This is a genomic window from Virgisporangium aurantiacum (genome assembly GCF_016863635.1).
GTDB classification, from domain to species: domain Bacteria; phylum Actinomycetota; class Actinomycetes; order Mycobacteriales; family Micromonosporaceae; genus Virgisporangium; species Virgisporangium aurantiacum.
Genome location: NZ_BOPG01000084.1, coordinates 55,876 through 102,536, shown reverse-complemented (window position 1 = coordinate 102,536; position 46,661 = coordinate 55,876). Strand labels below are relative to the sequence as shown.

The 46,661-nt window shown below is 71.7% G+C and carries 44 protein-coding genes (1 of these 44 running past the window's edge); 18 read left to right on the top strand and 26 right to left on the bottom strand.

All coding sequences use genetic code 11. The features are described 5' to 3' along the window. Both Vau01_RS52205 and crtI read right to left on the bottom strand, forming a co-directional pair. Positions 1–295, bottom strand: a 295-nt coding sequence (locus Vau01_RS52205; RefSeq protein WP_204008901.1) for an NUDIX domain-containing protein, incomplete at its 3' end; no start/stop codon positions are given. Beyond that, on the bottom strand, positions 288–1,769 hold the full coding sequence (crtI, locus tag Vau01_RS52200; RefSeq protein WP_204008900.1) for a phytoene desaturase family protein: 1,482 nt from the start codon (positions 1,767–1,769) through the stop codon (positions 288–290). The genes crtI and Vau01_RS52205, both read right to left, overlap by 8 nt. A gap of 125 nt (positions 1,770–1,894) precedes the next feature. Between crtI and Vau01_RS52195 the strand changes: the two genes are divergently transcribed. Beyond that, positions 1,895–2,845: a phytoene/squalene synthase family protein gene (locus Vau01_RS52195; protein ID WP_204008899.1), complete on the top strand. Its 951-nt coding sequence runs from the start codon at positions 1,895–1,897 to the stop codon at positions 2,843–2,845. A 12-nt stretch (positions 2,846–2,857) separates the two neighbouring features. Next, entirely contained in the window at positions 2,858–4,141 is a 1,284-nt protein-coding gene (locus Vau01_RS52190; RefSeq protein ID WP_204008898.1) for a cryptochrome/photolyase family protein, read from the top strand. Here Vau01_RS52190 and Vau01_RS52185 read toward each other — a convergent pair. Then, a complete protein-coding gene (locus Vau01_RS52185) occupies positions 4,128–4,784 on the bottom strand; it encodes an HAD family hydrolase (protein WP_204008897.1) in 657 nt (218 codons plus the stop codon). The two genes, Vau01_RS52190 and Vau01_RS52185, sit on opposite strands and share 14 nt — an antisense overlap. 44 nt (positions 4,785–4,828) lie before the next feature. Here Vau01_RS52185 and Vau01_RS52180 point away from each other — a divergent pair, with 44 nt between their 5' ends. After that, the gene (locus Vau01_RS52180) at positions 4,829–5,035 is read left to right on the top strand and encodes a hypothetical protein (protein ID WP_204008896.1); all 207 of its coding nucleotides are present in this window, start codon (positions 4,829–4,831) and stop codon (positions 5,033–5,035) included. Between the two features lie 137 nt (positions 5,036–5,172). Continuing rightward, positions 5,173–5,562 (top strand): SSI family serine proteinase inhibitor, encoded by a 390-nt coding sequence (locus Vau01_RS52175; RefSeq protein WP_204008895.1) that lies wholly within the window; start codon positions 5,173–5,175, stop codon positions 5,560–5,562. Positions 5,563–5,632: 70 nt separating this feature from the next. On the opposite strand, the gene Vau01_RS52170 is transcribed toward Vau01_RS52175, so the two are convergent. Further along, positions 5,633–5,998, bottom strand: coding sequence for an STAS domain-containing protein (locus tag Vau01_RS52170; RefSeq protein ID WP_204008894.1), 366 nt, complete (start codon positions 5,996–5,998; stop codon positions 5,633–5,635). 110 nt (positions 5,999–6,108) lie between these two features. Continuing rightward, positions 6,109–7,125, bottom strand: coding sequence for a YihY/virulence factor BrkB family protein (locus Vau01_RS52165; protein WP_204008893.1), 1,017 nt, complete (start codon positions 7,123–7,125; stop codon positions 6,109–6,111). A 142-nt stretch (positions 7,126–7,267) separates the two neighbouring features. Here Vau01_RS52165 and Vau01_RS52160 point away from each other — a divergent pair, with 142 nt between their 5' ends. The 5 genes from Vau01_RS52160 to Vau01_RS52140 all read left to right on the top strand — a co-directional run bounded on the left by Vau01_RS52160 (position 7,268) and on the right by Vau01_RS52140 (position 11,528). Next, positions 7,268–7,909, top strand: coding sequence for a hypothetical protein (locus Vau01_RS52160; RefSeq protein WP_204008892.1), 642 nt, complete (start codon positions 7,268–7,270; stop codon positions 7,907–7,909). Positions 7,910–8,115: 206 nt separating this feature from the next. Then, positions 8,116–8,703 (top strand): hypothetical protein, encoded by a 588-nt coding sequence (locus Vau01_RS52155; RefSeq protein ID WP_204008891.1) that lies wholly within the window; start codon positions 8,116–8,118, stop codon positions 8,701–8,703. 51 nt (positions 8,704–8,754) lie between these two features. Further along, positions 8,755–9,510, top strand: coding sequence for a hypothetical protein (locus Vau01_RS52150; RefSeq protein WP_204008889.1), 756 nt, complete (start codon positions 8,755–8,757; stop codon positions 9,508–9,510). 59 nt (positions 9,511–9,569) lie between these two features. Continuing rightward, positions 9,570–10,250 carry a dTMP kinase gene (locus Vau01_RS52145; RefSeq protein WP_204008888.1) on the top strand — a complete coding sequence of 227 codons (681 nt, stop codon included), beginning with the start codon at positions 9,570–9,572 and terminating at the stop codon, positions 10,248–10,250. Between the two features lie 51 nt (positions 10,251–10,301). Continuing rightward, positions 10,302–11,528 carry a serine/threonine-protein kinase gene (locus Vau01_RS52140; RefSeq protein ID WP_204008887.1) on the top strand — a complete coding sequence of 409 codons (1,227 nt, stop codon included), beginning with the start codon at positions 10,302–10,304 and terminating at the stop codon, positions 11,526–11,528. 235 nt (positions 11,529–11,763) lie between these two features. On the opposite strand, the gene Vau01_RS52135 is transcribed toward Vau01_RS52140, so the two are convergent. The 5 genes from Vau01_RS52135 to Vau01_RS52115 all read right to left on the bottom strand — a co-directional run bounded on the left by Vau01_RS52135 (position 11,764) and on the right by Vau01_RS52115 (position 18,049). Next, complete coding sequence (locus tag Vau01_RS52135; RefSeq protein WP_204008886.1) at positions 11,764–12,717, bottom strand: mechanosensitive ion channel family protein; 954 nt, start codon at positions 12,715–12,717, stop codon at positions 11,764–11,766. 80 nt (positions 12,718–12,797) lie between these two features. Then, on the bottom strand, positions 12,798–15,350 hold the full coding sequence (locus Vau01_RS52130) for a glycoside hydrolase family 9 protein (RefSeq protein WP_204008885.1): 2,553 nt from the start codon (positions 15,348–15,350) through the stop codon (positions 12,798–12,800). A gap of 161 nt (positions 15,351–15,511) precedes the next feature. Further along, positions 15,512–15,673 (bottom strand): hypothetical protein, encoded by a 162-nt coding sequence (locus Vau01_RS52125; RefSeq protein ID WP_204008884.1) that lies wholly within the window; start codon positions 15,671–15,673, stop codon positions 15,512–15,514. A gap of 9 nt (positions 15,674–15,682) precedes the next feature. Beyond that, positions 15,683–16,768, bottom strand: coding sequence for a LacI family DNA-binding transcriptional regulator (locus tag Vau01_RS52120; RefSeq protein ID WP_204008883.1), 1,086 nt, complete (start codon positions 16,766–16,768; stop codon positions 15,683–15,685). A 159-nt stretch (positions 16,769–16,927) separates the two neighbouring features. After that, a complete protein-coding gene (locus tag Vau01_RS52115) occupies positions 16,928–18,049 on the bottom strand; it encodes a helix-turn-helix transcriptional regulator (RefSeq protein WP_204008882.1) in 1,122 nt (373 codons plus the stop codon). Between the two features lie 54 nt (positions 18,050–18,103). Between Vau01_RS52115 and Vau01_RS52110 the strand changes: the two genes are divergently transcribed. Then, complete coding sequence (locus tag Vau01_RS52110; RefSeq protein WP_204008881.1) at positions 18,104–18,835, top strand: alpha/beta fold hydrolase; 732 nt, start codon at positions 18,104–18,106, stop codon at positions 18,833–18,835. A 1-nt stretch (position 18,836) separates the two neighbouring features. On the opposite strand, the gene Vau01_RS52105 is transcribed toward Vau01_RS52110, so the two are convergent. The 7 genes from Vau01_RS52105 to Vau01_RS52075 all read right to left on the bottom strand — a co-directional run bounded on the left by Vau01_RS52105 (position 18,837) and on the right by Vau01_RS52075 (position 29,548). Next, the gene (locus tag Vau01_RS52105; RefSeq protein WP_204008879.1) at positions 18,837–20,690 is read right to left on the bottom strand and encodes an anthranilate synthase family protein; all 1,854 of its coding nucleotides are present in this window, start codon (positions 20,688–20,690) and stop codon (positions 18,837–18,839) included. 322 nt (positions 20,691–21,012) lie between these two features. Next, positions 21,013–23,967, bottom strand: a complete 2,955-nt coding sequence (locus Vau01_RS52100) for an ATP-binding protein (protein ID WP_204008878.1) — start codon at positions 23,965–23,967, stop codon at positions 21,013–21,015. A 39-nt stretch (positions 23,968–24,006) separates the two neighbouring features. Then, on the bottom strand, positions 24,007–24,780 hold the full coding sequence (locus Vau01_RS52095; RefSeq protein ID WP_239152669.1) for an aldo/keto reductase: 774 nt from the start codon (positions 24,778–24,780) through the stop codon (positions 24,007–24,009). 4 nt (positions 24,781–24,784) lie between these two features. Then, complete coding sequence (locus Vau01_RS52090; protein ID WP_204008876.1) at positions 24,785–25,462, bottom strand: class I SAM-dependent methyltransferase; 678 nt, start codon at positions 25,460–25,462, stop codon at positions 24,785–24,787. A gap of 10 nt (positions 25,463–25,472) precedes the next feature. Beyond that, complete coding sequence (locus Vau01_RS52085; protein WP_204008874.1) at positions 25,473–27,344, bottom strand: serine/threonine-protein kinase; 1,872 nt, start codon at positions 27,342–27,344, stop codon at positions 25,473–25,475. A gap of 89 nt (positions 27,345–27,433) precedes the next feature. Continuing rightward, entirely contained in the window at positions 27,434–28,753 is a 1,320-nt protein-coding gene (locus Vau01_RS52080) for an AMP-binding protein (protein ID WP_204008873.1), read from the bottom strand. 9 nt (positions 28,754–28,762) lie between these two features. Continuing rightward, positions 28,763–29,548 (bottom strand): PDZ domain-containing protein, encoded by a 786-nt coding sequence (locus Vau01_RS52075; RefSeq protein WP_204008872.1) that lies wholly within the window; start codon positions 29,546–29,548, stop codon positions 28,763–28,765. A 399-nt stretch (positions 29,549–29,947) separates the two neighbouring features. On the opposite strand from Vau01_RS52075, the gene Vau01_RS52070 reads away from it, so the two are divergent. Together Vau01_RS52070 and Vau01_RS52065 are read left to right on the top strand one after the other, a co-directional pair. Next, complete coding sequence (locus Vau01_RS52070; RefSeq protein WP_204008871.1) at positions 29,948–31,378, top strand: sigma 54-interacting transcriptional regulator; 1,431 nt, start codon at positions 29,948–29,950, stop codon at positions 31,376–31,378. Further along, positions 31,375–33,321, top strand: a complete 1,947-nt coding sequence (locus Vau01_RS52065; RefSeq protein ID WP_204008870.1) for a vWA domain-containing protein — start codon at positions 31,375–31,377, stop codon at positions 33,319–33,321. The genes Vau01_RS52070 and Vau01_RS52065 overlap by 4 nt, the downstream gene beginning before the upstream one ends. A 42-nt stretch (positions 33,322–33,363) precedes the next feature. Here the strand turns inward: Vau01_RS52065 and helR are convergent, their stop codons facing one another. Together helR and Vau01_RS52055 are read right to left on the bottom strand one after the other, a co-directional pair. Then, positions 33,364–35,502, bottom strand: a complete 2,139-nt coding sequence (gene helR / locus Vau01_RS52060; RefSeq protein ID WP_204008912.1) for an RNA polymerase recycling motor ATPase HelR — start codon at positions 35,500–35,502, stop codon at positions 33,364–33,366. A 117-nt stretch (positions 35,503–35,619) separates the two neighbouring features. Continuing rightward, complete coding sequence (locus tag Vau01_RS52055; protein ID WP_373320446.1) at positions 35,620–36,450, bottom strand: RNA polymerase sigma factor SigF; 831 nt, start codon at positions 36,448–36,450, stop codon at positions 35,620–35,622. A gap of 167 nt (positions 36,451–36,617) precedes the next feature. On the opposite strand from Vau01_RS52055, the gene ppk2 reads away from it, so the two are divergent. Continuing rightward, positions 36,618–37,586: a polyphosphate kinase 2 gene (gene ppk2 / locus Vau01_RS52050; protein ID WP_204008869.1), complete on the top strand. Its 969-nt coding sequence runs from the start codon at positions 36,618–36,620 to the stop codon at positions 37,584–37,586. A 41-nt stretch (positions 37,587–37,627) separates the two neighbouring features. After that, positions 37,628–38,209 (top strand): RDD family protein, encoded by a 582-nt coding sequence (locus tag Vau01_RS52045; RefSeq protein WP_204008868.1) that lies wholly within the window; start codon positions 37,628–37,630, stop codon positions 38,207–38,209. Here the strand turns inward: Vau01_RS52045 and Vau01_RS52040 are convergent. Beyond that, positions 38,193–38,984, bottom strand: a complete 792-nt coding sequence (locus Vau01_RS52040) for an aldo/keto reductase (protein WP_204008867.1) — start codon at positions 38,982–38,984, stop codon at positions 38,193–38,195. The genes Vau01_RS52045 and Vau01_RS52040 overlap by 17 nt on opposite strands. Before the next feature lie 72 nt (positions 38,985–39,056). On the opposite strand from Vau01_RS52040, the gene Vau01_RS52035 reads away from it, so the two are divergent. Next, entirely contained in the window at positions 39,057–39,608 is a 552-nt protein-coding gene (locus Vau01_RS52035; RefSeq protein WP_204008866.1) for a hypothetical protein, read from the top strand. Here Vau01_RS52035 and Vau01_RS52030 read toward each other — a convergent pair. The 4 genes from Vau01_RS52030 to Vau01_RS52015 are packed head-to-tail and all read right to left on the bottom strand — an operon-like array spanning position 39,599 to position 43,914. After that, positions 39,599–40,168, bottom strand: coding sequence for a hypothetical protein (locus tag Vau01_RS52030; RefSeq protein ID WP_204008864.1), 570 nt, complete (start codon positions 40,166–40,168; stop codon positions 39,599–39,601). The two genes, Vau01_RS52035 and Vau01_RS52030, sit on opposite strands and share 10 nt — an antisense overlap. Further along, a complete protein-coding gene (locus tag Vau01_RS52025) occupies positions 40,165–40,734 on the bottom strand; it encodes a hypothetical protein (protein WP_204008862.1) in 570 nt (189 codons plus the stop codon). The genes Vau01_RS52030 and Vau01_RS52025 overlap by 4 nt, the downstream gene beginning before the upstream one ends. Beyond that, positions 40,731–41,207 (bottom strand): SMI1/KNR4 family protein, encoded by a 477-nt coding sequence (locus Vau01_RS52020; protein ID WP_204008861.1) that lies wholly within the window; start codon positions 41,205–41,207, stop codon positions 40,731–40,733. The genes Vau01_RS52025 and Vau01_RS52020 overlap by 4 nt, the downstream gene beginning before the upstream one ends. Further along, positions 41,200–43,914, bottom strand: coding sequence for a YwqJ-related putative deaminase (locus Vau01_RS52015; protein WP_204008859.1), 2,715 nt, complete (start codon positions 43,912–43,914; stop codon positions 41,200–41,202). The genes Vau01_RS52020 and Vau01_RS52015 overlap by 8 nt, the downstream gene beginning before the upstream one ends. 68 nt (positions 43,915–43,982) lie before the next feature. Here Vau01_RS52015 and Vau01_RS52010 point away from each other — a divergent pair, with 68 nt between their 5' ends. Then, positions 43,983–44,690: an SUKH-3 domain-containing protein gene (locus tag Vau01_RS52010; protein WP_204008858.1), complete on the top strand. Its 708-nt coding sequence runs from the start codon at positions 43,983–43,985 to the stop codon at positions 44,688–44,690. Here the strand turns inward: Vau01_RS52010 and Vau01_RS52005 are convergent. Continuing rightward, positions 44,676–45,155: a hypothetical protein gene (locus tag Vau01_RS52005; protein WP_204008856.1), complete on the bottom strand. Its 480-nt coding sequence runs from the start codon at positions 45,153–45,155 to the stop codon at positions 44,676–44,678. The two genes, Vau01_RS52010 and Vau01_RS52005, sit on opposite strands and share 15 nt — an antisense overlap. A gap of 120 nt (positions 45,156–45,275) precedes the next feature. On the opposite strand from Vau01_RS52005, the gene Vau01_RS52000 reads away from it, so the two are divergent. Further along, entirely contained in the window at positions 45,276–45,668 is a 393-nt protein-coding gene (locus Vau01_RS52000; protein ID WP_204008854.1) for a YwqJ-related putative deaminase, read from the top strand. Continuing rightward, on the top strand, positions 45,665–46,147 hold the full coding sequence (locus Vau01_RS51995; RefSeq protein WP_204008853.1) for an SUKH-3 domain-containing protein: 483 nt from the start codon (positions 45,665–45,667) through the stop codon (positions 46,145–46,147). Before Vau01_RS52000 ends, Vau01_RS51995 begins: the two co-directional genes overlap by 4 nt. Here the strand turns inward: Vau01_RS51995 and glgC are convergent, their stop codons facing one another. Then, positions 46,148–46,661 carry the end of a glucose-1-phosphate adenylyltransferase gene (gene glgC / locus Vau01_RS51990; protein WP_204008852.1) on the bottom strand. It continues 719 nt past the right edge of the window, so 514 of the gene's 1,233 nt are visible here — the last part of the coding sequence; its start codon lies beyond the right edge, outside the window; its stop codon occupies positions 46,148–46,150.

Genomic DNA, 46,661 nt, shown 5'->3' with positions numbered 1-46,661 from the left:
TCAACGGCACCGACCGCAGCCCGAGCTCCTCGGCCAGCCGGCGCTCCGCCGACGCGCAGAGGTCCTCGCCCGGCGCCGGGTGCCCGCAGCACGCGTTGCCCCAGCGACCCGCGAACCGCGTCTTCGTGGCGGCCCGCCGCTGCAACAGGAACCGCCCCGCGCCGTCGACGATCAGCACCGAGAACGCCCGGTGCAACTGGCCGGCACCGGCGTGTGCGGCGGTCACCGTCGCCGAACCCGCGGGCACACCCCGGTCGGTAACCAGTTCGACCAGATGGGTCTCCCGGTCATCCATCGACAACTCCCGTGATCCGCTGGGCGGCCAGCCGCCCCGAGATGATGACCATAGGTACACCGACGCCGGGTGTCGTTCCCGAGCCCACGAAGACCACATTGGACAGTGTCGGGTGGACGTTCGCGGGGCGGAACGGCCCGGTCTGGAACAACGAGTGGGCGGCCGCGAACGGCGTGCCGGCGGCCATGCCCTGCTCGGCCCAGTCGGCCGGGGTGACCATGCGGCTCACCTCGATACCGGCGCCGAATCCGACGTAGCCGCGCCGCTCCAGCGTCTCGACGAGATCCTCCTGGTACCGCTCGGCGAGACCGCCGCGCCAGTCGAACGGGCCGACGTCGAGGTTCGGTACCGGCGCGAGCACGTAGTACGAGTGCCGCCCGGCGGGCGCCACCGACGGGTCGGTGCGGCTCGGGTTGGTGACCAGAATCGACGGGTCGCTCATCAGCTCACCGCGCTTGATGACCTCGTCGAAGGTGCCGCGCCACGACCGTCCGAAGTGGATGTTGTGGTGGGCGATCCGGCCGTATCCCTGCTGGGACCCGACGTGCAGCACCACGCACGACGGCGAGTACCGCAGCCGGCGCGGCTTCGTGCCGAGCAGGGTCTCGTAGGCGACCGGCAGGTCGGGGTTGAGCACCACGGCGTCGGCGGGGATGTGTTCGCCGTCCGTAGTAAGTACGCCGGTGGCCCGCCCGTGCCGTGTCGCGACCCCGGAAACCGTTGTGCCGTAACGGAAAACAACGCCGTGCTTCTCGGCCGCACCCGCCAGTGCCCGCGCGACGGCGTGGACGCCGCCCTTCGGGAAGTAGACGCCCGCCACCGAGTCGAGGTACGCGATGACGGCGTACAGGGCCAGGGCGTCGTGCGGCGCGAGCCCGGCGTACATGGCCTGGAACGAGAAGATCCGGCGCGTACGCGCGTCCCGGAAAAAGCTGTTGATCTTCGGCTGGAGCCGCCGGAACCCGCCCGCCGCGAGCAGCCTGAGCAGGTTGGCGGTGACCAGGTCGCGTGGTGTGTCGAGGTTGCGGTCGATGAAGTCGGCGCGTTCGAGGTGCCACAGCCGCCGGGCCCAGGCGACGAAGCGCAGGTATCCGTCGGCCTCGCGCCCGCCGCAGACGCTCGCGATCTCCGCCGCCATGCGATCGGGGTCGGCGATGACGTCGAGAGTTGATCCGTCCGGGTAGTGGGCGCGGTAGGCCGGATCGACGCGCTCGAGATCGAGCCAGTCGTCGAGGTTCTCGCCGACCGCACCGAGCGTCTCGGCGAGCAGGTCGGGCATGGTGAGGACGGTGGGACCGGTATCGAACTCGTAGCCGGCGAGACCGAGCCGGCCGGCCCGCCCACCGGGATGCGCCTCCCGCTCGACCACCGTGACCTCGCGGCCGGCGCCGGCCAGCCGCAGCGCGCACGCCAGCCCGCCGAGGCCGGCGCCCACGATCACCACTCGATCGGCCGGGCCGCTCACCAGTCGCACTTCTGCCCATCCGCATCCGGACCAGCACTCCCGACCGAATGACGTTTCGACGACTCGGCTGGCCCCTTGGCCGAGCTTAACGTAGATTGGCGGATGCGTCGATTGGCGCGTCGATTGGAGCTGCGGTGGAACCCTTGACCAGCGCCTACGCCCGCTGCCGAGAACTGCACCGTGTTCACGGCCGCACCTACTACCTGGCCACGAAGTTGCTGCCGGCGTGGAAGCGCCCGCACGTGCACGCGCTGTACGGCTTCACCCGGTACGCCGACGACATCGTCGACACCACCGCCGACCTGGCACCGGCCGAGCGGGCCGCGCAGTTGGCGGCCTGGTCGGCGAAGTTCCTGTCCGGTCTGGCCGGTGCGCCGGTCGACGATCCGTTGCTGCCGGCCGTGCTGAACACCGTCACCGTGTTCGACATCGACCGGAACGATTTCGACGCGTTCCTCCGCAGCATGACCATGGACCTCACGGTCACGGACTATGCGACCTACGACGACCTGCTGTCCTATATGGACGGTTCGGCCGCCGTGATCGGCACGATGATGCTGCCGATCCTGGGGTCGTCCGATCCGGTGGCGGCGCGCGGGCCGGCCCGCGAACTCGGGCTCGCCTTCCAACTCACGAACTTCATCCGGGACGTCGGTGAGGACCTCGAACGCGGCCGGGTGTACCTGCCGTTGGCCGACCTCGACCGGTTCGGCCTCACGAAGGCCGACCTGGCGGCGGCGGCCGCGAACAGGCACGCCACCGCACCCATCCGGGAACTCATCGCGTTCGAGGTGCAGCGCGCCCGCCGCCACTACGCCGACGCGGCGCCGGGAATCCCGATGCTGGAACGCTCGTCGCAGGCGTGCATCCGCGCGGCGTACTGCGTCTACGGCGCGATCCTCACCGAGATCGAGCAACAGAACTACGACGTGTTCGCCCGCCGCGCCGTGGTGCCGAAGCGCAAACGGTTGCTCACCGCCGCGCGGTGCTTCGCCACCCGGCCCGGCCGCCCGGTCTCCGTTCCCGGCCGTCCGGCCGATCCGGGCCGTACACCCATCGCCGCGGCGTTTGCGGCTCTCTTGTAAGGACGCTCCACAATGGACACTGCCGTCGTGCTCTTCACCCGCGATCTGCGGGTGCACGACAATCCGGCCCTGCACGCGGCGTGCGAGACGGCGGCGAGGGTGGTGCCGTTGTTCGTGCTCGACCCGTCGGTGCCGGGTTCACCCAACCGGCACCGGTTCCTCGTCGAGTCGCTGGCCGATCTGCGCGAGTCGTTGCGGGGCCGGGGCGGCGATCTGGTTGTGCGGGAAGGCGATCCGGTCGAGGAGACGCTGAAGCTGGCGGCCGAGGTCGACGCCGACGGGATCGCGCTCGCCGCCGACGTCAGCCCGTACGCGCACCGGCGGCAGCGGCGCCTCGTCGAGGGTGCCGGCCGGCGGTCGGTGAAACTGTTCCCGGGCGTCACCGTGGTGCCGCCGGGAGACCTGAAGCCGGGCGGCGGCGACCACTACAAGGTCTTCACCCCGTACTACCGCGCGTGGCAGGCGGCGAAGCGTCGCGACGTGGTCGGCACACCACGGACCATCGCGATGCCGGCGGGCGTCGGCGTCGGCCGGCTGCCGAAACCCGGTTCCGGCAACGGGTTCGCGGCCGGCGGCGAGTCGGCCGGCCGCCGGCGGGTTCGTGAGTGGTTGCGGTCGGTCGGTGAGTACGACGAACTGCACGACGACCTTCCGGGCGACGGGACCTCGCGGCTGAGCCCGTACCTCCACTTCGGCTGCGTGTCACCGCTCGATCTGGCGGTCGCGGCGTCGGAAAAGGACGGTGCGGAGCCGTTCATCCGTCAGCTGTGCTGGCGCGACTTCTACGCCCAGGTGCTCAACGCGTTCCCCGGCCTGCGCACGAAGGCGTACCGGCCGGGCACCGAGGAGAACTGGAAGAAGGACCGGCACGCGTTCGAGGCCTGGGAGGCGGGACAGACCGGCGTGCCCGTCGTCGACGCGGGGATGCGGCAACTGGTCGACGAGGGCTGGATGCACAACCGGGCCCGCCTGCTCACCGCGTCCTATCTCACCAAGCACCTCGGCGTCGACTGGCGCGACGGCGCGGCGGTGTTCATGGCCCACCTGCTCGACGCCGACGTGGCCAACAACTACGGCAACTGGCAATGGGTCGCCGGCACCGGCAACGACACCCGCCCGTACCGGCGGTTCAACCCCGTTCGGCAGGCGCTGCGGTTCGACCCCGCCGGCGACTACGTGCGTCGCTACGTGCCGGAGCTGGCTTCGGTGCCGGGCAAGGCCGTCCACACGCCGTGGGACCTCGACGAGGCCGATCGGCGGGCCGTGAAGTATCCGGAGCCGCTCACCCTCGACTGAGTCGCTCGATGCTCCCGTGCAGCTCGGCCGGGTCGGCGTAGACGGCCACCGCGCCGGCGTCACGCAACTCGGCCGCGCTGATGCCGCCGCAGGTGAGGCCGACGCACGGTATCGACAGCTTGCCGGCGGCGTAGACGTCCCAGACCGCGTCGCCGACGAACACGACGCTGTCGGCACTCAGGCCGGTGCGGTCGAGGGCCGCCTGCACGATGTCCGGATCGGGTTTGCTCTCCGCGGCGTCACCGGAGTTGGTGGCACCGGCCACCACGTCGTCGACGTCGAGCACCCGGCGCAGCACCGCGAACTCCGGCGGCGCGGCCGACGACGCGAGGCCGACCGTGAGGCCCTTCCGGGCGCAGGCGCGGATCAGCTCGACGGCGCCCGGCTGCGGACGCAGCGAGGTCCAGTACTGGGAGTAGAGCGCCGAGTGTCCGGTTCGCAGCTCGTCGTCCTTGTCGCGGTCGCGGTCGGCGCTCAGCAGTTCGTCGAGAATCTTGTCCGACCCCATGCCGATCGCGCGGTGGATGCGCGCCATCGGGACGTCGTGGTCGTGCTGCCGGAACGCCCGCCACCAGCAGACGGCGTGGAGGTACGTGGTGTCGACGAGCGTGCCGTCGACGTCGAAGAGGACACCCGCAACCATGTCGCGCTGTTTACCCCGCTGGATTACGGGCAATCCGGAAGGTCATGAGCAAACTCAACCCGGAGGACCGGCACCGTCCCGGTGGGCCGGCGCCGTTCCAGTCGTCGGCCGATGGCCAGGACCCGGATCCGGACGTCGACTTCGCCAGCGAGCACGACTCGACCTCGTACGCGAGCGAACTGAGCGGCGGCCCAGAGGGCGTCCGGGAGGCGGAGAGCCCGCGCGGGCGGGCCGGAATGGACCCGAGCTAGTACCCCGTCCGCACCTTCATGTCATCCGTTCGGCCAGATCGTGGGTGCAAAACAGACATAGAGGTTGATAGCGGGTTGCCAACCGAGTGCTGATCGGTCACGCTATGTAGCGTCACAAGCACACGGGGGAGTTTTCAATGCGTCGCAACATGATCGCCATCGCCGCCACCACCGCTGCCGCCTTCGTCGGCATCCTGCTCACCTCGCAGCCCGCCGCCGCGGCGCCCGCGGCCGGCAAGGTGACCATCACGGTCAAGGCGGTCGACGCCGCTCCCCGCACCGCCACGCTCACCTGCGCCCCGGTCGGCGGTTCGCACAAGTCGGCCGCCGCGGCGTGCGCGACGCTCGCGGCCGCCCACGGCAACCCGGCCGACATCACCCCGGCCGACATCATGTGCACGATGGAGTACGCGCCGGTGAAGGTGAAGGTCGTCGGCCGCTGGAACGGCAAGTCCGTGCGGTACTCGGAGACCTTCAGCAACAACTGCCGGACCAGTGCCGAGGGTGGCGCCGTGTTCCAGCTCTGAGTCAGCTCCCTGCCGCCGGAAAGACGATGAGCCCCCCGCATTCGATGCGGGGGGCTCATCGCTTGGATCGTCAGCCGACGGGTTCCGGGCTCTCCGTGTCGCCGTCGGCCGGGGTGCGGGGGCGCGGCGAGCCGAAGAGGCCGACCACACCCGAGATGAACAGCTGCTTGTAGACGAACTCGCTCGGGTCGGTGACCACGAGCCTCGTGCCCCGGATGGCAGCGGTGTGATAGCCACCCACCAGCGCGCTGATGCCCACAGAGTCGACAAATACGACATCGCTCAGGTCGACCCTGATCAGAGCGGGTTCATCGGCGGCGAAAGCCGCGTCGACCGCGCCCCGGAGTTCGGGTGCGGTCTCCAGGTCGATCTCCCCGTGCGGGACGATCTCGACCACTCCTCCGGACAACCGGCGGGTCGTGATCGAAAACTCCACCACAGTTCCTTCCGTCTGGCGGCACGCGCCGACACCGGCTCCATCCAAATCTCAGGGAAGGGGTCGGTGTCGGCGTGGGATGCCGGGAAAGCGTGACTACGGGCCCTTACTTACGACAGGTCCTGGTCTCGGCCTTTCTTCACCTTCCGGGTGTCGCGCAGCTCCACGAACGGCTCCTCGTCGACGGGATGACCCGCCTTGATGGCTCGTCCGCGCTCCAGCTCCGCGTCGAACTCAGCGCCCAAGAGTACCGCGGTGTTCGAGATCCACAGCCAGACGAGGAACGCGATGACGCCGCCCAGCGTCCCGTACGTCTCGTTGTACTTGGCGAAGTTGGCCAGGTAGAAGGCGAACGCGGCGGACGCGATGATCCACATGAACGTCGCGAGGACGCCGCCCGGCGACACCCAGCGGAAGCCGCTCTGCTTGGCATTCGGTGACGCCCAGTAGAGGATCGCGAACATCAGGCTCACGATCGCCACCAGCACCGGCCACTTCAGGATGTCCCACACGAGCACCGCGCCCTTGCCGAGCCCGACGAGGTCGCCGATGCGCTCGGCCACGCCGCCCGTGAACACCACGATGAACGCGCTGATCACCAGCAGCACACCGACCACGACCGTGACGCCCAGCCGGGTCGGGATCGTCTTCCAGATCGGCCGGCCCTCCGGCACGTCGTAGATCGCGTTCGACGCACGCATGAACGCCGCCACGTACCCGGACGCCGACCAGAGCGCGCCGAGGATGCCGACGACGGCCAGCAGGCCGGCGTGGCCCTCCGCGCCCTGCAGGTTGTCGATGAACTTGTTGATCGTGCCGGCGTACTTGTCCGGCGCCACCTCGTCGACCGCCCGTGTCGCGGTGTCCGCGTCGCTGACCAGGCTGAAGACGGACAGCAGCACGATGATGCCGGGGAAGATCGACAGGAGGCCGTAGTAGGTGAGCGCGGCCGCCCAGTCGGTGAGGTTGTCCTCCTGGAACTCCTGGACGGTGCGCTTCAGGGTGTTCCACCAGCCGCGTCCACCGAGTTCGACCGGCTTGTCCGGCATCTCCTCTTCGGGCGGAAGGTCTGGTTGCAGTGGGTCTTCGGACGCCTGCGCGTCGTTCCTCTTCGATCTCAAGGCCATCGTGACTCCTCGTTCTACCTGCGGATTTCGGCCTACCCGTCAGCAGTGCCAACTAACCCGCCGTAGCCGATCAGCGTCGCAATCGTGGCGCTCATCGATTAGAATGTGTGTACGAATCAGGGTCGCTGCGGAAGGATCGCACATGCCCGTCACCGAGTCTCCGGCCCCCTACGCAACCCTCCTCGCCTTCGCCAGGTACGTGGGTCGCAGTGGCCCCGCAAAGGCCTCGTTCGTCGGCGGTCTGCGGCGGCAACGCCTCAGCCAAACCGGCTTCAATCCACATGGTTCACTGATCAAGGCGCTGAAGACCGACATTCAGTGGCGTACGCCGGGAACCCACCTCACCCAGGTCGTCAACGACGTCAAGCCACGGTGGCGTCCGCTGTACGAGGCGCTGCTGCCGGGCGCACTGTCCTATTTGGACTCACTGGGTGATCCGGCTCGGGTGCACCTTGCCCAATCGCGTGATGCGCTGGCCGTCGTCGGCGCCCTGCCGGTGAAGATCAACCCTCAGCTGGCGCTCCGTTACGACGACGGTCGCACCGAGGCGGTCCGGCTCTACTTCGACCCCGACCCGCCGGCCGATGAGGCGCTGTTGGCAACGTTCCACCTCATGGATCGCTACATGGAGCAGGTGCTGCCGCACGCCGAGGCCGTGATCGTCGACGTGCGGCGGGGCGTCGTGCATCGGCCCGACGGCGATCCGAAGCGCGCCGCCGAGGTGGAGCGGTGGCTCGCCGGGGAAGCCGCGGCGTTCTCCGCGATGTGGAGCGTGCCGGCGTAGTTCCTGGTTCGGGGTTCGGGCGGACCGCTCCGCAAGTGGTCCGCCCGAAACCCGTGCCGGTTGCGGCCCGTACCGTGCGTCACCGGTAGCATTGTGTGATGGTGCGATGGCTCTCCGTTGTTGTGGCAGTTGGAGCCCTCTATCTGGCGGGTGGGGGGTGTACAGCCGCCGGCGAGTCCGGAGTAACGCGGGCCATGGCGCCGGCTGTGCGTTCACAGGGGGAGCTCGTCGGGGCTCTGCTCCGGGTCGAGGATCTGCCCGCCGGGTACGTGTTGCAGCCGTCCGCGCCGGCGCCGTCCGCGCCGTCCGCCGACGGGGGTCAGGGTGCGGGTGCGTCGCCGTGTGCCGACGTCTTCGAGCAGCTGCGCGGCGGCGCGCCCGCGTTGAGTCGCGTCGCGGCCAGTTCCGCCCGGGTGGAGTTCGGCAAGGGTGACTACGGGCCGTTCCTCCAGGAGGAACTGCTCAGCAGCGGCAATCAGGTCGCGGTTCGGGCGGCGGTGTCGGCGTTCCGGAAACTGCCCGAGTTGTGCGACCGCTTCACCGAGACCGACGAGCAGGGGTCGTTCACGATCAAACTGAGCGAGGCCGGTCTGCCCGCGCTCGGCGACGAGAGCGTCGCGCTGAAGCTGGACGCCGCCGGTACCAGTCCCGACCTGAACGTGACCCTCGGTGGTTACATGATGCTGGTGCGTAAGGGATCCGTGGTCTGCATTCTGATCCACTTCGGGATACCCGGGGTCGATGTCGCCGAGACCGAGAAGATAGCCCGGGCGGCCGTCGCGCGCCTTGATTAGCTGTTCGTTTCCGCACCTCACGCGCCGTTCGGGCGTGCTACCGTCCGCGCCATGACCAGCGGGGTCGACACCTTCAGCTCGCAGCACGTCATGTGCGTCGTGGGGGCAGACCTCGATCTCGACAAGTGTGCCGAGATCGTTGCCGAGGTCGGTGGGCCGGGGTTCGACCTCGACGCCGATTACTCCCAGCGGGATCCCGATCCGAGGATGGCGGAAGCGTTCGAGGTGTCCGCCGACCTGGTGGTACCGAGCTTCACCGACGAAGACCGGGCCGCGGTCGCCGACCATCAGTCGGTGGCCTACATTCTCGGGCCGTCGGCCGCCTCGTACGAGGGGTTCGCCGTCACCCGGCGGATGCTCGCCGTCGTCGCGGCCCTGCTCCAGAACGGCGGCACCGCCGCCAAGTCGGAGAGCAGCGGCATCGCCCACGGCCGCGACCGCTGGCTGCACCTCGCCTCGGTCGCCGCGGCGGCCACCGACCGGGCCGGGCAGGCGCCGCCGCTGTACGCCGCGTTCGTCCGCCGGCCGTTGTCGAGCGGCCTCGTCTACTACAGCTGCGGCCTGCACCTCATGGGCGAGGCCGACGTCGAGATCACCGCGGCCGACGACGACCGCGGCCTGGAGTGGATGGACGGCCTGGCCCGCTACCTGTTGATCGACCGCGGCTCGGCCCGGATCCGCGACGGCGACACGTTCGGCCTGCAGGCCGACAGCCCGCGCCGGGTGCTCCGGCACCGGGCGTGCACCCGCTACCGCGACGACGACCTCTTCTACAACCCGTGGGGTTACTGGCGGTTGGCCGTCTGACCAACAGGCGGCACGTTTTCGGGGTCTAACGGGTGGCGCCGCGACGCTACCGTTGATCGGTGACCACGAAGGGGTCCCCAGGCCGATTACATGCCGTCGTCGCGATCATCGGCGTCGATGGCGCCGGAAAGACGACGCAGGCCCACCTCCTTGCCGAGTGGCTCACCGCCGCCGGTCACACCGCCGACTACTGGCAGAACGCCGGTGGCCGGCGCTGGTTCGGCCGGCTCGCCCAGTTCTTCGGCCGTCCCGACGCGCAGGCGCTGCTCGGCGTCGGCGGCATGCTCTTCGTCGAGTCCGTCCTTCGATGGATGGCGATCGCCCGGGCGTTGATCCGGTCGCGCGTGCGGCGTCACATCGCGGTGATGGACCGCTACTCCTGGTGCCAGTACGCCAGCATCCGGGCCCACGCCGACCTGACCGCACCGACGAACCCGGGTCGCCGCGAGCGCCGCGCCCGCCGCCTGTACGGCCTGTTCCGCGAGCCCGACCTCACCGTGTTCCTGGCCGTCACACCGGGCCGGGCGTGGACCCGGGTCGAGACGCGCGGCTACGACCACGAGGACCTCGGCTACCTGGCCGCGGCCGACGCGGCGTACCGGTCACTTCCGGAGGCCGAGCGGTTCGTGGTGATCGACGCCGATCGCGACGCTGCGTCGGTTCAGCGTGATCTCCGGTTGGCCGTCGCCGCCCGCCTGGGCCTGCCCGGCGCCGACGTCGGGCCGCTCGTCGCGCCGTAAGGATCAATTCGGGTATTTGCATACTGCAACGTCGTTGGCCACACTGGCCGGATGCTTTCGCCCGGATGCACTCCCCTGCTCCGAAGCGACCCGCGAAGCATCGGGCGGTACCGCATTCTCGGCCGGCTCGGTGCCGGCGGGATGGCCACGGTCTATCTCGCCGGCGAGCCCGGCGGCTACGTGGCGCTCAAACTGGTGCACGAGCACCTGGCCGCCGACGCCGAGTTCCGCGACCGGTTCGCGCGGGAGGCCCAGCTGGCCGCCCGCGTTCCGGAGCACTGCACGGCGGCGCTGCGCGACTCCGGCGTCCACGATGATCGCCCGTACCTGGTAACGGAGTACCTCGACGGGCCGCCGCTGAGCCGGCTGGTCGACGACGAGGGCCCGCTCGACCCGTCCACCCTGCACAACGTGGCGGTGGGCCTGGCCGCCGGGCTGACCGCGATACACGACTGCGACCTCGTGCACCGCGACATCAAGCCGAGCAACGTCGTCGTCACCCGGGGCGGCGTGCGGATCATCGACTTCGGCATCGCCCGCACGCTCGCCACCGCGACCGGGTTCACCCAGTCCGGCGTGGTGATGGGCAGCCTCGGCTGGACCTCGCCGGAACAACTCGGCGGCCGCGAACCGATGCCGGCGATGGACGTGTTCGCCTGGGGCTGCGTGATCGCGTACGCCGCCACCGGCCGGCACCCGTTCGGCGGCGACGACACGATGACCCGGTCGTGGCGCATCCTGAACGCGGAGCCCGACCTCGGCGGGGTTCCGGGCACGGTCGCCGAACTCGTCGGTGCCGCCCTGGAGCGGGACACCGAGCGCCGGCCGACCGCGCAGGAACTGCTGCTGGGTCTCGTGGGCGGGGCCGGATCGGTGGTCGCGGTGCGTCCGGCGGTCCCGGCCGAGTCCGCGCCGGAATCGGGTGGACGCCCGCAGCGTCGCCGCCGCTGGGCGGTGCTCCTCGGCGCGGTGTCGATCGGGCTGGCGGTCGCCGTGGCGTTCGCGTCGGGAGCCGGCGGCGGGCACCTGAACCGGCTGGACGCGCCGGCCGGATCGAGCCAGTCGGCCACCGGCGGATCGCCGTCGGCCGGCGGTGATGCGAGCCGGCCGGTCAGCGAGCCGACGCCGGGCCGGACACCGGCTCCCGCCGTGCCGCCCACTGGAACGGGCGGTGCCGACGGCGGTGTGAACGGCGGGGTCGACGGCGGTCAGAGCGATGCTCCGACCGGCACGTCGCCGACGAAGTCCAAGAAGCCGAAGAAGTCGAAGGAGCCCTAGGGCTGGCGAACGCGCTCAGGCGGCCGGGGACGCCCAGTCGATGTCACGCGTGATCGGTCGGAATGTTGCACTGGTCACGCAACAAGGCTACAAGCCCCGATGCCGCGTCCGAGCCCGCCGAACGGTGAGAAAGGCTGCCCGTCAGTCACAGAAACCGGTGCCCCTTCGTCGCCGGTTGCGCCGCACAGGTACCCAATCACCGCGCCGAAGGCGCGGTGATTGGGCGGTCACCTGGCTACTCGGGGTCGCGGGTCGGCGGGATCACCTGGGTCGGCTGGTCGGAGATCGGGCGCTGGGTCGGCGGGACCGGCTGGGTGGGCTCCGGCGCGGCGGGAGCGGCCGGGCGCTGGACGGCGCTCAGGTGGTCGACCGGGGTTGCCGGGTGTGTCGCGGCGGTGCCGGTCGCGTACACCGGGGCCGCCCGGTCGGGCGCCCGCTCGGCCGGAGCCGCCGCCGGCGCGGCGGTCGCCTGGGTGGCCTGGTAGGCCTTGGCGTGCGCGGCGATGGCCTGCGACTCGGCGGCGGCCCGGTCGAGCCACGCCTCCCACCGGCCCTGCATCGGCCGCACCAGGCCGCCACCGACCCCGACGATGATCACACCGGCAACCGTGGCGAGCACCGCGATCAGCACCGGCGTCGTGACGGTGGTGGCAACACCGATCTGGTTCAGCGCGGCGATCACGCCGAGCCCGATGATGAAGATCCAGGCGACGTTCGCCAGCAGCCGCCCGTACGACAGCCCGCCGAGCGCGTTGGCGATGAGGTCCTTCACGGCCGCCGCGATCGCCGCCGCCACCACCACGATGATGATCGCGATGAACGCCTGCGGCAGCCACGCGACGACGCCGGAGATCAGGTCGGACACCGGGTTCGGCCCCCACACCCCGAACGCCAGTTGCAGCGTGAACAGCAGGATCGCGTAGTAGACCAGCTTGGCGACGATGTCGCTGGCGTCGTACTTGCTCTTCGCGAGCGCGGCGCGGATGCCGCCCCGCTCCACCCACCGGTCGAACCCGACGCGTTCGAGCACCTTGTCGGTGAGACGGCGGGCCACCCGGGCCACCAGGAAGCCGATCACCAGGATCAGCAGGAAGAGGAGAGCCTTGGGCAGGAAGAGGAGGAAGCTCCGCAGCATGTCGCTGAGGCCGCCCTCAACGTCCACAGTGGACGAGGCGAGGATGTCCGTCATGGGGGTCTCCGGGGATTCGAGGGGGTAAGGCGCATTCGCCTGCGCCTTACCCCCACCCCGAATCGAGCAAACGGTACGCCCTAGCAGGTGCCCCCGTTCAGCTTGAACAACGTGGGCGACGCGTTCGCCAGTCCACCGCTGTTCGTCGCCACCAGGCCGACCACCGCCGTCTGGCCGCGCTTCAGGCGTCCACCCGAAAGGGTGACCGACGCCGCCACCTGTACCTCGGTGGCGCCGATGGCCGCGACCACCTTCTGCCCGCCGCTGTACGCGAACTCCAGCGACCAGTCACGCAGCGCCTTGCCGGTGTTGGTGACCGTGACGACCGCGAGGAACGGGCTGCCCGGCACCTCGATCGGCGTGTAGGTGACCTTGCAGGAACCGTTCGCCGGTGCCGCGCCGCCGTTGTCCTGGTCGGCGACGAACGCCGCGACCCACGATAGCGCCGCGCCCCAGTTGATCGCGATCTCGTTGGTCGACCACGATCCGACGTCGTCGATGTAGCACCACTGCGGGCGTGCCTCGCAGCCGGGCAACTTGCCGGCGGCGACCGGGTCCCACGTCGACGGCGTGGAGTTCGGACCGCCGGCGATGCTGCCGACCGGCGGCTTTGGCATGTCCGGGTTCACCGAGTTGGCGAACCAGCGGCTGTGCATCGCCTGCGAATGCTGCTCGCCGTACCCCGTCACGTACGACTGGTTGAGCGCGTTGCGGCCGAGGATGTAGTCCATGCCCTCGATCACGGCGTCGCGGTAGCGACGGTCGTTGGTGAGGTCGAACGCGGTCGCGACCACCACGAGGTTGTTCAGCACCGTGCTGTTCGAACCCCAGTCGAAGATGTTGTTCGCCGGGTCGAACGCGAGGCCCCACGGGCTGTTCTGCTGCGCGGTGACGTACTTGTTCGCGCCGGCGATCACGCTCGCCTTGACCTCGTTGCGGTTGGGCAGGTTGTTCGGAACCGTGGCCAGGTCGAGCCGGCCCAGGATCGCGACGCTCTGCCAGCTGAAACTGCGGTCGGTGAAGATGTCGGTGGTGTGGTGCGGTGACGTCAGGACCGCCTCGCGGTACTCGGCGGCGCCGGTGGTGATGAACAGTTCCGCGGCGGCCCAGTAGAACTCGTCGGTGACGTCGGTGTCGTCGTACGGTCCGCCGCCGACGCCGCCACCGGGTGCGTAGATCGCCGGGTTCGCCCTGGCGGCGGCCCAGGCGGTCTTCGCGGCGGTCAGGGCCCGTGCCGCGAAGGCCGGGTCGTACGGCGCGTAGATCCGGGCGGCCTGTGCCGCGGCGGCGGCCAGGTTCAGCGTCGCGGCGGTCGACGGCGGCTGCAGGTACCGGGGCTGCGGGTCGAGGTGCGGGTAGAGCGGGATTCCGGTCCATTCGGCGTCATGGATCTTGTGATGCGCCATGCCGGCGAGCGGCTTGCCGGCCGGCACCTGCATCTTCAGCAGGAACTCCAGTTCCCAGCGGGCCTCGTCGAGCACGTCCGGAACGGCGTTCCCGGTTTCCGGCACCCGCAGTTGGACGGGTGCCTGGGCGGTGCGCGCGGTCTTCGTCCGCTCGAAGTTGCTCATGACCTGGTAGGCGGAGATTCCGCCGTTCACCACGTACTTGCCGTGGTCGGCGGCGTCGTACCAGCCACCGGAGACGTCGAGCGAGTAGTCGCAGGTGCCCGGCGCGCACGGCACGCTGATGTCACCCTGGTTCGGCGCCACGCCGACGTGCCCGGCGGGCCGGCCGTAGCCGGGTGCGATCGCGTTGTCGATCGCGATGCCGCTGCGCCACGGGTAGTAGACGCTCAGCGAGTCGACCTTGAGCTGGTCGTATGCGCTCGCTGACAGGTCGAACGGGTGGCTCGTTTCACCGTCGGCCGTCAGGGTGAAGCCGGTGCCGGCCCTGGTGTATTTGCTGAAGTCGATCGTGTGGACGGTGAGCCCGCTCGTGCGCTCGGCGCCCGCCGGGGTCGAGGTGCCGGCGGCCACTTGCTGCCCGGCCCGGTTCAACTGCCAGGGGACGGGGGACGCGCTGTCGGTGACCAGCGTCGCCCGCTTCGGGCCGTTCGGCAGGTAGCCGACCTGGTTGACGCGCACGCGCGGCCCGGTCTCGGGTTCGTACGGCGGTTCTTCGACGCCGCCGGTGAGGCTGACGTTGTCGATGCACAGCGTGTAGGCGGCGCCGAGCGCGCCGGCCTGGATCGCGAACTGTCCGTTGGCCGTGGTGATGCCGGCCGTGAAGAAGTATTCGAAGGTGTTGGGCGTGGTGGTGATCGCCGGGTGGGTGTCGAGCGAGGTGGGCCACGGGTCGGCGTTCAACTGCACCAGCGTGCGCGGGTTGACCGGCCGGCTCGCGTGCGCGGTGAACGCGAGGCGGTAGCCCTCACCCTGGACGAGGTCGATGTCGTTCTGGCCGAGGATGGCGTCCCACGGGTTGGGGGCGCCGGCCGGGATCTCGGCGCACAGTTCGCCGTTGGTGACGGCGATCGGAGCGTTGGCCGTCGACCACCACGGGGCGGTCTGCCCGGTGTCGAACGTGCCGTTGACGATCTGTTCCGGGCCGGGTTCGGCCAGGGCCGGCGCGCTGGTCAGCGCCCCTGCGAGGACGGCGGTGAGCGACGCGCAGACGAGCTTCTTCTTCAAGTAGGGCCTCCCTGGGCGGCGGGGTTGTGGGAGCGCTCCCAGCAATGTTTCGCGGCAGGATGACCCCTGTCAATGCCCGCGACCCCTGCTCCCACCCCCCAAATGCACAGCGATCTTGGACTCCCGGTGTACGGGAGTCCAAGATCGCCGGTCGGGAGGCGCTAGGTGTCCATGCGGTCGGCTACGCGGCGAAGGGCGCGCGCGGTCCGGGTGCGTAGACGGGTCCTCGGCTCGGTGTCGGGCAGGACCGGGGCGTCGGGCATCGCCGAGTTGGCGCGCTGGCGCGTCAGCTGGACGGCGAGGATCGTGGCCTGCGGGTTCATCGTGTCCTCCTAGGAGACGGGCGCGGGGCCGGTCGTTTTCCGGACCACCAACGTCGTGGGCAGGACCCGGCGTCGGGCCTGCGGGTCTTCGGGTGGGTTCAGCAGCAGTTCGCCGCTGATCCGGCCCCGTTCGTAGCTGGGCTGGCGGATCGTGGTCAGCCCGGCCAGTTCGGCTTCCGGGATGTCGTCGAACCCGGTGACCGAGACGTCGCGACCGGGCTCGAGGCCGCGGTCCTTCAGCGCGTCCAGCACGCCCAGGGCGAGCACGTCGGACGTCGTCATGATGGCCGTGGATCGATCCAGACGGTCGAGCGCGTGCGCCGAGGCGTCCCGGCCGGCCGCGCGGTCGTTCTCGATCGCGTTGATCAGCAGGATGTCGCTCCACGGCACGCCGGCGGCCGCGAACGCGTCGCGGTAGCCGCGGGTGCGTTCGCCGCTGACCGAGTACCGCAGGTCCTCCGGCGTGAGGTCGACCGGGCCGGTGACGTCGTCGTCGGTCGCCCAGTGCGCGACGATCGCCACCCGGCGGTGCCCGAACCCGGCCACGTGCGCGGCGAGCTTGCGGGCCGCCGCCCGGTCGTCGATGCCGACGAAGCCCAGCATGCCGTCGACCTGCGGCAGCTCGTCCCGAAGCAGCTCCGGGTCGTCGCCGGACACCACGGGCAGCCCGCGGGCGGCGATGAGCTCCAGCGCGCCGGTCCAGTTCGGCACGCAGTAGACGCAGAACGCGTCGACCGCGGCGTTGCGGACCGCCTCGAGCGAGCCCTCGATGTCGTGGCGCGGCATCGGGATCAGCAGCAGCGAGTTGCGCCGCCGCTCGGCCGCCTCGGCGAGGCCGCGCAGGAACGACACCGCGTACGGGTCGCGGAACGCGATCGACAGGTTCGCGGTGAGGAGGACGCCGATCGAGTCGACCTTGCCGCGCCGTAGCGACCGCGCCGACGGGTTGGGACCGGGGTACCCGAGCCGCTCGGCCGCGGCGAGAATGCGCGCGCGCAGGTCGGGCGACAACTGGTCGGGACGGCTGTAGGCGTTCGAGACGGTGCTGCGCGAGACGCCCACCGCGTCGGCGATCGTCTGGAGTGTCGCCGCCATCCGAACCACCTCCTTTGTGCCGTACTGTCCTTCTGTATCGATACAGTAGACCCGGCGGCTTCCGGCCGGCAAGAGATCAGCGGTGTGATCGCAATTACCGCGCTTATCTCCCCTGGTGGCGGGTAGAAAATCATGGTGAGCGGTCGGGGGTCCGCGGGGTCAGACGGGCGGGGGGTCCGGCTCGTCGTCGGCGTGGTCCTCGGCGTCGTGGGCGGGGTCGGGGCCGCGGTGCTGCTCCACCGGTTCGCGGGGGTCATGGGTGCCGCCATCGGCATCGCGATCGCCGTGGGGGTCGCGTACGGAATCGTCCGCCGGGACTGAGCCGCCGCTGGCGTGGCCGGCGTCCTCGACGAGTTGGGCGGCCAGGGTGCGGATCTCGTCGATCAATGCCGCGGGCCGTTCCACCGTGAAGCGCCAGGGCAGGCCGGCCAGCATGCGGGCGGCGCCGTCGAGGCGTTCGGCCCGCATGGTGAGGCGCACGCCGCCCTCCACCTCGGCCAGGTCGCCCACCACCCTCGGCAGGCGCCGGCGGGCCTCGGCCAGGGTGGCCCGAAGCACCACGACCACCTCGTGGGCGTACGGCACCGACGCCAGCCCGGCCAGGACATGACCGGTCGGGTCGAAGCCGTCGGGTACCTCGAAGGATCCCTCAATCGATTCAGCTGCGGTGATCCGGTCGAGCCGGAACGTACGCACCTCGCCGCTCGCCGAGTCGTGACCCGACGCGTACCAGCGGCCGGAGTGGAAGACCAGCCCGTACGGCTCCAGCACGCGATCACCGAACCCGCCGGCCCACGACGTGTACGTGATCCGCACCGGGTGCCGGTCGCGGGCGGCCGCCGCGAGGGTGAGCAGCACCTCCGAACCGGCCGGTGCCGCCTGCCGGGGCAGGGCCGTGAAGTCGGCGGTGGCCAGCAGCGACTCGATCCGGCCGGCCACCGCGTCGGGCAGGACCCGGCGCACCTTGGCCAGGGCGCTGCCGGTGAACGCCCCGCCGCCGAGACCCATCCGTTCGCCGGCGACCAGCCCGAGCGTCACCGCGATCGCCTCGTCGTCGGTGAACATCAGGGGTGGCAGCTTGAAGCCCGGGGACAGGCGGTAGCCGCCGTACCGGCCGCGCCGGGTGCCTACCGGGATGCCGAGGTCGGTCAGGTGGGTGGCGTACCGGCGGACGGTGCGCTCGTCGACGCCGAGGCGCCCGGCCAGCTCTCCCACGGTGAACCACCCGCCGGTCTGCAGGATCTCCAGCAGGGCGAGCACCCGTGCGGTGGGTCTGGTCAAATAATCTCCGAATCCGGGCGGATCCTGTCCGGTATTCACACTAGCGTGACTGGCATGACGACATACGTACTGGTCCCCGGCTTCTGGCTCGGCGCGTGGGCATGGCGCCCGATCACGCAGGCGCTGCGGGCCAACGGTCACGACGTGTATCCGTTGACGCTCACCGGGCTGGGTGAGCGGGCGCACCTGGCCACGCCGGAGACCAACCTCGACACGCACATCACCGACGTGGTGAACCTGCTGCGGTACGAGGACCTCACCGACGTGGTGCTCGTCGGGCACAGTTACGGCGGGCTGGTGACCACCGGCGCCGCCGACCGGGTGCCGGAACGGGTGCGGGCGCTGGCGTACGTCGACACCGGGCCGCTGCCCGACGGCACGGCGCAGGCCGACTTCGCCGGGCCGGAGGAGCGGGCCGGCAGCGAGAAGGTCGTGCAGGAGTACGGCGACGGCTGGCGGCTGCCGCCCCCGCCCTGGGCGACGCTCGCGGCCGACGTCCGCGGCGTCGACGGTGACGCGCTGGCCGCGCTCGCCGAGCGCTCGGTGCCCCAGCCGTGGGCGTCGGCGATCCAGCCGGTGACGCTGACCGGCGCGTGGGAACGGTTCCCGCGGCTCGGCATCCTCTCGTCGTTCACGATCGCGCAGACCGAGGCGATGGCCGCCCAGGCACCGATGTTCCGGCACATGGCCGGCGACGGGTGGACGTACGAGGAACTGCCCACGTGGCACTGGCCGATGTTCAGCAAGCCGGCCGAGCTGGCCGACCTGCTGAACAAGGCGTACTAGGTCAAACCAGGCGGGCCGCGCCGATCCCGAGATGGTCGAGCAGCTCACCGAGCAGGTCGACACCGTGCTCGGTGAGCACCGACTCGGGGTGGAACTGGACGCTCGCGAACCCGGTGCCGCGCATCGCGTAGACCTCGCGCGTCACCGGGTCGCGGCTGACCTCGATGGTCGGGTCGACCGGGCCATCGGCGTCGACGGCGAGGAACGTCGAGTAGAAGCCCACCCGCTCCGGGCGGCCGAAGAAGTCGATCTCGCGCTGGGTGCCCTGGTAGGTGCCGTCCTTGCGGTGCAGCGGCAGCCCGAGCAGGCCGCTGACCAGTTGGTGCCCGAGGCAGACGCCGAGCAGCGGCCGCCCCGACGCGAGCCGCTGCCGGGCCAGCGTGCGCAGCCCGTCGACGCGGGCGTCGCCCCGGCTGCGCGGGTCGCCGGGACCGGGGCCGGCCACCACCAGGTCGTACCCGTCGAGGTCCAGCCCGACGGCCGCGGCGACGGAGACCCGCTCGACCGCCAGCCCGAGCGCCCGGAACAGGTGCGCCAGCATGCCGGTGAACGTGTCCTCGGCGTCGACGATCAGCACCCGGGCACCGCTGGCCGGATCGGCCGGCCGCTGATCGAGCCAGAACCGGGCGAGGTGCCGGTTCCGGGCCGCGAGCGCGGCGCGGACCCGGTCGGAGTTGATCTCGACCGGGACGGCCGGCGGCGCGGAGCCCTGGAAGGCCCGCATGATGCCGGCGGCCTTGGCGTGCGTCTCGGCCACCTCGCCGTCGGCCGTGGAGTGGCGGACCAGCGTGGCACCCACCGGGATCCGGAGGTGCCCGGACGGGCTGAGTTCGGCGGTCCGGATGAGGATCGGGGCGTCCAACGTCTGGCGGCCGGCGTCGTCGTGACCGAGCAGCGCCAGCACCGCGCCGTAATAGCCGCGGCCCCGGCGTTCGTGCCGCGCCACGACCCGGCAGGCGTTCTCGATCGGGCTGCCCACCACGGTCGGCGCGAACATCGTCTCGCGGAGCACGGCGCGGACGTCGAGCGTGGTCCGCCCGGCCAGCAGGTACTCGGTGTGGCAGAGGTGCGCCATCTCCGCCAGCTGCGGCCCGATCACCTGACCGCCGCCCTCGGCGACCACCGCCATCATCTTCAGTTCCTCGTCGAGCACCATGTACAGCTCGTCGATCTCCTTCTGGTCGGTCAGGAACGCCAGCAGGTCGGTCTCGGAGAAGCCGGAGCCGTGGCGGAACGTGCCGCTGATCGGGTTCATCATCACGAGACCGTCCTCGACGCTCACGTGCCGCTCCGGCGTCGCGCCGACGAGCGTGCGGGTGCCGGTGTGCACGCAGAACGTCCAGTACGCGCCGCGCTCGTTGCGCAGCAGCCGCGCGAACGCCGCCAGCGCGGCGCGCACCGGATCGCCGTCGACCGACGCCTCGAACACCCGGTGGATGACGAAGTTCGACCCCTCGCCCCGCCCGATCTCCTCCGACAACACCTCGCCGACCAGCGCGGCATAGCCGTCGTCGTCGATGTCGAACGCGCCGTCGCGCAGCACCGGCGGGTCGGCCGGCAACTCGGCGAGCAACTCGTCGAGCGCGATCTCCGCGGTGGACGAGATGCGCAGACACTCCAGCGGCGCGCCGTCGTCGACGCATTCGAAACCGCGCTCGACCACCTGCCGGTAGGGCACCAGCGCCAGCGTCGACGGCCCCGGCCCGGCGCCGATCGGGATGTCGGCCAGCTCGGCGACGCTCACGACGTCACCTTGAAAGATTTCGACAAGCGCGCGGCCGGCGCGGCGGACGACCGCGAACGGGCCAGATTGAGGAATCACCGGGTTTCTCCCTTGGCTGCGGGGCCGCCTCAAGGCGGCGCCGCGACGGAGAAACGCGAAACGGCCGCCTTTCGGCGGCCGCGTGGATTGTCTACGCGCGAAGGATGGCCGCCTTTAGGCGGGCCACCACTGGTTACAACGCGCGGTCATGCGGGTGATCGTAGCGGACGAGAGCGACGAGTTGGTGCCCGCCGAGGAGGCGTCGGGCACCAACCCGCGTCCTGTTGCCCCCGAAGGAGCGGTTATGTGTCGGGTCACTTGCCGGTGAACGTCGGACCGGCCCACTTGAAGCTGTTCATGGTGGTTCCCCCCTGGTGAAACGCCCCCGTGCGGGGCATGCGTACAGGGAACACGCTTAGGGTTGTGCTGAGGTTGTGGTGAAACTGCGACCAATTTTCGGGTCGCTCGCGAGGATGCCGTCGAGCTCGCGATCGTGCCCCTCGGTGATCGCCGCCAACAGGTCGTCCTCGCCCAACTCGGCCTGCAGGGCACCGTAGGTCCGCTCCCAGTCGGTGCGTTCGACGGCGGGAACCGGCGCGCCGATCGCGGCCCGCACCGCACCCGCCGCACCCAGCAGCACCGCCGCCATCCGGCTCGACCCGGTGCGGCGCAACGCCTCGGCCAGCGCCTCCAGCACGCTCGCGGTGCGCCACCGGTCACCCAGCCGCCGGTGCACGCCGAGGCTGCTCACCAGGTGTGCCCGGGCCGACTCGTCGCGACCGGCGCGCAGTTCGACCAGCCCGAGCATGTTGCGCACCCAGGCGACCCCCTCGTCGAACGAGATCATCTGGTACCGCTCGAGCGCGTCGTCGAAGAGGCGGCGGGCCCGTTCGGTGTCGCCGCTGTAGAACGCGATGGCGCCGAGGTTCAGCAGCGCGGCGGCGATCGCCTCCGGGTCGCCGAGCGAGCGGACGAGCGGCAGGCACTCGGCCAGGTACCGGTTCGCGGTGTCGAGGTCGCCACCAACCCAGGCGGCGAACGCGCCGGTGTGCAGCGCCCGGGCCACCCCCGGCTGCTCCTCCATCACCCGGTAGTAGACCAGCGCCCGCTCGACGCACGCGATCGCCTGCTCGTACTGGCCGGTCTCGCGCTGCACCGAGGCCAGCAGCACCAGCAGCCGGGCGAACTCGACGCGGTCGGGCCGGGTGAGGTCGAGCGCCTCGTGCGCCAGGCGCAGCGACGTCGGGTACTCGCAGTCCAGGATCGCCAGCGCCGACGCCTCGATCAGCGCCTGCAGGCGGATCTCGTCGGGCGCCTCCGGACGGCGTTCCAGCGCGAGCGCCAGCCACCGGCGGCCCTCCCGGTACTGGCCGCTGAACTTGCAGTAGTGCGCGAGCGCCGTCGCCAGCCGCAGGTCCTCGGTGCCGTCGCCGTTGTCGAGCAGCCAGCGCATCGCCGCCTGCAGGTTCGGGTGGTCGGCGGCGAGCCGGGTGAGCCAGGACTGCTGGTGACCGCTGCGCAGGTTCGCGGCCGCCTGCTCGGCCAGGCCCAGATAGTGGGCGGCGTGCCGGTGCTTCGCGGCGACCGCCTCGGCGTCGGTGAGCCGCTGCGCCGCATATGCCCGCACCGTTTCGAGCAACCGGTAGCGGGTCCCGCCGTCGCGGCGGTCGACGGCCACGAGCGAGCGGTCGACCAGTTCGGTCATCAGGTCCAGGGCGTTCGCGTCGAGCGCCTCGGCCGCGTCGAGCCGCCAGCCACCGACGAACACCGACAGGGTGCGCAGCAGCGCGCGTTGAGCGTCGTCGATGAGGTCGTAGCTCCAGTCGAGGGCCGCGGCCAGCGTCTGGTGGTGGCGCTGGGCGTACGGGTCCTCCCGGGTCGCGCGGAGCAGGGCGAAGCGGTCGGAGAGCCGGGCCGCGATCTCGGGGACGGACAGCGCGGTGGCCCGGGCGGCGGCGAGTTCGATGGCGAGCGGGAGCCCGTCGAGGTCGCGGCACAGGGCGTGCACCAGGTCGAGTTGCTCGGGCGGCACCTCGGTGCCGGTGTGGTCGCGGACCAGGTCGATGAACAGTTGGGCCGCGTCGGCGGGGTCGAGCGGGGCGACCGGGTGCACGACCTCGCCGCGCAGCCGCAGCGGCTGGCGGCTGGTGGCGAGCACGCGCAGGTTCGCACAGGCCGGGAGCAGACGCGCGAGCAGCGCGGCGCACGCGGCGCTGACGTGCTCGCAGTTGTCGAGGATCAGCAGCGGGGGAGCGGCGACGTCGAGGTGGCGGACGAGCCGCTCGTACGCGTCGCTGCTGCCGTCGTCGGCGAGCGAGAGGGCCGCGGCGATCGCCTCCGCCAACAACCCTTCGGTGACCACGCTCAGGTCGACGAACCGGGCCCGGCCCACCACGTTGGCCGCGGCGATGGCCAGGCGCGTCTTGCCGCAGCCGGCCGGCCCGACGAGCGTCACCAACCGCCGGCCGCGCACCGTCGCGACCACCGCGTCGACCGCGCTGTCGCGGCCGACCAGCGCGGTGAGCGGCTCCGGCAGGCTGACCGGGTCGTCGTCGGGCACCGCCGGCTCGGTGGGCACCGGGCCGGCGTCGGGCAGGTCGAGGAGCGGTTCCGGCTCGCCGCCGGCGAGGACCGCGGCGTGTTGCCGGCGCAGCCTCGGGCCCGGCTCGACGCCGAGCTGATCGGCCAGCACCTCGCGGGCACGCAGGTACGCGGCGAGCGCGTCGCCCTGCCGGCCGGCCCGGTACAGCGCGACCATCAGCAGCTCCCACAGCCGTTCCCGGAACGGGTGGGCGGCCGCCAGGTACTCCAGTTCCGCCACGTCGAGCGACGCGTCGAGGCTGAGCGCGTAGGCCCACCGGTCTTCGGTGGCGGCCAGCCGCAGCTCGTCGAGCCGGGCCACCTCGGCGGCGAGCCAGTCGACCGGCTCGGCGTCTTCGAGCGGGGCGCCCTGCCACAGCGCCAGACTCTCCTGCAGTTGCCGGCCGGCCGCGGCCAGGTCGGTGCCGGCGGTGACCCGGGCCAGCCGCACCTCGTCTTCGAACCGGCGGGCGTCGACGTCGTGCGGGGCGAGCCGCAGCACGTAGCCGGGCGCCTGGGTGGTGAGCGCCTCCGGCAACCCGGCCGCCGCGAGGGCCTGCCGCAGCCGGGCGATGTGGCTGTTCAGCGTCTTGTCGGCGGTGGCCGGCGGGTCGTCGCCCCACACCGCGTCGATCAGGCGGGTGCGCGCGACGACCGAGCCCACCCGGATGGCGAGCGCGGCGACGATGGTGCGTTGCCGCGCGCCGACGAGCCGCGCCGGGCCGGCCGGGCCGACGACGCTGACCCCGCCCAGCAACCGGACCGCGCCGGTTCGCGGAACCTCGCCCATCCCCCCGCCGCCTCCAACGAGTAGCTGAGGGTGCGAATGCTATCCGGCCAGGGCGTCGATCCGGCTCACCTCGTCGGCGTCGAGTTCGAAGCTGTACACGTCGAGGTTCGTTTCGATGCGTTCCTTGTGCGCCGACTTCGGGATCACCACCACCCGGTGCTCCAGGTGCCACCGCAGGATGACCTGGGGCACCGTGACCCCGTGCCGCTCGGCGATCTCGCGCAGCACCGGGTTGCGCAGGTCGCTGCCCTTCAACGGGCTGTAACCCTCGAGCACCACGCCGCGCTCGCGGCTCTCGGCCAGCGTCCGCTCCGAGTGACCGAACGGACTCCACGGGATCTGGTTCACGGTGGGCGTCTCACCGGTGGCGCCGGTCAGCTCGTCGATCTGCGCCGTGGAGTAGTTGCTCACCCCGATCGCCCGGGTCTGCCCCGCGTCGCGGGCGGCGATGAACTCGCGCCAGATCCGCACGCTCTGGCCACCGCCGGGCGGCCAGTGGATGAGCCACAGGTCGACCGAGTGGATGCCGAGCGCCTTGAGGCTGGCGGCGATCGTCTCCTGTTCCCGGCCGGCCCGCTCCGGCGGCAGCTTGGTGGTGACGAACACCTCCTCGCGCGGTACGCCGCTGTCGCGCAACGCCTGGCCGACCTCGGCCTCGTTGCGGTACATCGTGGCCGTGTCGAGGTGCCGGTAGCCGATCTCCAGCGCGTACCGGGTGGCGTCGTACGCCTCCTGGCCACGTAACTGCCAGGTGCCGAAGCCGACCAATGGCATCTCCGCGCCGTTGCTCAGGGTCACCGTCTGCGGGGTCATGCCGTCATTCTTCCGTGTCGGCCGGATTCGCGCGATCTTGTCTCTCCAGTTGCCAGACAGTCGACAGCTTCGTCTCGACGCTTTCCAGGTCGTGGGTGGTGGGGATCTCGTACCGGGCCACCGCCCGCAGCCCGGTGGGCGCGTAGGCGCGGCCGGGGTCGCCGGCGAGCACCACGGCACCCCGCTCGGCGGCCCGGCGCAGGAACGCCATCATGCGGGCGGAGAGTTCGCGGTTGTAGAAGACGTCGCCGGCGGTCACGACGTCGGCGTGGAGCTCGCTGTCATCTTCGGGGGCGTCGAGGACGTCGCCGAGGCGGGCGGTGACCGTGACGCCGTTCGCGGCGGCGTTCAGGGCCAGCGCGTCGAGCGCCGCCGGGTCGATCTCGGTGGCCGTCACCTCGCTCGCGCCCGCGCGGGCCGCGGCGATCGCGACCACCCCGCCCCCGGCGGCCAGGTCGAGGACCCGCCGGTTCCGCACGATCTCCGGGTGGTCGAGCACGTACCGGGCCACGGCCTGCCCGCCGGCCCAGGCGAACGCCCAGAACGGCGGCGGCAGGTGTCCACCGGCGGCACGCTCCGTGCGCTCCCACAGGCCGATCGCGTCGTCGGCCTGATGAAGAACGATCTCCGGGACGGCCGAAGCCCGGCGGATCGTGGTGTGCTCCTGTACGAATCCGGCCACGCGGTAACAGTTACCAGGTGAACACGTCGCCGACCACCGAGCCCTCGGGCAGCGCGCTGTCGTCGTAGGTCCACTTCGTGACCACCCGGTACCGCCCGGCCGCCAGGTCGAGCGTCTCCGGCCCGCAGTCGTGCCGGCTCGTGGCGTCGGTGAACTTCTTGTTCTCGCAGCCGAACGGGCCGGCCGCGGCCTTGCCGGAGTCGGCGTTCTCCACCACGATCTGGATGTCGGCCTCGGTGCCGGAGACCGCGCTGAGCGAACCCTTCACCCGCATGTTGGTGCCCAGCGCGTAGCAGGCGGTGCCGGTCGCCGGGTGGCCGACCGCCCAGCGCTTCTCGCTGCACTTCCACTCGCCGAGTTCCTCGGGTACCCCGCCCGGCGTCGAACTTGCGCTGACCGCTGGGGCACCTCCGCCGGTGCCCTCCGGGATCGGCAGCGCCGAACCGACGGACGGGGCGGCGGCCGCCGCGGCCCGCTTGCCGCCCGCACCCGGGCCACCGGTCGGCCCGGCCGTGCCGCCGCCCGGTCCGGCGGTGGCCTGGGCACCGGTGGCGCCGGAACCCTCGTCGACCGGCGCGCCGTGGGTCGCGTACCGCATTCCGAGGTAGCCGCTGAGGGCCAGGACGATCGCGATCGTCGCGGCCAGCGCGGAGATGGCGCGGCGCCGGGGGTGGCGCTGTTCGGGGACGGGCGTCAGGGTGCCCGGGTTGCTCGCGTTCTCGGGCTGCGGGCCGTCGGGGGTCTCGGGCTTGGCAAGGAGTTCGGGTTTGGCCGGGGTTTCGGGTTCGGCGACGCCCGGTTCCCGGCTGCCCGGTTCCCGGCCGCCCAATTCGCGACCAGAGCCGGCCGGTTCCCGGCCGCTGTGGTCCCGGCCGTTGAGTTCGCGGCTGCTCCGGGCGGAGATCTTGGGCCGCGGCGGTGGGCCGGCCCGGCCGGCCGCGGCGGCACCGATGTCGGTGAGCAGGAACGTCGGGCGCCGGTCGCCCCTGCGCACCGGCCGGATCGCCTCCACGCCGACGGTCTCGGCCGCCAGCTTGCGCAGCGTGGTGCGGAGCGTCTTCGCGTCCGGCCGTTGGGCCGGGTCACGGTCGAGGCAGGCCTCGATGAGGGCCCACACGCGGGGCGCCATCCCGGCCAGCGGCAGCGCGGTGGCGCGGGTGTGCCGCACCAGGATCGCGGTGTCGACGCCGTCGCCGTCGAACGGCGGGCGCCCGGCGAGTAACTCGTACAGCATGATGCCGAGCCCGTAGACGTCGGCCGCGGGCGTGGCCGGCGAGCCCTCGATGACCTCCGGCGCCATGTAGTTCGGGGTGCCGAGCACCGCGCCCGACGTGGTCATCCGCGGACCGTCGAGCACCCGGGCGATGCCGAAGTCGGTGAGCCGCAGCCGGATGCCGCCGTCCATCCGCGGCGCGAGCAGGACGTTGTCGGGCTTGAGGTCGCGGTGCACCACCGCCTTGCCGTGCGCGGCCGCCAACCCGTCGGCCACCTGGGCGAGCAGTTCGGCCGCCTCGGCGGCGGGCAGGGAACCCCGCTGTCGCAGCAGTTCCCGCAACGTGCCGCCGCTGACCAGGTCGAGCACCAGCGCGAGCCGGCCGTCGACGGTGGTGAGCAGGTCGTGGACGGCCACCAGGTTCTCGTGCCGCATCCGCAGCAGGATGCCGCGCTCCTGCAGGAACCGGGCGGTCGCCTTGGGCGCGTCGGTGCCCAGGTCACGGAGGATCTTGATGGCGTACTCGCGACCGGTGGCGGTGGCGCGGGCGCGCCACACCGTCCCGTGCGCACCGCGCCCGATCTCCTCGATCAGCTGGTACGTCCGCGTGACGACGTCCCCATCCGGTGTGAGCACCGTCGGGTTGAGCGGTATCTCGGTGGGTGGCACCGGGGCAATTTATCGACGCGCGAAGAGATCACGATGAGATTTGCACAAATGTCCCCCAGGTGTGGGCGTGTCGTGTCGCGTCGAAACTTTCAGAGGAGGCGGTGTTTTTGGATTTTGCCCATGTGGTTACGGGGGAGAGCGTCGAGGAACACGACTTTGCGGGGGCGTTTGTGTTTCGACAACGTCGTCGCCACATGGGTGATCAGGGCATCCGCGGTGACGGGATCGGCCACGACGAAGGCGATTATCTCCTCGCCGAGGTCGTCGTCCGGGCGGCCCAGCACCGCGACTTCCCGCACGGCGGGGTGGGTGAGCAGGGCATCTTCGACCTCACCGGCACCGATTCGGAATCCGCCGCTCTTGATCAGGTCGCCTTTCATGCGACCGAGAATTCGGTGCACGCCATTCGCATCGATTGTCGCCGCATCGCCGGTTCGGAACCATCCGTCGGCCGTGTAAGCATTTCGAGTGGCGTCGGCGCGGTGGGCGTAACCATTGAAGAGCGTGCGACCGCGGACCTGGAGTTCGCCCACGGCCTGGCCTGGTTCGGGCGCCACGCGCGTCTCCACGCCGGGCAGTGCGGTGCCGACGGCGCCCGGCCGGCGCGGCCCGTCCGCTCTCGCGCTGACGGTGATCAATGTCTCGGTCATACCGTAACGCTCGACCGGTCGGTGGCCGGTGAGCGCGTGCAGCGCCGCGAAGACCGGCCCGGGCAGCGCCGCGGAGCCCGAGACCAGCAGGCGCGCCGGGCGCAGGGCCCGCGCGCAGGCCGGGTCCGCGGCCACCCGCGACCAGACCGTCGGGACGCCGAAGTAGAGCGTGGCACCGGCGGCGGCGTAGCGGGCCGGCACGGGCCGGCCGGTGTGCACGAGCCGGCAACCGGTGCGCAGCGCGCCGAGCACGCCCAGCACCAGCCCGTGCACGTGGTACAGCGGCAGGCCGTGCGCGAGCGTGTCGTCGGGGGTCCACTGCCAGGCCTCGGCGAGCGCGTCGAGGTCGGCGGCGATCGCGGCGGCGGAGAGTTCGGCGCCCTTCGGCGGGCCGGTGGTGCCGCTGGTGTAGAGGATCAGCGCGGTTTCGCCGGCCGTTGCCGGCGCGGACGGGACGGGGAGATCGGTGCTCGACCCGCCGTCGAGCAGGACGGTGGCCCGGCTGTCGGTGAGGATGTGGCGCAGTTCGGTCGGGCCGGAGTCGGGCGGCACCGGCACCACCGGAACACCGGCGTGCAGGCCGGCGACGATCGCGACCACCGTCTGCAGGGTGGGGTGCGCGACCACCGCGACGGGGCCGGCGCCGGTCAGCCGGTCGGCGAGGGCGGCGGCCCGCTCGTAGAGATCGGCGTGGGTCAGCGTCTCGCCGTCGACGGTGATCGTGGTGTCGGCCGGGTCTCGCCGCAGGACGTTGTGCACCCGCCCATCTCAGCAGGTCGGCGTCGCGGCGCACATCCGCTGCGCCGCGCGGCGGCCGAGGTCGACGGCCTGTTCCGAGGTGAAGCCGTCAACGGCGATGCGGATCTCGGTGATCAGGTCGCCCTGCCGGATCAGGATCCGCCAGGCCGGCGGGCCGCCGACGGTGCGGGTCTCGCGCATGAGGAGCGACTCGTCGCCCCAGGCGCTGTCGACGATCATGAACGTGCCGACGTTCTCGGCGTTGCCGCCGATGGGAACGGTGGCGCACGGCCCGCCCTTGCCGAACATCGCGCGCGCTTCCGAGATCAGTTTCGGGGCGACCTGCGCCGGCTGCCGCGACAGTTCCTGCACGGCGTACATCTCGTTCGGGTACCTCAGCCACCGCTGGCGGAAGCCCAGGTGGTCGACGCGCTTCCCCCACGCGGCGGGTGACCGGCCGCAGTAGGAGAGCATCGTGGCGAGCGAGCCGCGGTCGTCGACCCGCTCCTCGTTACCGGTGACGCCCGCACCGAGGTCGCTCGCCGACAGCATGGCCTCCGGCGGGATCGGGCCGGTGCTCGTCGGTGTGGTGACGGCGGAGGTCGACGGGGTCGCCGACGGCGTGCGGCGTGGCTGGGCGGACCGGGGCGACGCCGAACTCGGCGTCACCGTCACGGGCGCGGCGGAACTGGGCTCGGCCGGCGCCACCGGACCGGGCGCCGCGGGCAGTTCCGCCGCGTACGGCGTGTTGCTTGCGCTCAGGGTCAGGCCGACCGACGACACCACGGCCAGAACGGTGAACGCCACGACGGCCAAGCGGGGACGAAAAGACTTCGTCACACCATCTAGACGCGGCCCTGCCTCGGAACGGTTGTCGTCCGGGGCCGGAAGTTATCGAACTGTCGATTTGGCGTCGGCCACGTGCCCGGAGGTCGCGGTGCAGACCACGATGTCCGGCTGGCGACGGGCCGGTTCGGTCTTGGTGCGGTCTTTCAACAGCGGTTCCCGATCTTTCGGCACAGTGCCCCCTCGGTTAGACCGACCGTGTCGATGGCACTGTATGCGTATCCGGTTGCGTGCTTTCCGTAATTGTCTCGGAATTGTCACGGTGTCCACCGAAGAGTGGACGGCCGTACCGGCGGCCGTCGTCCGTTCGCTCCCAGCGAACAGACGTTGGTTCGCACTCTAACTACATCAGCGGGCTAGGTTCGATTGGTGACACACGCTGAATCCCAGCCTGTTCTGCCCCGACCGCCTGCCGACCTTCCCCGTACCGTCGGCGAGTTGCGTGCGAGCGGTCACCGGTACCGCACGGTGAAGGCGGAGCTCCGCGAGAACCTGCTGGCCCGCATCCGTGCCGGGCAGCCCAGGTTCGAGGGCATCGTCGGTTACGACGCCACGGTGCTGCCCGAACTCGAGCGCGCCCTCCTCGCCGGCCACGACCTGGTGCTGCTCGGCGAGCGCGGCCAGGGAAAGACCCGCGTCATCAGGTCGCTGATCTCCCTGCTCGACGAGTGGACGCCGGTGATCGCCGGCTCCGAGCTCAACGAGCACCCGTTCCACCCGGTGGGCCCGGCCTCGATCCGGGCGGCCGCCGAAGACGGCGACGACCTCAGGGTCGCCTGGTTGCACCGCTCGATGCGGTACGGCGAGAAGCTCGCCACGCCCGACACCAGCGTCGGCGACCTCATCGGCGACATCGACCCGATCCGGGTGGCCGAGGGCCGCACGCTGGGCGACCCGGAGACGATCCACTTCGGCCTCGTGCCCCGCACCAACCGCGGCATCTTCGCCGTGAACGAGCTGCCCGACCTGGCCGAGCGCATCCAGGTGGCGCTGCTCAACGTGCTGGAGGAGCGCGACATCCAGGTCCGCGGTTACCAGTTGCGGCTGCCGCTCGACGTGCTGCTCGTCGCCAGCGCCAACCCGGAGGACTACACCAACCGCGGCCGCATCATCACGCCGCTGAAAGACCGGTTCGGCGCCGAGATTCGCACCCACTACCCGCTCGACCTCGACTTCGAGATCGACCTGGTGCGTCAGGAAGCGGCGCTGGTCGCCGAGGTGCCCGACCACCTGCTCGAAGTGGTGGCCCGGTACACCCGCGCGGTGCGCGAGTCGCCGGCCGTCGACGCCCGCTCGGGCGTGTCGGCCCGGTTCGGGATCGCCGCGGCGGAAACCATCGCCGCGTCGGCGCTGCGCCGGCACGCCCTGCTCGCCGAGGCCGAGGCGGTGGCGCGCGTCGGCGACGCGGTCACGGTCACCAGCACGCTGCGCGGCAAGGTCGAGTTCGAGAGCGGCGAGGAGGGCCGGGAGACCGAGATCCTCGCGCACCTGCTGCGCACCGCCACCGCCGAGACGTTCCGGGCCCGGCTCGCCGGCATCGACCTCAGCGGTTTCACCGGTCTGGTGGCCGAGGGCGAGGTGATCGAGACCGGTGAGCTGGTCGCGGCCGCCGACGTGCTCCAGCAGGTGGGCACCGTGCCGGGCCTGGCCAAGGTGCTCGAACGGCTCGGCTTCGGCGACGCGCCGACCGCGGGCGAGGCGGCGTCCGGCATCGAGTTCGTGCTCGAGGGCCTGCACCTCAGCCGCCGCCTGTCGAAGGACCTGACCGACGACGGCCGCACGGTCTACGGATCGCGATGACGATCAACCGGTACGGTGCCTGGCGGGGCGGGCCCGACCCGCTCGCCCCGCCGTACGACGTGCGCGCGGCCGTCGACCAGGTCGGCGCCGAGGTGCTGGCCGGCGGCAGCCTGCGCGACGCGCTGCGCAACCTGCTCCGGCGTGGCCCGGAGGGCGGGCGCGGGCTCGACGACCTGCTGGCGCGGGCGCGAAGGCTGCGCCGCGAGGCGATGCGGCGCGGCAACCTCGACGGCGCCGTCACCCGGGCACAGGCCCGGCTCGACCAGGCCCTTGCCGCCGAGCGCGACGAGCTCGCCCAGCGCGACGACGACAACGCCCGGTTCGCCGAGGCGCAGCTCGACAACCTGCCCCGGTCGACGGCGCGGGCGGTCGAGGAGCTGGCGAACTACGACTGGGCCAGCGCCGAGGCCCGCCAGATCTACCAGCAGATTCTCGACGGGCTGCGCAACGACGTCCTGGAACAGCGGTTCGCCGGCATGAAGCAGGCCCTGCAGAACGCCGGGCCGGAGGCGGGTGCCGCCGTCAAGCAGATGCTCAGCGACCTCAACGACCTGCTCGGCCGGCACGCCCGCGGCGAAGACACGGCCGACGCGTTCAACGAGTTCATGGAGAAGCACGGCGACTTCTTCCCGGAGCAGCCGGGCTCGATCGACGAGCTGATCGACACGCTGGCCCGCCGGGCCGCCGCGGCCGAGCGGCTCATGCGCTCGCTCACCCCGGAGCAGCGCGAGGAACTGGCCGGCCTGATGGCGCAGGCGCTCGGCGGCGCCGACCTGTCCGGCGAGCTGGCCGCGCTGTCGGCCAACCTGCGCACGCTGCGTCCCGACCTGAACTGGGACCAGCGGAGCCGGGTGCGCGGCGAGGGCGAACTCGGGTACGGCGAGGCGGCCGGCGCTCTGGGCGACATCGCCGACCTCGACGACCTGCTCGACCAGATCGGCCAGCAGCACCCGGGCGCCACCCTCGACGACATCGACGTCGAGTCGGTGTCGCGCCAACTCGGCCGCGACGCCGCCGACGAGGTGCGCCGGCTGCAGGAACTCGAACGGGAACTGCGCCGGCAGGGCTGGCTGGAGCGGGGCGCGGAAGGGCTCGGGCTCAGCCCGAAGGCGCTGCGCCGGCTCGGTGGCACGGCGCTGCGGCACGTGTTCGCCCACCTCGAATCGGGCCGGCGCGGGCAGCACGACCTGCGCAGCGCCGGCGCGGCCGGTGAGCTCACCGGCGCGTCGCGGTCGTGGGAGTTCGGCGACGAGCAACCGCTCGACGTCGTGCGCACGGTGGCCAACGCGGTGCGACGGCCGGGTCCGGTCCGGCTCAAGGTCGACGACTTCGAGGTGGCCGAGACCGAGCGGCGCGCCTCGGCCGCGGTGGCGCTGTGCGTCGACCTGTCGTTCTCGATGGTCGCCGAGGGCCGGTGGGGCCCGATGAAGCAGACGGCGCTCGCCCTCTCGCACCTGGTGGCGACGAAGTTCCCGCAGGACGCGCTGCAGATCATCGGGTTCGGCCGGTACGCGATGACGCTGTCGCAGGGCGAACTGGCGGCGGTCGATCCCGACATGGTGCAGGGCACGAACCTGCACCACGCGCTCAAGCTGGCCGGCCGGCACCTGCGCAAGCACTCCGACGCCGAGCCGGTGGTGCTGGTGGTCACCGACGGCGAGCCGACCGCCCACCTCGAAGCGGACGGCGAGCCGGTGTTCCACTGGCCACCGCTGCACGAGACGATCTCGCTCACGGTGCGCGAGGTCGACCAGCTCACGAGGTACGGCGCTACGTTGAACGTGTTCATGCTGGGCGAGGATCCCGGTCTGCGCCGGTTCGTCGACGCGGTGGCGCGGCGCAGCGGTGGCCGCGTCTTCACCCCCGACGTCGACGACCTCGGCCAGTACGTGGTCAACGACTACATCCGGGCCAGGCGGGGCCGGCGCGGCCGCGCCGCCTAAAACGGCGCGGCCGCGCCGCTTGAGACGGCGCGGCCGGGCTGCCTAGCTGAGGATCACCAGGCGCTGCGTCGCGCGGGTCATCGCGACGTACCGGTCCACCGCACCTTCGATGCCGGTGCCGAACCGCTCCGGGTCGATCAGCACGACCAGGTCGAACTCCAGGCCCTTCGACAGTTCGGGCGTCAGCGACCGCACCCGTCCCACGCCCTCGAACGTCGGGTCGCCGATGACACACGCGAGTCCCTCGGGGTTCGCAGCGAGCCAGGCGTCGAGGATCGGGCCGAGGTCCCGCACCGACCCGTGCGTCACCGGTACGCCGTTGCTGCGGATCGACGTCGGCACGTTGGCGTCCGGCAGGGCGGCCCGGATCACCGGTTCGGCCTCGGTCATGACCTCCGCCGGCGTCCGGTAGTTGATCGTCAGCGTCGCGATGTCGACGCGGTCCAGGCCGACGCGCGCGAGCCGGTCCCGCCACGACTCGGTGAAGCCGCGCCGGGCCTGGGCCCGGTCACCGACGATCGTGAAGCTCCGGGACGGGCACCGCAGCAGGAGCATCTGCCACTCCGCGTCGGTGAGTTCCTGCGCCTCGTCGACCACGATGTGCGCGAACGGGCCGGCGAGCAGGTCGGGGTCGGCGTCGGGCGGCCCGGCCCCTTCGACCAGCACGTCGCGCATGTCCTGCTGGGTCAGCATCACCAGCAGGCCCTCGCCGTCGTCGTAGGAGTGCGCTTCGAGCAGGTCGTCGACCACCGTGGCCATCCGCGCGCGTTCGGCGGCGACGGCGGCCCCGCGCACCCGCGCCCGCCGCGACGCCTCCGGATCGCCGAGGCGCTGCCGGGCCGCGTCCAGAAACGGCAGATCGGCGACGGTCCAGGCTTTCGGTGCCGGGCGCTGCAATTTTGTGACGTCGTGAGCACCCAGCCACGGCGCGCACCGGCGCAGGTAGGCGGGCACGGTCCACAGGTCGCCGACGAGGTCGGCCGCTTCGAGCAGCGGCCACGCGCGGCTGAACGCGGTGGCCAGGTCCCGGTTCCGCTCCAGCGACCGGCGCAGCAGGTGCTCCGGTTCGTCGCCGTCGTACTTGTCCAGCAGGATCGTCAGCAGTTCCGCCCAGACCTGGTCGCGGGCCTCGTTGTGCGGGGTGCCGGGGTCGGGCGCCTCGAACGCCGCCGCCCAGTCGTCGGCGGTCAGGAAGACCTCGGACTCGTGGATGGCCACCCGCATGCCCGTCGCCGGCGGCTCCTCGTAGAACCGCACGGCCGCCTCGATCGCCGTCACCAACCGGGCCGACGATTTCAGCGCCGCCACCTCCGGATCCGTCTCGGCGACCGCGGCCGCTCCCTCGACGACCAGGTCGCGCAGGGTGCAGGTCTGCACGTCGTCCTCGCCGAGGTTGGGCAGAACGTCCGACACGTAGGCCAGGTACGGCTCGTGCGGGCCGACGAACAGCACGGCACCCCGCCGGTGACCGAGGCGCGGGTCGGAGTACAGCAGGTAGGCGGTGCGGTGCAGGGCGACGACCGTCTTGCCGGTACCCGGCCCGCCGTCGACCACGAGCGCGCCGCCGGACCCGGCCCGGATGATGGCGTCCTGGTCGGCCTGGATGGTGCCGAGCACGTCCCGCATCCGGGGCGACCGGCTGTCGCCCAGGCTGGCGATGAACGCCGACTGGTCGTCGAGGGCGGCGCGGTGCCCGTCGAACCCGTCGGCGGTGAACACCTCGTCCCAGTAGTCGGTGATCCGGCCGCGGGTCCACCGGTACCGGCGCCGGCTGGTGAGGCCCATCGGGTTGGCGTGCGTGGCGCCGAAGAATGGCTCGGCGGCCGGCGACCGCCAGTCGACCAGCAGCCGGCGCCCGTCGCTGTCGGTGAGCCCCTGCCGCCCGATGTACACGGGTTCGTCGTCGGCGCCGACCATGTGCCCGAGGCACAGGTCGACCCCGAACCGGCTCAGGGTGCGCAGGCGCGCGGTCAGCCGGCGGACCTCCTCGTCGCGGTCCACCGCCTGCCGCCCCTTCCGGGCGGGCGACCTGCGGGCGGCCTCCAGCCGGTCCGACAACTCGGTGACCGTCCGCTCAAGGCTCTCCGCGATGACGGCGAAGTGCTTCTCGTCGCGGGCGATCAACGCCGGGTCCGACTTGGGGGCGAGATTGTCGGGAAGCTCGAACGCGCTGGTGGTCAGCTGATTCACGTCAGCGAGTTTGCGCCAGAACCCGGGTCTTGCCGCAAGACCCCACCTGTGTTATACGTTGAATACGGAAGGGAGATCTCCCTTCCATTTTTTGTGCCCCGCGCCCGGTCAGTCGTCCAGGAGCTGGTGCCGCAGCGAGGCCAGGGCCTTGGTGATCAGGCGGGAGACGTGCATCTGGGAGATGCCCATCTCGGCCGCGATCTGCGACTGGGTCAGGTTGCCGTAGAACCGCATCGCCAGGATGCGTTGCTCGCGTGCGGGCAGGGTGGCCAGCAACGGCGGCAGCGCCACCCGGGCGTCGACCTCGGCCAGGTCGGTGTCCTCGGTGCCGATGAGGTCCACCAGCGTGCTCGCGCCGTCCTCGCCGCCGGCGGGCGCGTCGAGGGACAGGCTGTGGTAGGCACCGGCGGCCTCCAGGGCCTCGATCGTCTCCTCCTCGCCGATCTCCAGGTGCTTGGCGAGGTCGGCGACGGTCGGTGACCGGCCGAGCCGCTGGGTGAGCTCGTCGGTGGCCCGGTTGATCTGCAGGCTCAGCTCCTGCAGCCGGCGCGGGACGCGCACGTGCCAGGTCTTGTCGCGGAAATGCCGCTTCAGTTCGCCGGCGATGAACGGAACGGCGTAACTGGAGAAGCTGACCCCGCGGTCCGGATCGAACCCGTCGGCGGCCTTGATGAGCGCCAGGTTCGCGACCTGCACGAGGTCGTCGAACGGCTCGCCGCGGTTGCGGAAGCGGGCCGCGAGGTGCGTGGCCAGCGGCAGCAGGTCTTCGATGATGCGGGCGCGGAGTTGGCCGTACTCGGGGCTGCCGGGCTCCAATTTCGCCAACCGGCCGAGCATGGATTCGGAGCTGTTGGCGTCGTCCCGGTTTCGGACGGGCTTACCGCCGCCGGCTCTGTTGTCCGCGGCCGAGTCACCGGCCACAGTTTGCTCCTCCTGCACGCGCAGATCCTCACGGTTCCGGGATCGGTCGGGGTGACCGTTGACATTCCCAAGCGGCCCGTTCCTCACACGCGCGCTTCCCGTGGCGTCCGTAATAGCGGCATTGTTCACTCGACCGTCGCGTCCGGGCGACATGCGGGTCGGCCACGGCGGGTATGACCACGGGCATGAGCTCCGAGGTACACGACCACCGACCGCTGTTCCACGACCCCCGCCTGGACGAGCTCGACTTCGCACATGTTCTGGACAACCTCGGCGACTACCGGGTCGACTTCGACGACGAGGACGAGCCGCTCCTCCTCGACAAGGACGGCAACGTCGTCGAGACGTGGCGGGAGGACTACCCGTACCCGGAGCGGATGTCCCGCGAGCAGTATGACCGCGAGAAGCGGCAGTTGCAGATCGAACTGCTGAAACTGCAGAAGTGGATCAAGCTGAACGGCCAGAAGCTGGTCATCCTGTTCGAGGGCCGCGACGCCGCCGGCAAGGGCGGCACCATCAAGCGGTTCACCGAGCACCTGAACCCCCGCGGCGCCAGCGTGGTGGCGCTGGAGAAGCCCAGCGAGCGCGAGTCCACCCAGTGGTACTTCCAGCGTTACCTGGCCCACCTCCCGGCGGCGGGCGAGATCGTGCTGTTCGACCGGTCCTGGTACAACCGCGCCGGCGTCGACCGGGTGATGGGCTTCTGCACCCGCACCGACTACCTGGAGTTCATGCGCCAGACCCCGGATCTTGAACGCATGCTGGTCCGGTCGGGCATCCACCTCGTGAAGTTCTGGTTCTCGGTGTCGCGCGACGAGCAGCGCACCCGGTTCGCGATCCGGCAGATCGACCCGGTACGCCAGTGGAAGCTCTCCCCGATGGACATCGCCTCGCTCGACAAGTGGGACGACTACACCGAGGCCAAGGAGGCGATGTTCTTCTACACCGACACCGCCGACGCGCCGTGGATCGTGGTGAAGAGCAACGACAAGAAGCGGGCCCGGCTGGAGGCGATCCGGCACGTGCTCGCCCAGTTCGACTACGACGACAAGGACACCGGGGTCGCGATCGCGGCCGACCCGAAGATCGTCGGTCGGGGCCTGCGCGAGATCGACGACGATCTCAGTCGCATATCGACCTTCCCCAACCTGTAGCGGGACCTTCGGCGTGGCTCAAACCTGCTACAAGTGGCAAGGTGAGCGACCAGCCTCAATATCCTCCGCAGTACCCGTACGGACAGCTGCCGCAGTATCCGTCGATGTCGGGCGACTACCAGGTACCGCAGCCGGTGTTCCAGCTCGCCCCCGACGGCCGGCCGTTGTCGAACGCGGGCGCGCGGCTCGGCGCCCGCGTCATCGACGGGCTGATCCAGTTCGTCCTGCTGATCGCGGGCGGGTTCGTCGTCGGCATGGCGGTGAAGCTGATCAGCTACCTCACCGGAGACCAATCCCCGGTCCTGGTGGTCGTCGCGGTCGTCGGCATCACGGCGGTCGTCGTCGTCTCCCAGTACGCGTACGAGGTGGAGGTCCCGCTGCGGTGGAACGGGCAGACGCCCGGCAAGCGGATGCTGAAGATCGCGATCGCGCCGCTGGAGCCCGGTGCGCGGCTGAGCCGCGGGCAGTTGGCCGGCCGGTGGGGCCTGGTCCTGCTGTTCAACCTGCTGGCGAACTGCTACATCGGGCTGATCGACCCGCTGTGGTGCCTGTGGGACAAGCCGTACCGGCAGTGCCTGCACGACAAGCCGGCCAAGACGGTGGTGGTCAGGCTAGCCGCCTGACCTGCTCGGCGGTCAGTTCGATCGTGGCGGCCGCCACGTTCTCGGCGAGGTGCTCGGGCGAGCGGGTGCCCGGGATCGGCAGCACCACCGGCGACCGGTGCAGCAGCCAGGCGAGCGCGACCTGCGTCGGTGTCGCGCCGGTCTCGGCGGCGACGGCGGTGAGCCGGGCGTCGGAACGACCGCCCGCGACCGGCAGCCAGGGCACGAACGTCGTGCCGACGTCGGTGCAGTACTCGACCACCGGCTCGTGGGTGCGGTCGGCCCAGTTGTAGAGGTTCTGCACGGCCGTGATCGGCACCACCTTCTCGGCCTCGGCCAGCTGCTCCCGCGTCACCTCGGAAAGCCCGACCCCGGCGACCTTGCCCTCGTCGCGGAGTTCGCGCAGCGCGCCGAGCTGGTCCTCGAACGGAACCTTCGGATCGACCCGGTGCAGGTAGAACAGGTCGAGCCGGTCGACCCGCAGCCGGCGCAGGCTCAGCTCGGCCTGTTGCCGCAGGTACTCCGGGCGGCCGAGGGGCACCCACGCACTCCGGCCCGGCCGCGACTGCCCGGCTTTCGTGGCGATCGTCAGCTCGGCCGGGTACGGGTACAGCGCCTCGGCGATCAGCTCCTCGTTGTCGCCGAGCCCGTACGAGTCGGCGGTGTCGATGTGGGTGACGCCGAGGTCGACGGCCCGGCGCAGCACGGCCCGCGCCGCCTCCCGGTCGGGCGTCGGCTCCCAGGCGCCGGGGCCGGTCAGTCGCAGTGCGCCGAAGCCGACGCGCATCTTCTCCATGCGTCGGACTCTGGCTGAACGGGCTACGGAAGCCGAAGATTTTAGTGTGGGCTAAATGGATAGGGTTGACGCATGGCTTTGCGGCTCGCCCGGACCAACGAGGAAGCCCACCTCTTCATGGACCTGCATCCGTGTGAATGCGGCGAGATCAGGTTCCCGCGCAGCAGCTCCGTCATCGACACCGGTGACGGCGACCTGGCCAGCCACTACACCGGCACCTGCCCGCAGGACGGCCGGCAGCGCGAGTTCACCTTCCGCCTGCCGCAGCAGATCCTGCCGCCGCCCGCCGACGGATCGGTGCGCTACGGCGGCCCCGAGGTGTCGGAACTGCTCGATCCCGGCGAGTGGCTCAGCGTCGCCGACGCCTACGCCCGCAACGTGCCGGCCGACACCGCGGCCCTGACCGCCGACGGCCTGGCCCGGGCCAAGGCCATGCTGAACCGGGCCGCGGCCGCGATCGACGAGGTGCTGAAGTTCGTCCCCGCCGGCGCCGACCGGGTGCCCGAGCAGGCGTTCGTCACCGACCGCGGCCGGGCCGCGTACGCCAAGGAGCCCGGCCGGTTCCGCAGCCTCCGGCTCGAAGCGGTGCGCAGCACCTACACGAACATCGCCGCTCAGCTCTGAACTTCATCCAGGTACACGGCGTTCGACCCGACCAGCGCCGGCAGCGCGGCGACGAACTCGGCCAGTACGGCGTCGGCCGCGATCGGAACACCCGTGGCCCGCGAGTTCGCGGTCGCGAACGCCTCGCACACCGCCCAGATGCTGACGCTGATCGTTCCCCACTGCCACAGCTCGTAGACCAGCGGCGACACGGTGATCACGGGCTCGAACCCGTACAGCCCGATGCCGTACCGGTCGGGCGCCTCGGGCGTGTTGCCGAGGGCGATCAGGATCGGCACCGCCTTGTGCTTCTTCGCGAACGCCTCCGGGTCGCTCGGCTCCACCAGCAACCCGTCGTCCAGGAGCTGGTCGATGACGGCGTCGGCGTCGTCGACCTTCGCCGCCGCGGCGATCTCCGCCCGGCCCCAGGGCGCGCCGAGGTTGCCCGGTCGCCGGTGCGCGGCCGCCCACACCAGGAACGGCTCGGGGTCGGTGAACGAGACGCGGCTGCGGCCGATCCGCACGGTCCGGTACCCGGGCGGGTGCTCGGAGCCGGTGTAGTGGCCGACGGGCAGGATCATCGCGCCGCCTCCGGGTAGATCGGCTCGACGTAGACGACGCTCATCGCGAGCAGGTGGTGCAGGTTGGCGAGCAGGTCGCCGGCCAGTTCGTCCGGCTCGTCGGGTCCCACCGCTTCGCACGCCTCCCACAGGCTGCCGGCCAGCTGGCACGCGTCCCACAGGTCGTAGACGTCGCGGGTCACGTGGACCATCGGCCGGTCGAACAGCCCGATCGCGAACAGTTCCGGCCGCTCGGCCGTGTTGCCCAGCCCCAGCATCCGGTGGCCCATCCGGTGCGAGCGGGCGAACCCGCTTCCGGCGGCCGGGTCGACCTCGACGGCCAACCCGATCTCGATCAGCGTGTCGAGGAGCTCGTCGACGTCGGCACCGGCCGCGTCGGCCACCGCGGCCCGCGTCCAGGGCCGGTCGCCGACCTGGTCGGGCAGCCCGTGCGTGAGCGCCCACGCGCCGAAGTGCCGGTCGTTGAGCCGGATCACCTCGGTGCCGAGGCGCACGTCACGGGTGTGCGTGTCGCCCACGTACCGGGTGCCGAGGAACTGGCCGAGCGGCACGACGATCGCTGTCATGCCGTCACCAACGTGCGGAGCTGGTGACCGAAGTCGTTGATGTCGTCGGCCAGCGGCACGAGGTGCCGTTCGCGCACCGCGTCGGCCGCCGCGCCGGGCTGCCCGGTCATCGCGTCCTCCGGAAGGAAGAAGATGGCGTCGGCCGCGGGCGGGGACACCCGCACCACCAACAGGCCGCCCGACGGCGCGGCGAAGACCAGGTGGTCGGTGGAGAGCCACGGCCGCCGGTACAACGCGTCGGCGGCAAAAAGATCAAAAGGACGAAAGTGCTGGTGGACGCCGAACAGCGGCCGCTCTTCGAACAGCACGAACGGGCAGCCGGGAATGCCGTGCTCGCCGACGATGTACGCGCCGTTGGTCGCGCCGAGCCAGGCCCGGTACACCGGTGGCAACGTGCGGCCCAGCCCGGTTTCGAGCATCGCCAGCCGCCCCGGGTCGAGTCGCCCGTACGGTCGGATGTCGCTGTCAGCCAAGGAACACCTCCGGCAGGCTGGTCTCGGACGGCAGCTCGAACCCGAACACCTGCCGGCTGATCTCCTCGGCCTGCTGCCGGCTCACCGGGTTCGGCGACCCGCTCGACCGGGCGCCGGTGGCTTCCCAGCGCCGGGTGCGCGGGCCGTCCGGCAGCATCGCGACCACGAGGAGTCCGGTCGGCCGGTCGGCCTGGTCGGCGAGCGCGTAGTACGCGAAACTCGGCCCGGCCGCGACGGGGGTCCGCTGAACCGGCACGGACACGGCCGCCCGCCCGGTCGCGGAAGCCTGCGCGGGAACGGCGGCTGGTTGGACGGGCCCGGCCGGATCGGTGGCCGACAGCAGCGCCGCCACGCCGAAGCCGGTGGCCGGGACCGCACGCTCCGGCTGTTCGGGGACGTCGGGCCCCGGCTTCTCGATCGCCTCCGGTTCCGCGACCGGCTCCGGCTTCTCGATCCGCTCCGGTTCCGCGATCCGCTCGGGTCCCGCGATCGGCTCCGGTTCTGCGATCGGCTCTGCGACCGGCTCTGCGACCGGCTCCGGTTCCGCGCCGGGCTCAGGTTCCGCGGTCGGCCCGGGCTCGGCGACCGGCTCGGGCTTGGCGACCTGCTCTGCGATCGGCTCCGGTTCTGCGATCGGCTCGGGCTCGGCGATCGGCTCGGCGACCGGCTCGACGACCGGCTCGACGACCGGCTCGGCGACCGGCTCGGCGACCGGCTCGGCGACCGGCTCTGCGACCGGCTCTGCGACCGGCTCCGGCTCGGCGGTCGGCTCGGGTTCCGCGACCGGTTCTGGGATCGGCTCGGGCTCGGGGTCCGGCGGGCGGGGTGGACGTTGCGGTGGAACCGACGGGGCCGGCCGCACCGGCGACACGGCCCGGACGGCGGCCGCCACCAGGTCGGGCACCAGGGCTAGCGTGCGCGGCTCGGCCGGCCGGTACACGCCGACGTAGTGGAAGTCGTGGGTGCTCAACAGCGTCAGCGCGTGCGGGTTGCCGTTGTGCGCGGACCGGAACTCGGCGCGGGCCCGGCGGCGGTCGGCGTCGCGCAGGTCGGACCGGCCCTGGTCGGTGGTGAGGTCGACGTCGGGCGCCGCGTCCAGCGCGATCGGGTCGACGCCGTCGGCCGCGTACGGGGTCAGGTCGGGCCGGCCGGTGAGGTCGATGTAGATGCCGGTGGCCGTGGCCTTCTCGGCGAGCGCCGGGTCGAGGTCGCGGATCACGGCCAGCCGGTCGGGCGGCAGGCCGATCACCTGGCCGGCGTACGCGGGCAGCCCGGGGACGCTGGCCGGCATCGCCTCGCCGGCCACGGCCAGCCGGTGCAGCCGGTCGGCCACGTCGGCGGCGACCGTCGCGGCCGCGCCGGCCTTGCGGCTCGAACCGGTCAACGTGCTCGTGAACGCGTCGGCCAGCCGCTCCTCGAAGTCGCGCTGCCAGCCCCGCTGCGGCGCGTTCAGCCGGGCCGGGTCGGCGGCCAGCACCGTGGCGACCGCCTTCGGCGTCAGGAGCGGGGTGGCCAGGGCGAGCAGGGCGGCCGCGAGGTCGGGCGGCAGCGTCGTCCAGCGTCCGTTGGCCTCCGCGGTGCCGGGCCGCACGCCGAGGTCGTCGATGAGCGCGGCGATCTCGGCCCGCAGGCCGACCTTGCCGTCGGTGTCGGCGCTGGGATAGGCCGCGATGAGCTGACGGAGCTCGCGCAGCCGGGCGCCGTCGTGGACGGTCGGCCGCGCGGGGTCGAACAGCCCGGTGACCGTTGGGGGCGGCGTCGCCGCCAGCGACCCGACCGGCCGCCCACCCGCGTCGAGCAGGATCGACCAGACGCGGTCGACGTCGGCCACGTACGGCGGGCCCTCGCCCGACACCTCGCGCGACGGGTTGTCGAGCCAGAACACCCCGCCGCCGCGGTTGGCCGCGGTGAGCAGGTACGGCCCCGGGTTCGGCGCCTGCCAGGTGACCATGACCAGCGCCGTTGCGCCGGAACCCGCGTCGAGCAGCCGCTGGGCGACCCGCGCGAGGCCGGCCGGGCCCGTTCCGTCGGCGCAGAACGACGCACCGAGCAGCCACTCCCGGTGCCCGGTCTCGATCGACCGCTGGTCGCCAGGTGTCGGGACCACCACCGGCGCCGGCCGCGGCACCGGGTCCCAGCCGCCGGCCTCGGTGACCGCGATGCCCAGCGCCGGAAGCAGCACCTGACAACTGCGGCACGGCGGCCGGAGCGCGCCGTGCGGGCGGCCGTTGGCGTCACCGATCTGCCGCACGGTGAGCATCGCGCCCCGGAACGTCTCGAACACGTAGGTGCGGAGGTCTCCGGGCCGGCCCTCGGCCGTCCAGCGCTGTTCGACCTGGTAGAGACGGTTGGAGACGAGCGTCGACTCGACGCACTGCCCGAGGCCGGCCCGCTGGCCGCGCCGGTTGAGCGCCGCCAGCGTCTCGGACAGCATCGCGGTGGCGAGCGGGTGCCGCCCCAGCGGCTCGCGCAGGCTCGTCTCGGTGGTGATCACGCCGTCCGAAAGAATCAACGCCGCGGCCGTTCCGTGCCCCCGGGCCACCTCCGCGCGCGGACCGCGCAGCGCGCCGCCGAGCCCGCGAGCGGCGGACACCAGCGCCGCAGGGCTCTCCGGACCATCGAGCGATGCCGGAGCCAGTTGCCAGCTCATCGTGCCGCCGCCGGTGAGGCCGGCGGACCGCTGGAACGAGGACGGGTCGACCACCACGCTGCCTTTCGACCTGGTAACCATACTGAGCGAAGGCGACTTCGGTGCACCGGAAGGAATCAACCGTGATGAGTCGAGCCGATGCGGCCGAGGCGGTACGGGAGCATTTCGGCTGTGCCCCGGCCGAACTCGGGCTGGCCGAGTTCGAAGAGGCATTCGTCGCGTGGCGGCAGGTGGCCTGGTCCGGCCCGGTTCCCGCGGTCACCACGCAGCCCACCGTCGTGGTCGACAAGGAGACCGGTGAGCTGACGCCGTGGGGCGCGCTGCCGGCCGACCTGGTCGCCACCCAGTACGCCGCGCACCGGGCCGCCCGCGACCGGTTCCCGCCCGACGTGCGGGCGGCACTGGAAACGGCCGGTTGGTGGCCGGCCCGCGACCGGGCCGCCGTGGTGACGGCGTGGCTGGCCACCCCGCAGGTCGCCACCGCGTTCGCCGGCGTCGACTTCACCGGTGCCGCGCTGGCGGCGCTGACCGAGTTCGGCGGCCTGCGGATTTCGCAACGGGGGGTGGGTGAGTCGGCCGACGGCGGGTTCGCCAGCCGGTTCTTCCCGATCCCCGACCGGGTGGGCGCCGACGGGCTCCGGTCGTTCATCGCGCGCACCGGAATCGCCGTCGCACCGGTCGGTGACCATGAAGACGGCCCCGGCGACCTCGTGATCGACGGCGACGGCCGGGTGTTCCTGCTGCACTGGGCCGACGACTACCTGGTGGCCGACTCGTTCGACGCGGCACTGGTGTGGATGGTGCGCGGCGGGCCGCTGCTACCCCTCGAGTAGCGGCACCACGCGGTCCTGCAGGGCCCGGAACGTCACCGTGCCCAGGACCTTGCGCTGGCGCTTCTCCGACGGGTGACCCAGGTGCACCTGCTCGCCGTCGAACCAGAGCACGTAGCTGGAGTCGGGCTCCTGCGGATCGCCGTACGCCGTCTGGTCGTGGAGGAACCACAGCGTGCCCCGCCCGCCCATCGGGTACGCGCCGATGAACAGGTCGGCCAGGTCGGCGGCGAACTCCCGGAACTCGGGCGGCCGCAGCCAGCCCGACACGTCGAGCCGCAGCACGCCCTCGTCGACCGTGGCCCGGCACTCGCAGTGCGGCAGGCCACGGAGCTCCTTGAACACCTCGGACCGGGTGTTCTCGGTGACCGGCCCGTACGGCCGCAGCCGCCCGACCCAGCCGTCGAAGTTCCATGGGTCGGGAGGCTCACCGACAAGCTCGACCCAGGCGTCCTCACCAATTTCCAAGCGGCCAACCACCAGCACGCGCCGGCCTCCTACGCCCCGCCCTATGAATCGCGCCCCAGTATCGCAGGCGACGGCCGCACGGGATGCCCACCGAGCGGCCGTTGTGGATACGCTCGGCCGGTGTCCGAACCGCGCGCCTATCCGGCCACGGCCGCCGCACTGCTCGTCAAGGGCCGGGTGCACACGCACTCGTCGGTCCGCGGCGACCTGCCGCCCGAACTGCACCCGATGATCCGCCGGGTACTGGCCACCCTGCCGGTGCCGCGGCGCGAGCGGTACGTGGGCTGGTGCGCCGAGCCGGTGCTGCTCTCCGACCAGCTGTTCGCCGCGGGCGCCGACCTGCCGCCCGGCCTCGACCTCACGCCGGCGCAGGCGCAGGCCGCACTGCGCGGCGCCCGCCTGGTGGTGACGCGGGTGCGCGAGGACGGCGACCCGACCCACGGCGCGGTGCAGCCACCGTGCCGCTCGTGCGCCGTGCTGCTGGATCTCTTCGGGGTCGAGGTGGACGCATGAGGGCGCTGCCGCTCGACGTCGAGGCCGCTCTCCGGGCGGTGGGCTGGGACCCGCAGACGCGCGACGAGCCGCGGGCCCACCGGTGGGCGCTCATGCTGGCCGGCTACGCCACCCCCGACGGGCGCAGCCACCCGATCGTGCCGCCGGCGATCGAGGTGTTCGCCCGGTACGGCGGGGTCGAGATGCCGGCCGGCGAGGAGGGGCGGCAGGTGGCGCCGGGCGGGTTCCGGCTCGACCCGGGCCGGGTGCAGGCCACCGTCGCCACGCTGGCCGCACTGGGCAGCGCCCTGCACACCAAGCTGACCCCGATCGGCGACGAGGGCGGCGGCACCGGTCTCCTCGCGATCGACGGCGACGGACGGGTGTTCGTGGTCGACCACACCGGCGAGTGGTTCCTCGGCGACACCATCGAAGACGCGCTGACCGCGCTGGTGCTGGGCATCCAGCCGGCCCGGATCAAGCGCGACGGGACCTGGTGATCACGGGTCGACCTTCTGGCCCTTCCCGATCACCACGATGCCGTTGGCCGACACCGTGAACCGCTCGCGGTCACGGTCGAGGTCGACGCCGATCTGCGCCCCCTCGGGCACCATGACGTTCTTGTCCAGGATCGCGTTGCGGACCACGGCGTTGCGTCCGATGTCGACGCCCTCCATGAGCACCGACCCCGACACGGTCGCCCACGAGTGGACCTTGACGTTCGGCGACACCACCGAGTTCTCCACCAGCGACCCGGAGATGACCACGCCCGGCGACACCATCGAGCCGACCGCGCGGCCCACCCGGCCCTCCCAGCCGTGCACGAACTTCGCCGGCGGCCACGGGCGGTAGTCGGTGTAGATCGGCCACTCGTAGTTGTAGAGGTTGAACACCGGGTGGATGTCGATCAGGTCCATGTGCGCGTCGTAGAACGAGTCGAGCGTTCCGACGTCGCGCCAGTAGCCGCGGTCGCGGTCGGTGCTGCCGGGCAGTTCGTTCTCGCGGAAGTCGTAC

What these genes read in the sequence shown, in the direction of transcription:
- Vau01_RS52100 (WP_204008878.1), bottom strand. Translation starts at nt 23,967, where the DNA reads ATGGGCGAGGTTCCGCGAACCGGCGCGGTCCGGTTGCTGGGCGGGGTC.
- Vau01_RS52175 (WP_204008895.1), top strand. Translation starts at nt 5,173, where the DNA reads ATGCGTCGCAACATGATCGCCATCGCCGCCACCACCGCTGCCGCCTTC.
- ppk2 (WP_204008869.1), top strand. Translation starts at nt 36,618, where the DNA reads ATGAGCTCCGAGGTACACGACCACCGACCGCTGTTCCACGACCCCCGC.
- Vau01_RS52150 (WP_204008889.1), top strand. Translation starts at nt 8,755, where the DNA reads ATGACCAGCGGGGTCGACACCTTCAGCTCGCAGCACGTCATGTGCGTC.
- Vau01_RS52135 (WP_204008886.1), bottom strand. Translation starts at nt 12,717, where the DNA reads ATGACGGACATCCTCGCCTCGTCCACTGTGGACGTTGAGGGCGGCCTC.
- Vau01_RS52040 (WP_204008867.1), bottom strand. Translation starts at nt 38,984, where the DNA reads ATGGAGAAGATGCGCGTCGGCTTCGGCGCACTGCGACTGACCGGCCCC.
- Vau01_RS52165 (WP_204008893.1), bottom strand. Translation starts at nt 7,125, where the DNA reads ATGGCCTTGAGATCGAAGAGGAACGACGCGCAGGCGTCCGAAGACCCA.
- Vau01_RS52160 (WP_204008892.1), top strand. Translation starts at nt 7,268, where the DNA reads ATGCCCGTCACCGAGTCTCCGGCCCCCTACGCAACCCTCCTCGCCTTC.
- Vau01_RS52190 (WP_204008898.1), top strand. Translation starts at nt 2,858, where the DNA reads ATGGACACTGCCGTCGTGCTCTTCACCCGCGATCTGCGGGTGCACGAC.
- Vau01_RS52110 (WP_204008881.1), top strand. Translation starts at nt 18,104, where the DNA reads ATGACGACATACGTACTGGTCCCCGGCTTCTGGCTCGGCGCGTGGGCA.
- Vau01_RS52025 (WP_204008862.1), bottom strand. Translation starts at nt 40,734, where the DNA reads ATGACAGCGATCGTCGTGCCGCTCGGCCAGTTCCTCGGCACCCGGTAC.
- Vau01_RS52095 (WP_239152669.1), bottom strand. Translation starts at nt 24,780, where the DNA reads ATGACCCCGCAGACGGTGACCCTGAGCAACGGCGCGGAGATGCCATTG.
- Vau01_RS52125 (WP_204008884.1), bottom strand. Translation starts at nt 15,673, where the DNA reads ATGAACCCGCAGGCCACGATCCTCGCCGTCCAGCTGACGCGCCAGCGC.
- Vau01_RS52035 (WP_204008866.1), top strand. Translation starts at nt 39,057, where the DNA reads ATGGCTTTGCGGCTCGCCCGGACCAACGAGGAAGCCCACCTCTTCATG.
- Vau01_RS52180 (WP_204008896.1), top strand. Translation starts at nt 4,829, where the DNA reads ATGAGCAAACTCAACCCGGAGGACCGGCACCGTCCCGGTGGGCCGGCG.
- Vau01_RS52010 (WP_204008858.1), top strand. Translation starts at nt 43,983, where the DNA reads ATGAGTCGAGCCGATGCGGCCGAGGCGGTACGGGAGCATTTCGGCTGT.
- Vau01_RS52030 (WP_204008864.1), bottom strand. Translation starts at nt 40,168, where the DNA reads ATGATCCTGCCCGTCGGCCACTACACCGGCTCCGAGCACCCGCCCGGG.
- Vau01_RS52140 (WP_204008887.1), top strand. Translation starts at nt 10,302, where the DNA reads ATGCTTTCGCCCGGATGCACTCCCCTGCTCCGAAGCGACCCGCGAAGC.
- Vau01_RS52065 (WP_204008870.1), top strand. Translation starts at nt 31,375, where the DNA reads ATGACGATCAACCGGTACGGTGCCTGGCGGGGCGGGCCCGACCCGCTC.
- Vau01_RS52120 (WP_204008883.1), bottom strand. Translation starts at nt 16,768, where the DNA reads ATGGCGGCGACACTCCAGACGATCGCCGACGCGGTGGGCGTCTCGCGC.
- Vau01_RS52185 (WP_204008897.1), bottom strand. Translation starts at nt 4,784, where the DNA reads ATGGTTGCGGGTGTCCTCTTCGACGTCGACGGCACGCTCGTCGACACC.
- Vau01_RS51995 (WP_204008853.1), top strand. Translation starts at nt 45,665, where the DNA reads ATGAGGGCGCTGCCGCTCGACGTCGAGGCCGCTCTCCGGGCGGTGGGC.